The organism is Sphingomonas rubra, from assembly GCF_900115745.1.
In the GTDB taxonomy this organism is placed as follows: domain Bacteria; phylum Pseudomonadota; class Alphaproteobacteria; order Sphingomonadales; family Sphingomonadaceae; genus Sphingomonas; species Sphingomonas rubra.
In genome coordinates this window covers 113,251-170,921 of sequence record NZ_FOXP01000008.1, presented here as the reverse complement: position 1 = coordinate 170,921, position 57,671 = coordinate 113,251, and the positions used below count along the sequence as shown (strand labels likewise).

The following is a 57,671-nucleotide window of genomic DNA, read 5'->3' as shown; positions in this document are numbered from 1 at the left end:
GCGCCGAGGTGATGAGCCGCGCCCCCCACCACGTCACCGCCGCTCGCTTCGGCAAGAAGCTCGGCGACATGACGATGATCGACGCGCTGACGACCGTTCTCAGCGATCCCCTCGACGACTATCACATGGGCGTCACCGCCGAAAACGTTGCACGTGACTGCGCGGTGACGCGCGAGGATCAGGACGCGCTTGCCGCGGAGAGTCACCGCCGCGCCGCCCGCGCGCAGGCCGAAGGTCGGTTCGACGCGCAAATCGTGCCCGTGCCGGTCCGCGACGGTCGCAGCACGCGCGACTTCGCGATCGACGAACATGTCCGCGCCGACGCGAATGAGGTCGCGATGGCGGGCTTGCGTCCAGTCTTCCAGAAGGACGGCACGGTAACTGCCGGCAACGCATCCGGGATCAACGACGGCGCCGCCGCGGTCGTCCTTGCCTCGCAGGCCGAGGTGGATGCCCGCGGCCTGAAGCCGCTCGGCCGCATCCTCGGTTGGGGCCACGCCGGCGTCGCCCCGACGCACATGGGCCTCGGTCCGGTCGAGGCAGTGCCTATCGCGCTGGCACGTGCCGGCCTGTCGTTGGACGAAATCGACGTCATCGAGTCAAACGAAGCCTTCGCTGCCCAGGCGTGCGCCGTGTCGCGCACGCTCGGCTTTGATCCAGACAAGGTCAATCCGAACGGGTCGGGCATCTCGCTCGGCCACCCGGTGGGCGCCACCGGCGCGATCTTGACGGTCAAGGCGCTCTACGAACTCGCTCGCGGCGGTGGACGCTCCGCACTCGTGACCATGTGCATCGGCGGCGGCCAAGGCATCGCGATAGTTCTCTCGGAAGCTCGAACGACCTGATCAACGAGATTCCGCCGCGCGCTGATGCGGCGAGCCGCTTCTCACCAGCAAACAGCGATAAGGCGTCTTGCTCAACCACGTGAACGAATTAGCGTTTTGCAGCGGTCACTATCCGAAAGCGGCCGTTCCGGTTTCCACCAGAAATGCAGCCGGTCCGCTGCGGTTGTTAGCGGATGAAACAGCCTCGGGGACGCCGCCAACGGCAGATGCGTAGCGGATTGAAGCCGAACTGGCGAGTCAACCGGATAGGAAAATGGACGTTTGGGCGAGCATCACCCACCCGCATCCGGCGTATCCCTGCCAATCTTGCGCGACGCGATCGTCTCGGCAAACCGGGCACGCCGCTCGTCGGACCAGCCGCGGGACACGCCAGCGTCCGAGCGCCTGGCGCGCTGCCGCGGCTTCTTGAGCTCGCTCGTGGGAAGGCTGGCACCGGCCGGCGTGCTGCCCGCCAACTGATCGTCGATCTCGCCGGCGCGCACCGCCGCTTCGAACGCGTTGAGGATAGCGAGGAACTCGGTCGACGACCAGAAGGTCACCGACTTGCCATCGATGACGATCGGCTGGCCGTCGGCGCGGGTCGGGGTGAACGCCACCATCTGGTTGTTTCCGATCTCGAACCACTTGCCGCCGCGCACCTTCTTCGAAGGGTCGGCGAATGCCTCGCGGTTCTTCGCGATACGCTCGAGCACCGGGCGGCGCTCGGCATCCGGATCATGGTGGAAGAGCTTTTCGTTGTCCGGCGAGAGCTTTGCGATGATGTCTTTCAGGGCCATTCTTAGTTCCTCTGGTCGCTGCTTCGCGTGAGGTAACAAGTAGTTCGTGTGGCTGATGAGGCAAGATCGCTGGCGTAGCTTCCGCCGCGAAGACATGACGGCGACGGTGCGACGCTGTACCCCCTCCGCCGTGCCGCGCTTCCTCCACTCCGTCGTCAGTATCTCCGCGCTGAGGCAGGCTATCCGTATTGCGATCGCCTGTGCGGTCGCCTTTGCCGCCTATAAGCTTCTCGGTCTCAAGCAGGGCTATTGGGCGGTCTTCACCGTGCTGATCGTCATGCAGGGCTCGATCGGGGGCACGTTAGGTGCGGCGCTCGATCGGCTGCTTGGAACGCTGGTAGGCGCTAGCCTGGGGGCAGTCGGAGCCTGGGCGCACGACGGCGGGGTCATCGCGACGGGTGGCGCGCTGGTGATCGTCGCCAGCATCGGCGGCTACCTCGCGGTGCTGCGTCCCCAGCTCAAGGTCGCACCGGTGACAGCATCCATCATGATGCTGACCATGCCGGCGAACAGCCCAATCGCTACCTTCGTGATCGACCGGGTCGCCGAGATCATGCTGGGCGGACTGATCGGTGTTGCCGCCATGGCGCTGATCCTGCCGGCACGCTCGGGCGTACTCTTCACCGACCGGGCCGCCGATGTTCTCGACACCATGGACGCCCTGGTCGGAGACATGGCAAATGCCATCAGGAGCGGCACGACGCTGGCGCTCGGCACGACGCTGGTCGCCCTTCGTCCCGCGCTGATCGGTGTGGAGCAGGCGTTGAAGGACGCTGATCGCGAACATGCTGCCCGGCTGTGGCGGCACGCCATTCCGCCGGCGGTACCGCGTACCTTGTGGCGCATGCGCTCGGACATCGTGCTCGTTGCCCGCGCACTGAACCCGAGTTTCTCCGATCTTGTCCGCGCATCGCTGGGCGAACCGGCGGCGGCGTTGCTGCTTCGGCTTCGTGACGAAATCATTGCCTGTGCCGTGGCACTCAGGGCCAAGCGCCGGGTCGAGCGTGTCGACGTGGCTGGTGCGCGGCAGGTGTTCGCCACCGCGCTGACCGAGTTCCGCGTGAGCCCGGCGGGCAACGCACTCGACCTCGACACGGCGGGGCACGTGTTCGGGCTGTCGTTCGCGCTGGACGAACTGAGCCGTGATCTCCGCGACCTTGCCGACCGTATCGACGAGATCAACGGCTGACCTCGCTTCGAGGCGGACGGGAGCGCGATGGCGCTGGCATCTCGACGCCCAAGAGGCGCTGCTCGCCGCTGACCGCCCATCAGTCGTTGCGGCCTGTTCCTGATACGTTCTACACGTCGCCGATCGACTCGGACGAGAGGACAGGATGCAACACGATCTCCAGCTGCGTGCGGCGGCGCGCGCCATCTACGAAGCTTGTTACCCGTCGGACGAGTGGACGCCGGTCGGCTTCGAAGAGGCGGAGCGGTACGGCACCGTGCACTACCGCCAGGCGGTCGACGGCGCGTGTCGTGCCAGGCGCGAGTTGGTAGGCACCGGCGAGCAGTTGCCGTTGTTCGGGGCAGCGTAGACAAGGCGCAGGCGCTGGATCGTACGGCTCTTGCTGCTCTCGCGTGCAATCGGACACGTCGCCGCCGCCTGGTCAACACGATGTGAGCCTCTCCTCAGCCGCTGCACAATCCGCTCGACTAGTGCCGGTAGCAGAGCGACACCGCTGGCAGTGAACGCGGACGGTGAGTCGCCCGCTACGCCCCAGGTGATCCGCTCACCGGGGCTCTGGCCGGTGGGAGCAGCAACAGGGCTGCCTCCCTCCGGAGACCATCATGACCAAGCTGACCGACACCCAAGGTATCCTGCTCTCGACCGCATCGCAGCGCGATGACGGAAGCGTGCTACCGCTGCCCGACACGATCAAGGCCGACGGCGGGACCAGCAAGGCACTCGCCTCCTTGCTCAAGCGCGGGTTGGTCGAGGAGCGCGAGACCAGCGACCAGACCGCCGTGCACCGCATCGATGGCGACCTCCGCTACGCGCTGCATCTCACGCCCGCCGGGGCAAGCGCCATCGGTGTGGTGCCGACCTCGTCGGCAACCAACGACATCGAGGGTGCAGCAGAACAGGCATTGGCCTCGGCCGCGCAACCCACCACCGCTTCGGCGTCGGCGCCAACGCGGGTTACGAAGGCGACGACAGTGCTGGGCCTGCTCACGCGCACAACCGGTGCCACGCTGCCCGAGCTGATCGAGGCGACCGGGTGGCTGCCGCATACCACACGCGCCGCGCTCACCGGCTTGCGCAAGAAGGGGCACGAGATCGCGCGCACCAAGCGCGACGGCGCGACCTGCTACCGCATCGCGGAGCAGGCGTGATGGACGTCGCCGTCGAACTTGGCCGCCTGGAGGAGCTATCTTCCGCCGACCTGCGGCAGCGCTGGCGCACGCTGGTCGGCACGCCAGCGCCCAAGATCAGCCCCAAGCTGCTCCGCCTCGCGCTCGCCTGGGAGATCCAGGCGAGGGCAGGGGGCGGGCACCCGCGCGGCGTCACCCAGGCGCTCGACCAGCTGGCGCGCGGGCAGACCCGCACGCGGAATGCGGCTCCGGGCATGCGGCTGGTGCGCGAGTGGCAGGGCCGGGTGCACGTCGTCACCGTCGGCGACGACGAGATCATCCGCTGGGACGAGCGCGAGTGGCGCTCGCTGTCGGAGGTCGCGCGTGCGATCACCGGCACGCGCTGGTCCGGCCCAGCCTTCTTCGGCCTCAAGAAGAAGGCGGCGGCGGCATGAAACAGGTTCGCTGCGCCATCTACACCCGCAAGTCGTCCGACGAGGGGCTGGAGCAGAGCTTCAACAGCCTCGACGCGCAGCGCGAGGCTTGCGCCGCGTACATCCTCAGCCAGGCATCCGAGGGCTGGACCGCGCTGCCCGAGATCTACGATGACGGCGGCCTGTCCGGCGGCACGCTGGAGCGGCCCGCGCTCAAGCGTCTGCTCGCCGAGGTGGCGGCGGGCCGCGTCGACATCATCGTCGTCTACAAGGTCGACCGGCTGACGCGCTCGCTGTTCGACTTCGCCAAGCTGGTTGAGACGTTCGATGCGGCGGGGACCAGCTTCGTGTCGGTGACCCAGTCGTTCAACACGACGACCAGCATGGGACGCCTCACGCTCAACATGCTCCTGTCGTTCGCGCAGTTCGAGCGCGAGGTCACCGCCGAGCGCATCCGCGACAAGATCGCCGCCTCCAAGGCGCGCGGCATGTGGATGGGTGGCACACCGCCGCTCGGCTATGCGCCGAGTGACCGCACGCTCACCATCGTTGAGGAGCACGCCGCGCTCATCCGTCACCTGTTCGCCCGCTACCTCGCGCTCGGCAGCGTACGGCAGCTGCAGGAGGAGCTAGCGGGGCAGGGGATCACCGTGCCAGCGAGGGTCAGCATCAGCGGCAAGTCGCTTGGCGGCGGCACGTTCACGCGGGGGCAGCTCTACGGCATCCTCAAGAACGTGATCTACCGGGGCCAGATCGGGCACAAGGACATGGTCTACCCCGGTCTCCAACCCGCGATCATCGACGAGGCGACGTTCACGGCCACGCAGGCCATGCTCGCCGACCATCTCCAGGGTCACCGTCGCCGCGCGAACGCGGCCGAGAACAGCCCACTCGCCGGCAAGGTCGTCGATGACAAGGGCGAGCCGCTGGTCGCGACACACGCGTGCAAGGGCAAGGTGCGTCACCGCTACTATGTCAGCCGCGCCCTCCATCACGGCGGCAGCGACACTGGTTTGCGCCTGCCCGCGCGCGAGCTGGAGGGCCTCGTTACCGAACGGCTGGCAACGCTGCTCGCCGATCCGCTGCAACTGGCGACGACGATGTCGCTTGAGGTGACGCCACACCTCCTGACCGCCTTGCCCGCGCGATGCGCGTCGCTGTCCGTCCAGCTAGCCGAGCGACGCCCCGCGCTCGTCACCGCGGTGGTCACGCGGGTCGCGGTCGGCGCGGGTGAGATCGGCGTCATCGTCGACCTGCCGGCGCTCGCCGCGGCGCTGGGCGTCGAGCAGCCCGTCGACGCGCCCGCCACCATCATGCTGGCGTGCGGCGCACGCTTGACCCGGTCCGGTCGGACGCTGCGGTTGGTCCAAGACAATGGCTCGCTCACCCGGGCGAGTGCCGACAAGTCGCTGGTCCGGCTGGTGGCGCAGGCGCGGCGCTGGTGGCAGGTGCTGCGCACCGGCGAGATCGACATCGCCGAGCTGGCGACGCGCGAAGGTGTCACTGCGTCCTACGCGACGCGCGTCCTGCGGCTCGCCTTCCTCTCGCCGGCCGTTACCGAGGCCATCCTCGCCGGCCGCCAGCGCGCCGGCATCACCGCCGCGAGCCTGACCCTCAAGGCCACGGTGCCGACGGACTGGCGAGCACAGAAGGCAGCGTTCCTCCCCGCTGGCTGATCCGGGCCAACAGCGGTCCTCACATCGGCCCGGTCGCAGCGAAGCTGCCGCCGGGCCTTTTCGCGTCGCTCGCACAATCCACCGCCCACGCGCACATTCCACTTGCCTGCCGTGCCACGTCGAGCAATCACGTCACCGCCCCTCGTGAAAGCCGGGGGGTGGGGCGTCGAAACCTCTTTACGCATGCTCGGTCGCGACTTTGTCGAGGCCGGGTGGCATGCGCGCATGTCCAGCCGGCAACGGTAAAGGCGCATGCGCCTGTGCGTAACAGGTTTCGAACATCCGGCTTCGGGCCGTCGCTCCGAGAGGACATAGGTGCGACGAGGAAGCCATCGGCAGATAGCGGCGCGCCCCAGAGGGGAGATGCGCGCATGACGCTGGTGCTGCTGGATAACGATACGACACAGGTGGTGCGGCGCGTGCCGCAAGGCGAGGCACGCCGCGAGGCGGTGCTGCGCGACCTCATCGCCGAACACCCCGCGCTGCTGCCGGTCCACGACCTCGACCCGAGCTACGGCCGCCTGGTCACCGTGACGCGCGAGCTGTCGATCCCGGGCGTCGGCTTCGTCGACGTGCTGCTGATGGACGAGGCCGGGCGGCTCGTCATGGTCGAGTGCAAGCTCTGGCGAAACCCGCAGGCGCGCCGCGAGGTGGTCGGCCAGATTCTCGACTATGCCCGCGAGCTGAGCCGCTATGGCTATGAGGATCTCCAGCGCCAGGTGAGCATCGCCACCAGGCGGCAGGGCAACGTGCTCTATGCGCTGGCGCAGGAAGTCGGTGGCACGCTGCCGGAGGCCGAGTTCGTCGACCGGGTGACGCGCGATCTCGCTGCCGGGCGCTTCCTGCTGCTGGTGGTCGGCGACGGCATTGCCGAGGGCACGCGCCGGATCGGCGAGTATCTGCGCGACCAGCCGGGGCTCGCCTTCGGTTTCGGGCTCATCGAAATTGCCGAATACCGCCACACCGACGCCGGCGGCACCGAGCACGTCATTATGCAACCGCGCGTGCTCGCGCAGACCGCGATCATCGAGCGCCACGTCATCCGCAGCGAGGTACCCGGCATCGTCTTTGATGCCGTCGACAGTGCCGCCGCTGCGAGGCCGACAGGCGGCGCGACCACCAGCACGGCTAGCAACACCGCGCCAAGGGCCGTGACCGAGACGGGCACCCGCTGGCGCAGCTTCGTTGAGCGCTTCGCGACCGACACCCGCTTCGACGATCCCGGCCAGCCGCCACCGAAGAACGGCGGCAACGGCTGGATCAGGGTGCCGCTGCCCGACGGTCTCTACATCAACGTCTGGCGGAGCATGAACACCGGGCGCATGGGCACGCAGGTTCGCTTCGCGGGGCCTGAACAGCGCGCCGCCTTCGAGGCGCTGCTCGCCGAGCGCGAGATCATCGATGCGGAGTTCACCGCGCAAGACCTCGAGCCGCCGAGCTGGGAGGACGGCGAGGTCGCGCAGATCAACCTGTCGATGCCGGCACCACAACCCTGGACGGACGAGGTCGAGGCCGAGCAGCGACGGTGGCTCGGCGCCCGCGCCAACCAGCTCGTCAACTCCCTGCGCCCGCGCCTCCAGAGCAACGGCCGGGAGATGGCAGCGTGAGCAAGCACACCATCTTCCTCCCGGCGGTCGCCGCGGCCATTGCCCTGCTGGCGACACCGGCGCTCGGCGCCGACAAAGACAAGCCCGAGCATCTGTACGGTCCCGAGCCGACGTGGGAGCAGTTCCGTAGTCTCGCCGAGGCCGGCATCCAGGCACGGCTGATCGATCCGGAGTCGGCGCGGATCAGCTGGTCGGCCGGCTTCTTCAAGGGCATGTTCCGTCCGTTCCTCGAGGGCCGCTACCATGGCTACGTGGCCTGCGGGACCGTCAACGCCAGGAACCGGATGGGCGGCTATGCCGGTGCCAGCGGGTTCGTCGTCGTCATCGACTATGACCGCGTGCTCTACGCCGCCATCGAGCGTGTGCTCGGTGGCCTCGTCGAGGCACCCTGCGCCAAGATGGCGCGCGCCGGGCAGTTCCCGCCGTTACCGGCAGGCGCAATCACCGCGAGCGTGATGGGGGCGGCACCGGCGCCTGTTGCGGTAACAGCGGCGGCACCAAATACGCCGACGGCGACCGTCAGCGCCGCCTCCGGTCTCAGCCTGCGCGCGATGCCCGATGGCGCCTATATCAGCGCGGTCACGCCCGACTCGCCCGCCGCGCTCGCCGGCCTCAAGCCCGGCATGGTCGTCGCCAGCGTCAACGCCATCCCGCTCGCCGGCATGGGCGATGCCATGCTCAAGGTGGTCGACGCGGCCGGCGTGACCGCCTCGCTGGCGATCGTCGGTGGGCGAACCGTTACGCTTGGAGCCAAGCCATGAAGGCCGGATTGGCGGCGGCCGCGATACTGGCAGTGGCCATGTCGGCGCCCGCCACTATCGCTGCCGCCAAGGGCAGCGACTATGTCTATGGGCCCCCGCCCGAGTGGAACCGCTACAAGGAGGTGGCCGAGGCAGGTGTCCGCGCCCGCCTACCCGATTCGCAGAACTGGGCCATCGAGTGGCCGAACGGCTACCTACGAACGAGCTGGAAGCACAAGGGCCGCTTCGACGGCTACGTCACCTGCGGCATCATGCGCGCGATCGCGCCGGTGACGGACCGCAACCCGCGTACGCAGTTCGTCGTGGTGGTCGATCACGACGCGGTGAAGACCGTCGACATCGGCCAGCGCGGTCCCAGGACGATCGTGAACTTCCTGTGCGACAACGCGGTCGCGACGGGTGGCCTTCCGCCGGCACGGCTGATGCCGACCGCGACGAACGCCTCGACCAGCACCACCGCCGCCGGCCCCGTCGTCGCCGCTGACGTTCCGGCGACGCCGTCCGGGCTGAAGCTCCGGATCATGCCGGAGGGCGCCTACGTCGGCGAGGTCCTCGCGGGCTCCGCCGCCGCCAAGGCTGGGATCACGCCGGGCCTCGTCATCACTCACGCGAACGGCATCGCGCTCGCCGGCATGGGGCTGGCGATGGCGCAGGTGGTCGGCAGCGACGTGGCCACGATGACCATCGAGACGGCCGCCGGCACCCGCATCGATCTGCGCCGCGCGCCATGAGCTTTTCCGCTACACTCTGTCGATGATCGATCGGGCGGCTTTAACGGACAATGCGCGACCGAGCGCCGCCGCGACGCCGCGCCGTACTGGCTTGTCCAAGTCGCGGATCGCCATCTTCGAGCAATGCGCCAAGCGGCTGTGGCTGTCGGTGCACCGTCCCGAGCTCGCACACGAGGGGGCGGCGACGACGCGCTCGTTCCGCATCGGCCACGAGGTCGGCGCTGTCGCCTGCTCGCTCTATCCCGACGGCATCATGATTGATGCGAGCACGGGCTTGGCAGACGCTGCTCGCGCGACTTCGGAAGCGCTACGATCGCCCGACCGCCGCCCGATCTTCGAGGCGACCTTCATCCACGACAACGTCGTCGTGCGCGTCGATCTGCTGCTGCCGGACGGCGACGGCTGGCACGTCGCCGAGGTGAAGAGTACCACGCGCGTCAAGCCGTACCAGCGCGCCGATCTCGCGACGCAACTCTGGGTGATGAAGGCTTGCGGCGTGTCGGTGACCCGCGCCTCGGTCCGCGTCATCGACACCCGCTTCGTGCTGGAGACGCTCGGCGACTATCGAGGCTTGTTCGTCGACGTGGACGCCGACGAGGCGGTGACGAGCGCGGTCGCAGCCCGACCGGCGATGGTCGCCGCCGCCAACGACACGCTCGCCAGCGACGAACCGAACATCGGCATCGGCGCACATTGCAGCGAGCCCTTCTACTGCTCGTTCGAGACCTACTGCCGGCGAGACCTACCGGCGCCGCCTGCGTGGCCGACGACACTGCTGCCGGGCGCCGCCGGCAAGGCACTCGCCGGCACGCTCGCCGTGCTCGGCATCGACGATCTCACGCAAGTCGACCCTGCGATCGTCACGAGGCCGCTCCTTCAACGTGTCCAGCAGGCCACGCTGAGCGGCACCGCCTACCATGATGCGGCCGGTGTCATCGCCGACGCGGCAGGCTGGTCCTACCCGCGCACCTTCCTCGACTTCGAGAGCATCGCCTTTGCCGTGCCGCGCTGGATCGGCACGCGGCCCTACCAGCAGGTGCCGTTCCAGTTCTCCGCGCACATCGATCAAGGCGATGGCGAGTTGGCACACGCCGAGTTCCTGTCGACCGACGGCAATGATCCGCGACGACGATGCGCGGAGGTGCTGGCGGCGTTGCCGACCAGCGGTGCCGTGATCGCCTGGAACGCGTCGTTCGAACGCGCCTGCCTTTTGGCGCTAGCTGACCATGCTCCTGAACATGGCGAGGCGCTGCGCTCGCTCGCTGCCCGGCTCGTCGATCTGCTGCCGGTCGCCAGGCGGCACTACTACCATCGCGACATGCGCGGAAGCTGGTCGATCAAGGCGGTGCTGCCGACGCTCGCGCCCGAAATGGACTATCAGACGCTTGATGGTGCCCGCTCCGGCATCGAGGCGCAGGACCTCTATTTGGAAACGATGGCGCCGGACACCTCGGCCGCTCGGCACGGCGCGATCCGGCGCGAGCTGCTCGCTTACTGCGAGCGTGACACGCTGGCGATGGCCGTCGTGCTCGTGCGGCTGTGCGATCCACCCACCCGAGCCACCACGGTCACCCACTACCAGGACTGGCCCGAGGGCACGTTGCCGTCGTAGTAGCGCGACGTTCGCCGCGGCCGCGACGGTCGTTGGCGGCGACCGCTCGCGTCGAACGTCTCCTCGACCCACCTGCTGTCGCGGAAGGCGAACTCGCAGAATTGCACCAGCGCATCGACCAGATCGTCGTTGCGACCTTCGGGAAAGGCGAGCCACTCGTGCTTGAGCACTGGCAACCACTCGGCGCTGGCCGGCAACAGGAAGTCACCGGTCTGGAGCTGTACCGTGCAGCCCGCGAGCCGATCCTGCTTGGAGAGGCGTGGTGTGGGACAACGGAGGGTGCCAGGTAGGTCCGCTTCCCTCACCTGATCGAAGAGCGCGTGCCCGATCGAGGCACCCTCGATGATAAGCGCGTCGGCGCGCCACTGCTTATGCCAGCCGATCACGCGCTCGGTCAGCTTGGTGAAGGCGAGCTGCGCGCGAATGACATCGAGAAGGTACCATTTGCCGTCGCGATAGCCCCAGGTCATGCCGGCCGAATAGTCCGAGGTGATCCGCTCGGTGATCGCCGGATCCCAGCTCTGCACGATCTTGTGGAAGAAGTTGCGCGGTGGTCGCTCGTCGTACTGGCCGAACCAGTTCAGATCCATGAGGCCACCATCGGCGACGACGGGGTTCTGCTGGAACTGCGCGCCGAAATGGCGCGAGCCCATCGTCAGCCGGACTTCCTCGAGATACTCGGCCGACGCCAAGGCAGGGGCGAGAACCGTGCCTTTGCGTCGCTGCCAGATGCGTCCGCGAGGTAAGGGAATGTCCTCGTCCTGCTCGGCGTAAGCGGGCAGGTTGAGGTGGTGCCACTTGCCCGTGCGCAGCGCCCAACCGGCGAGGTCATCCTCGTGGATGCGCTGCATGACGATGACGATGCGGCCGTCGACCAGATTGTCGAACCGGTTGACGAACGTCGTCCGGAACGTCTCGATGGCTTTCTCCCGTTCCACCGGCGACAGGCTCTCGCCAGCCTTGTGGAAGTCGTCGACGATCAGGAAGTGGGTGCCGAGCCCGGTCATGGCGCCGGCCTTGGAGGCGGCGCGCAGGCCACCGCCGCTCTCCACCTCGAAATAGTCGGTCCGGTCCTTTCCGCGCTTGATCGTCGTGGCCGGGAACAGCCGACCGTAAGCCTCGTCCTTGACGATGGAACGGGCCTTGTCGACGAGCGGGATCGACAGATCCTGCCCGTAGCTGACGACGGTGATCTTGGCGGCGGGATCGTGGCCGAGCACCCAGGCCGGGAACGAGCCGGAGACCAGCTCCGACTTGCCGTGCCGGGGCGGCAGGGTGATGACCAGCCGCTTGAGGTCGCCGCTGGCCAGTCGTTCGAGCACGTGGACCATGGCATCCACGTGCGGCCCGGGCGAGATGCGCTCGCCGCCGTGCATCATGCGGAACGCCTCGGCGTGGAACGCGCCGAGCGAGCGGCGGGTGATCTCGGCTGCGAGATGCCGCCGGGCCGCCGGCGACAGGTTGGTGGAGGCGCTCATGACAGATCCTCCTCGCCGAACGTGTCGTCACCCGGGCCGAGATCATCGTCCATTGCCGACTGGTCGCCAGGAGATGGATCTTCTTCCGGCAGCGTGCGGTCGGTTTGGCGGAACACGGGTTTGGCCGGCAGGCCATAGTCGTCGAGCATCTGGTCGATGAGCTGCTGCTCCCACTCCTCCATCGCCGGCGTGTCTTCGCGGACGACCGCCTTGCGCACGGTGGCCATGAACAGCTCGAGCAGCATCTGCTGCGCCTTCACCCCGCCCTTGGCGGCGCCGGCTTTCAGCAGCTGGACGGCGAAGGTGCCCATGTTGAGCGTGACCTCCTCGCCGTTTACCTTGGCGGTGAACTCGGCGAGCACCTCCTTCTCGAAGGCTGCCTCCGGCGAGAGCTTCTCCTTCGGCTTGGGCCCACGCGGATTGCCGGACTGGCCCTTTTGCCATTGATGCTCCTTCGGCGGGCGGTTCCTACCGACCAGATAGTCGTCGCCGTCCCAATTGGACCCGGTACGATCCACGACGTGGTGAGCGCGCTTCGCGGGCAGCGACACACTCGCCGCCGCGAGCGGCTGTACCGCAGGGGTTGGGGCGGGCGAGATGCCACGGATACGACGGCGTACGACAATAGCATCCGGATGGGAGGCGGAGGCCTCCAGGCTGGCCTGTGGCTGATGACCGGGAGTCGGTCTCGAGGCAGGCGTCGGAATGGCTGTGGCGACAGAGGGGGCGACAGGAGGGGTACCCCGCTTGGCGGGGTCGATGCGACGAATAGGCATAGGGACCTCAAGGGATCGATGGGCGAGTAGGCGGAGCAATCAGGCGGCGCGGCGTGTGCGCGGACGGACGACGATGTCGGGGCGGGCAGGCGATGCGTCAGGTGGCGCCGCAGCTGAAGCATCAGCCACGGCGTCGCGCTCGGCCGCCCGCCGGAGCGACACTTGCTCCAGCGTCTCGCCCGTGGCCTGAAGCACCACCTTGCCGCCGGTGGCTTGCTCCCAGCGGTGCAGGATAGTATCGACGTAGAGCGGATCGAGTTCGACGCCCCGGCAGATACGCCCGGTGCGCTCGGCGGCGATCAGCGTGGTGCCGCTGCCGAGAAAGCCGTCGAGGACGATCTCGCCGCGATGTGACGCATCCTGGATCGCATCCGCTACCATCGCGACGTTTTTGCAGGTCGGGTGCATGGCGAGCTGCTCGGCCCGGTCCGGCCCGAAGCTGTTGACGCCCGCGTAGAACCAGCAATTACTCCGCGACCGACCGAAGCGACCCAGTTGTATGTTATTCCGATGTGGTGCATGGCCTTTCTTGGCAATGAAGCAGAGTTCATGCTGCGACCGGTAGAAGGCACCCATCGCGGGCGAAGCCTTCACCCAAACCGCGATGTTGAACAACTGCAACGACGCAGCTCGGATGCCGGACATCATCTCCCAGACGTGTCGCCAGTCCATATACATATAGAGTAGCGCACCATCCTGACAGAAGGCGGCGAGAGCGGTGATGCTCCGGCTCAAGAAGGTGACGAACTCGGCTTCGCTCATCTCGCCGCTGGCTTGGGCGAACTCACGGTGCTTGTTCTTGCCCAGACCGCTGACATTGTTCTGGATCTTCACGTTGAACGGGTGGTCCGTCATCACCATGGCGGCGCGATCTTCACCCATCAGCAGGGCGATATTCTCCTCTTCCAGCGATGAGCCGCAGAGCACCCGGTGCGCGCCCGCTTCCCAGATGTCACCGACCCGCGCGACCGCGCTGCCGGGCTCGCCAACCTCGACCGGCGCGTCGTCGGGATCTTTCTCGTCGGCGGTGGCCGCGCCCTGGATGAGGTTGTCGATCTCCGGCGTTTCGAACCCGGTCACCTCGTACGCCAGGTCGATGTCGAGCGAGAGCAGGTCGGTGAATTCGGCCGCCAGCTCGATCTGGTCCCACTCGGCCTTCTCGCCGAGCTTGTTCAAGGCGATCCGCAGCAACCGCACCTCGCTGTCGTCGAGGTGCTCGACGCGCAGTGTCGGCACTTCGATATAGCCGAGGCTCCGCGCCGCCTCGAGAATGCCCTCTCCGGCAACGACGACAGTATTGGCATCCACGAGGATAGGCAGAACGATGCCGAAGCCTTGCACCGATGCGACAAGCGCGCGCTTGGCCGCAGCTGACCGCTTGCGCAGACGACGGTCGTGCAGAACAAGCTCACCGACCGGCAAATAGTGGATGCGGTCGAGCCGCACGTTGTGACGAAGCTGCTGGATGTCGGGCGACACACCGCGCCCACCTCCAGACGTAACTGGACTTACCATATGTACAATCCTCCGAGCGGGAGCAGCAACAAGTTGCACGCGCGGAGGAAGATACAGGGAGCTACCTGCCACCACGTTTGCGGTGCCGGTGCTCCCTTCCGGCAACGCTTAAATACGCCGCCCAAATAGCAGTTGCAATAAGAATCATTAGTTAATGCAAAAAACTAAGGACAGACTACTTTCATTGTCAATCGGACGACTTCAACACCTGTAATCTACACTTGTAGAACGCAGCACATCAGCAGCGTTATCCCGTGCGCCTCCTGCCGTTTCCCTGTGGGTTCCCTGCCGCTTCCCTGTCGAGGGACGCAGGGAAAGTGAGCTCAAGGCACTGTATCAGTTGCACATTGTTAGAGTTTTCAGCCCCCCTAAGCATCGAATTGGGCGATCTTGGCTGCCAAATGGCCCTCGGCAGCGAAGAATGCGAGACGCAGCGAAAGCGCGAATGTGTGCTCGCGAGTGATTTCATACTGCGCGCGGTGGCCTTGGATTAGGAAAGAGGTGCGTGGGGCGAGAGGCGGATCGATGCCGCTCCTGCGATACGGTCGCCAGCCCGAGACGCGCGGACGCGTGCCATTTTCAGGCGATTGCAGGGAAGAAGTGGGTGGAGTTCAGCCTAAGTGGCGGAGGTAACCGGCCCCCAAGCCTCAATGCGGTACCGCGCGACTTAGATTTCGTACCGCATCGGTCCGACACGGAGAAACCGAGCGCGAAAATGCATATTGTTGGTTTGCAGCTGACTCTCTGCAGTACCGAACCAAACTCAACACCCGCGAATTTGCGCGGTTCTGCCGCCTGAAATTGGCGAAAACCGTGGCATTGCAAAAGCTTGAAGACTTGGTGGCGGAGCGGGAGGGATTCGAACCCTCGATACGCTTTTGACGTATACTCACTTTCCAGGCGAGCGCCTTCGACCACTCGGCCACCGCTCCGCATATACCCGGATGTCGTGCGCCCTAGGACGGGCGGCGGGATCGTGCAAGCGGTTGCGCGCGGACGATTGTCGGGGCAGCCTGTGCGTCATGCCGATCGCCCTCCTCGCCGCACCCTTGCTCGCGCTTCTTCAGGCGACGCCTGCCGCCGCCGTGCCGCCCGCGCCGTCGGACGCGTTGCCGGCCGACTGGGTGACGATCCCCGACGACGAGATCGTCGTCTTCACGCTGCGCGGCGGCGGCACCGTCAGCATGCGGCTGGCGCCCGGCTACGCGCCCGCGCACGTCGCGAACGTTCGCCGGTTGCTCGCCGCGCGGTGGTGGGATGCCGGGGCCAGCGTCTACCGGGTGCAGGACAATTTCGTCGCGCAATGGGGCGACGCAACCGAGAAGAAGCCGCTGCCCGCCGGCGTCGTCGCGAGCCCGGCGGCGGAATATGAGCGGCCCGGCAACAGCGCGGTCGCGCGGCTGTCCAAGGCCGATCCCTACGCCGCCTGGGCGGGCTATTCGGCGGACGGCTGGCCGCTCGCCGGTGATGCCACGGCGGAGTGGGTGCCGCACTGCTACGGCACCGTGGGCGTGGCGCGCAACCTGGCGCCCGACACCGGCAGCGGGGCCGAGCTCTACGCGGTGACGGGGCAGGGGCCGCGCGCGCTCGATCGCAATATCGCGGTGGTCGGCCGCATCGTCGACGGGATCGAGCGGCTGTCGGCGCTGCCGCGCGGCACCGGCGATCTCGGCTTCTACGCCACGCCCGAGGAGCGGTTGCCGATCGTCTCGGCACGGCTGGCGAGCGAGCTGCCAGCCGCCACTCGCCCGCGATTCCAGTACCGCCGCACCGACAATCCGCGCTTCGCCGCCTGGATCGTCGGCCGCGAGAACCGGCGGAACGACTTCTACACCAAGCCCGCCGGTGGGGTCGACATCTGCGCCGCGCTGCCGCCCGTTCGCCGCGCGCCCGACGCCGCCGGTTTACAGCCGGGCGCCAATCGCTAGGGTCGCGCGCACGCGCCCAGCAAGCGGCGCCGGGAGGATGATCCAGCACCATGGCCAGCGTACCCTCGGCCCCTGTTCCTGACCACCGCACCCTGTTCGGGCACCCGCGCGGGCTGTTCGTGCTGTTCTTCGCCGAATTGTGGGAGCGTTTCTCCTTCTACGGGATGCGCGCCATCCTGGTGCTGTTCCTGACCAAGCACTTCCTGTTCACGGAGGAGCCCGCCTACGCGATCTACGGCGCCTACACCTCGATGGTGTATATCGGCCCGATCATTGGCGGTTACCTGGCCGACAAGTTCCTGGGCGCGCGCAAGGCGGTGCTGGCAGGCGGCATCCTTATAACGATCGGCCACGCGCTGCTCGCGCTGCTGGAGGGACCGCGGGGCGAGCAGGGGGCGGCGCTGCAAGGCTTCTACCTGGGGCTAGCGTTCATCATCGTCGGCACGGGCTTCCTCAAGGCCAACATCTCCGTGCTGGTCGGCGGCCTGTACCCGCGCGACGACGTGCGCCGCGACGGGGCCTTCTCGATCTTCTACATGGGCATCAACGCCGGCGCCTTTGTCGGCCCGATCGTCGTCGGCATCCTGGGCGAAACGGTGGGCTGGGGCTGGGGCTTCGGCGTCGCGGGCATCGGCATGGCGCTGGGCCTGATGGTGTTCGTGCTGTTCGGCCGCGAGCTGCGCGGCGTGGGCGAGCCGCCCGAGCCCGCGGCGCTCGCCCGGCGTACCGGCCTGGGCCTGTCGACCGAGTGGCTGATCTATCTCGGCGCGCTCGTCGGCGTCGCCGTCTCCTGGTACCTGGTCGGCTCGCAGGGGGCGGTCGGCACGTTGCTGATCGTCGCGTCGATCGTCACCATCGGCTACATCTTGTGGACCGCGGTCGCCAGGCTGCCGCGGCAGGAGCGCGACCGCATCTTCGCCGCCCTGTTCCTGATCGCGCTCTGCCCGCTGTTCTGGGCCCTGTTCGAGCAGACCGGATCGTCGCTGAACCTCTACACCGACCAGGCGGTCGACCGCACGTTCCTCGGCTGGGCGATCCCGGCATCGGTGTTCCAGTCGGTCAACCCGTTCTTCATCATCACGCTGGCGCCGATCTTCGGCGCGCTGTGGGTGAAGCTGGGGCGGCGCGGGCTGGAGCCGTCGGCGCCGTTCAAGTTCGGCATCGGCCTGATCCTGGTCGGTGCGGGCTTCTTCGCCCTGATCCTGGGCGCACCGGCGCAAGGGCTGACGCCGGCTCTGTTCGTGATCCTGCTCTACGCTTTCCACTCGGCGGCGGAACTCTGCTTCTCGCCGATCGGCCTGTCGTCGATGACGCGGCTGTCGGTGAAGAGCATGACCGGGTTGATGATGGGCACCTGGTTCCTGGCGACCGCGGCGGGCAATTTTCTCGCCGGCCTCATCGCGCAGGCGACCGGCGGCGAGGGCGCGGGATCGGCGCAGGTGCTGGAGGTCTATGGCCGGATCGGCTGGTTCGCGATGGGGATCGGCGTCGTCGTGCTGCTGGTTGCGCCGCTGGTGAACAAGCTGATGCATCTCGACACGCTGGGTGTGGAGGACGAGCATGCACTGGCCGGCGACACCGCGATCGGCGAGCCGGCGGCAGCGGGCGTGCGGACGGAAGGCGAGAAGAAGCCGGGATATTGAGAGCTATTGTCATGCCGGGCTCGTCCCGGCATCCAGGGCCACGGGCGTACTCGCTGCTTGGCCCTGGACCCCGGCACGAGGCCGGGGTGACGATCAGTCGTCCGGCCCCAGTCTGGGGTCGAGATCCCGCGGCCGGGTGAAGCGCGCCAGCGTCGCCCCGCCGCTGCCGGGGGAGGTCCATTCGCCCTCCCACGTCAGTTCCGCCAGCGCCGCGGTCGGGAACTTCATCTCCACCGCCGCCCGCGCTGCGCCCGCGTCCGCCAGGTCGAGCACCAGTTCTTCCAGCCCCGGATTGTGGCCGACCACCAGCAGCGTCGCCGCATCCCCCGCCAGCGCCGCGACCACCTCCATGATCTGCTCGGCCGGCGCCAGGTACAGCCTTTTGTCCCATATCGGATCGAGCGACTGGCCGCAGGTCGCCCCGACCTCCGCCAGCGTCTCCACCACGCGCACGGCGGGCGAGGCGATCACCCGGTCAAAACGCAGCCCCTCGCGCGCAAGGTGCCGCCCCATCGTCCGCGCCGCGCGCCGGCCCTTGTCGTTGAGCGGCCGGTCGAAATCGCGTGCCACCGTGTCGTCCCAGCCGGACTTGGCATGGCGCAGCAGCGTCAGCGTCTTCATGGGCTCTCCGGCATCAGGCACCTGCCCCATGCCCCAGGCGGACGCCCGAGGAAAGTGACTCGGATAGCCGCGTCGCCACCCGCGCCACCGCCTCGTCCAGCGTCACCCGCGTCACCGCCACCCCCGGCGGAAAGGCGGACAGCAGTCGCGACGGCGTCGCCGCCGACAGCAGCACGAACGCGCCGCGATCGTCGGCCCGCCGGATCAGTCGCCCGAACGCCTGCGCCAGCCGCGCCCGCACGATCCGGTCGTCGTAGGCGGAACCGCCGTTGGCCAAGCGCCGCGCCGCGTGCAGCACGGACGGCTTGGGCCACGGCACCCCCTCCATCACCACCAGCCGCAGCGAGTGGCCCGGCACGTCGACCCCGTCGCGCAGCGCGTCCGTGCCGAGCAGCGAGGCGTGCGGATCGTCGCGGAAGATGTCGACCAGCGTCCCCGTGTCGATCGGGTCGACGTGCTGCGCGTGCAGCGGCAATCCCTCGCGCGCCAGCCGATCGGCGATCCGCCCGTGCACCGCGCGCAGGCGCCGGATGGCGGTGAACAGCCCCAGCGTGCCACCCCCGCTCGCCACGATCAGCCGCGCATAGGCATTGGCGAGCGCGCCCGTGTCGCCCCGCTTCACGTCGGTGACGATCAGCACCTCGGACTGCGCAGGATAGTCGAACGGGCTCGCCGCCTCGAACCGCGCCGCCGCGCGCGCCAGGTGCGGCGCGCCCGTCCGCGCCTCCGCCACCGACCAGTCGCCGCCGCCGGTGAGCGTCGCCGAGGTCACCAGCACGCCGTGCGCGGGCTTCAGCACCGTCTCCGCGAACGGCCGCGTCGGGTCGAGCCAGCGGCGATGCAGCCCCACGTCCCACTCGCGCCCCTCGCTGCGGTCGACGCCCAACCAGTCGACGAAGTCCGCGTCCGCCGGTCCGCCGATCCGCGCCAGCAGCGCCAGCCACGCCGCCACCGTCTCCGCGCGCCAGCCGATCGAGGCGATCGCCCCCTCCACCCGCGCCCGCGCGCCTGCGTCGAGCCAGTCGGGCGCCTCGTCCAGCACCGCCTGCAACCGCTTGGCGAGGGCGGTGAGCGGCCGCACCAGCGCGTCGAGCGCCTGCGCGGCGGGTGCCGCTGCCTCGATCAACTCCGGCGTCGGCTCGGCCAGTTCGGTTTCCAGCCCGTATCCCGCATCCCCCGGCTGCTCGGCGCGCGCGTAGGTCAGGCCGCGCACGGCGGCGAGCAGCGCCTCGATCGGCCCGAACGGCGCGCCCTCTGCCAGCCGCCCCAGCCACCCGTCCGCCGCCAGCGCCCCCGCCGCGCGCACCGCGTCGGCGATCGCCTGCGCGCCGCCCTCGTCATAGGAGGCGACGTCGGACAGCCGCGCCTGCAACCCCCGCCGCCGCCCGCGCCCGCCCGCTTCCGGCCCGAGTATCCAGCGCCTGAGCTCGATCGTCTCCGATCCCGTCAGCGCCACCCCGAACATCGCGTCGGCGGCGTCGAACAGGTGATGCCCCTCGTCGAACACGTAGCGTGTCGGCCGATTTGCCGTCTCGCGCCCCCGCGCCGCGTTGACCATGACGAGCGCGTGGTTGGCGATGACGATGTCTGCCTCGGCGCTCGCCCGCGCCGCCCGCTCGATGAAGCATTTGCGGTAATGCGGGCAGCCGGCATAGACGCACTCGCCGCGCCGGTCGGTCAGCGCCGCTGGACCGTTGCGCCGGAACAAGGTCGGCAGCCAGCCGGGCAGGTCGCCCCCCACCATGTCGCCGTCCGCCGAATAGGCCGCCCAGCGCGCGACCAGTTGCGCCAGCACCGCCGCGCGCCCGGCGAAACCGCCCTGCAACGCGTCCTCCAGGTTGAGCAGGCACAGGTAATTCTCCCGGCCCTTGCGCGTCACCACCCGCTCGCGGCGCAGCACCGGATCGGGATAGACCCGCGCCGTCTCCGCCGACAATTGCCGTTGCAGCGCCTTGGTATAGGTGGAAATCCACACCGCGCCGCCCGCCGTCTGCGACCACAAGGATGCCGGCGCGAGATACCCCAGCGTCTTGCCGATTCCCGTCCCTGCCTCGGCCAGCACCATGTTGGGGGCGCCCTGCACGGATCGCGGCGCGAAGGCGGCGGTGGCGGCCCCGGCATAGGCGCGCTGCCCCGGCCGCTCCTCCGCGCCGCCACCGGTCAGCGTGGCGAGCCGCGCCTCCGCCTCGCCCGGATCGATCGCGACGGTGCGCGGGTCCGGGCGGGGCGGGGCCTCCTCCCACTCGGGCAAGGTCGCGAACAGCCACCGCTCGTTGCGTTCCGGCTTGGCGAGCCGCGGCCCGATCACCGGCGCCCATGGCCAGCGCAGCCGCGTCAGCGACTGTGCCGCCGTCCACGCGCCTTCGCGCTCGCGCCACGCGCCGTCGGGCACCGCCAGCAGCGCGGCGGTCGCCTCCAGCAGGAACGCCGCCAAATCCTCGTCCGCGTCAGGCGGCGACAGGTCCACGGCGCGCGCCAGCCCGGCAGGCGTCGGCACCGCGAACCGCGCGGGGTGGAGGAACGCGAACAGCTCCAGCAGGTCGAGCCCCGACAGCTCGGCATAGCCCAGCCGCTGCCCGACCAAGGGCGCATTGAGCAGGATCACCGGCGTCTCCGCCGCCACCCGGATCGCCTCGCCCCTGCCCACCGGCCGCGTGCCGAGCGCATCGGCGATCCAGATGCCGCCATGGCTGGCGTGAAGGGCGGGATAGGCGATCACGGCGCCTTATGTGGGCGGAACGGACCGGAAACGCCAGCGCATCCATGCGGGAGAATACCATGGAATTAGGCAGGATCGACATCCGGCAAGAGGCTGCGAATTCCAGTGTTTGTCACCCCCGCGCAGGTCGAGGCTCACTTGGGAGAGGGCTATCAAAGCAGCGTAATGCTTCGCATGCACGTCTTCCACCTGGGGTCAGGCCCTCGGCGGGATGGCAAAACCGTGAATGTCAATCCGCCCTTGATTGACAACGCATGTAAAGGACGCTTGACGTAAAGCTAGCTTTCCATGTAAAGTCTCCTTCACATCGTCAGGGAGATCAAGGATGACCAGTTCACGTGCACGGCGACGCTACAGCATGGCGGTTCTGGGTTGTTCGGCCGGCTATGCCGGGGCACTGTTCGGAGCCACAAGCTATTTCAAGAATCATCCCGACGGCCGATCGCTGGTCGCCTACATCGCCGCGATCGTGCCCGCGCTGCTTATCATCGGCATCTTCGTCGCCATCGGTCGCTACTTGGTCGAGGAGCGTGACGAGTTCGTCCGTATGCTAATGATCCGTCAAACGCTGGTTGCATCGGGACTGGCGCTTAGCCTGGCGACGTTATGGGGCTTTCTGGAAAGCTTCCGGCTGGCGCCCCACGTCGATGCCTATTGGTTCGCCATCGTCTGGTTCGGTGGGTTGGGATTGGGAGCTTGCATCAACCGGTTCACGCTGGGACGTGAGGCATGAACAACCGGCTGCGCGCGCTGCGGGCCGAGCGGATGTGGAGCCAGCAGCATCTCGCCGATCAACTCGACGTCAGTCGACAAAGTGTCAACGCGATCGAGACGGGCCGCTACGATCCTTCGTTGCCGCTCGCCTTCAGGATCGCCGAGCTGTTCGACCTCGCTATTGAGGACGTCTTCGTCAGTCCGTCATTGGTGGCCTGAGCGCCCGCCATCGGCATGCGGTCGGCCGCGCAAAAAAGGCGCCCGGGTTTCCCCGGACGCCTTCCGATCCAGGCCGCGCCTCGGCGCAGGCCCGCGATCTCACATCCCGTTCGACAGGTTCGTGTCCGCGTCGTTGGTCCGCATGTCCTCGGCCTTGTTCTCGCCCATGTCGCGCACCGTGTCGGCGCGGTTCTCCAGCGCGTCCTCGCGGGCTTCGGTGTTGGCGTTGTCGGCCATCTCTTCCAGATTGTCGGCGACGGCCTCGCTGTTCGCCTCGATATTGTCGGCGGCCTGCTCCTGCGGCGTGTTGTTGCAGGCGGCCAGCGAGGCCAGACCGGCGGCGAGGCCGAGTGCGAACATCTTCTTCATGCGGATCATCCCTTTCGTGACGGCTCGAAATGCCGACGGAGAATAATCGTCCGCTATCCGAATCGTTCCGGATGCCCATCGATCCCGCCTCCGTCGTGGCCGTTGCCCTACGAGCGGCAGATCGGCCATAAGTTGGCGGCGGTTCTCCGGCCGCTCTTGCTCATCATCGCGTTTTCGGAAACGATCGCGTCCGCAGATTTCCGTTCAGGGGTCAATCGAGTCAAGCGGAGCGCGCCAACAGGCACCGGCGCGCAATTTCTCGACGGGCGCTCGCCCGAACTTCCGCGCGGACGCCGCCTCCGCTAACAGGCCCCGATGACCGATACCGACCTCCGCACCGAGGCGCTCGCCTCCAAGGCCTGGCCGTATGAGGAGGCGCGGAAGCTCCTCGCCCGCTACCCGCAAGGGAAAGGTGCGCCCATTCTGTTCGAGACCGGCTACGGCCCCTCGGGGCTTCCGCACATCGGCACCTTCAACGAGGTGCTGCGCACCACCATGGTCCGCAACGCCTTTCACGCGCTCAGCGACCAGCCGACCCGCCTGCTCGCCTTCTCGGACGACATGGACGGTCTGCGCAAGGTGCCCGACAACGTGCCCAACGGCGACATGCTGCGCGAACATCTCGGCAAGCCGCTGACGCGCATCCCCGATCCCTTCGGCACCCACGACAGCTTCGCCGCGCACAACAACGCGCGGCTGCGCGACTTCCTCGACCGCTACGGCTTCGACTATGAGTTCGCCTCGTCGACCGACTATTACACCGCCGGCCGTTTCGACGACGCGCTGCGGCTGGTGCTCAAGCATTTCGACGCCATCCAGGGCGTCATGCTGCCGACGCTGCGAGCCGAGCGCCGCGCCACCTATTCCCCCGTGCTGCCGATCAGCCCCAAGTCCGGCATCGTCCTCCAGGTGCCCGTCGAGGTCGTCGACGCCGCCGCCGGCACGATCGCCTTCGTGGATGACGACGGCGAGCGGATCGTCCAGTCGGCGCTTGGCGGCATGTCGAAGCTCCAGTGGAAGGTCGACTGGGCGATGCGCTGGGTGGCGCTCGGCGTTGATTACGAGATGGCGGGCAAGGACCTGATCGACTCGGTAATCCAGTCGGGCAAGATCGCCCGCGTCCTCGGCGCCCGCCCGCCCGAGGGCTTCAACTACGAGATGTTCCTCGACGAGCACGGCGAGAAGATCTCCAAGTCCAAAGGCAACGGCCTGTCGATGGACCAGTGGCTCACCTACGGTCCCGACGAGAGCCTCGCCTTCTTCGCCTATCGTGAGCCGAAGAAGGCCAAGCAGCTCCACATGGGCGTGATCCCGCGCGCGGTGGACGAGTATTGGCAGTTCCGCACCAACTATGCCGGCCAGGACGTCAAGCAGCGGCTCGGCAATCCCGTCCACCACATCCACGACGGCGACGTGCCGGCGGAGACGCTGCCGGTCGGCTTCGGCCTGCTCCTCAACCTCGCCAGCCTGCCCGGCGTCGGCGACCGCGACACGATGTGGCGTTTCCTCGAGCGCTACGACCCGGCGCTGTCGCCCGAGGCGAATCCCGCGCTCGACCGCCTTGTCGGCTACGCCGTCGCCTACGCTCGCGATTTCGTCGCCCCGACGCTCCAGCGCCGCGCGCCGACCCTGGCGGAGGCGGAGGCGCTGTGCGCGCTGGACGCCGAACTCGCCAAGCCGGTCGAGGAGGACGACGCCGCCAAGGCGCTGCAGGACCGCGTCTACGAGGTCGGCAAGCGCTTCTACGGCAAGGAGCATCTACGCGACTGGTTTGGCGTCCTCTACGAAACGCTGCTCGGCGCTGCCCAGGGGCCGCGCATGGGCAGCTTCTTCGCCCTCTACGGCGTCGAGGGATCGCGCCGCCTGATCGCCGAGGCGCTGTCCTATCCCGCCGGCTGAGGCACTCCGCCGACCGCTCTCCGCGCTTCGCTCGTTCCTGACCAGCGAGGCGTCGGGCGGGATCGTGCTGATCGCCGCCGCCGCGCTGGCGATGCTCGCGGCGAACCTGGCGGCCACGCGGGAGCTGTACGAAGCTATACTCCACCACGCGACCGGCCCGGTGCTCAGCTCCGCACTCGGCCCGATGACGGTGCATCTGTGGATCAACGACGGGCTGATGGCGGTGTTCTTCCTGCTCGTCGGGCTGGAGATCAAGCGCGAGCTGGTCGATGGCGGCCTCTCGCGTCCGTCGCGCCGGGTGCTGCCCTTCCTCGCCGCGGGCGCGGGGATGGCGGTGCCCGCGCTCCTCTATCTCGCAATCGCCGGCGGCACGCCGGGCCTGGCGCGCGGCTGGGCGATCCCGGCGGCGACCGACATCGCCTTCGCGGTCGGCATCCTCGCGCTGCTCGGCTCCCGCGTGCCGCCCTCGCTCAAGATCTTCCTGACCGCGGTGGCGATCGTCGACGACATGGGCGCGGTGGCGATCATCGCGCTGGTCTACACCGCCGGACTGGACTGGGGCGCGCTCGCCGCCGCGGTGGGGGTGGTGGCGTTGCTGGCCGCGCTCAACCGGCATGGCGAGATGCGGGTGTGGCCCTACCTGGTCGGCTTCGCCTTGCTGTGGTGGCTGATGCTGCGGTCGGGCGTTCACGCCACCGTCGCCGGGGTGATCGCCGCGTTGCTGGTGCCGATCGCGCCCTCGCCCGGCGCGCCCGACGACGCGACGTCGCCGCTCCACCGGCTGGAACATGCGCTGAGCCCGTGGGTGGCGTTCGGCGTGGTGCCCCTGTTCGCCTTTGCCAATGCGGGCGTGTCGTTCGCCGGCATCGAGCTGGAGACGCTGACCCACCCGCTGGTGATCGGCATCGCACTCGGCCTGTTCCTCGGCAAGCAGCTGGGGATCGCTGGCGCGATCCTGCTGGCCGAGCGGTTCGGCCTCGCCAAACGCCCCGGCGGCGCGCCGTGGCGGCAGGTCTACGGCATCGCGCTCCTCGCCGGCATCGGTTTCACCATGAGCCTGTTCATCGGCCAGCTCGCCTTTCCCGGCGACCCCGTGCTCGCCGACGAGGTCAAGCTGGGCGTGCTCGGCGGCTCGCTGCTGGCGGCGGTGTCGGGCTATCTCCTTCTCCGCTTCGCGCCGTCCAGGGAACCGCCATGCGCCGCTTCTTCGCCCCCGCCCAACTGACCCACGCGCCCGCGCTGGAGCTGCATAACGGCGGCTTCACTCCTTACGCCGAGGTGCCCGCCCGCGCCGAGGCGATCCTGGCCGCGATCGGCGGCGCGGAGGCGCCGGGGGACGAGGGCGACGTCCCCATCCGCGCCGTCCACGACGCCGCCTATCTCGCCTTCCTGCGCGACGCGCCGGCGATGTGGCGCGTGGCGGGGCGACCGGGAGAGGCGATCCCCTACGCCTTCCCGATCGTCCGCCGTCGGCCGCTCCACCTCTCGCGCATCGACGCGCTGCTCGGCGTACACGCGATGGACGCGACCACGCCGATCACGCCCGGCACCTGGACCAGCGCCTATGCCAGCGCGCAGACCGCCTTGGCCGCCACCCGCGCCGTCCTCGCCGGCGAGCGCGCTGCCTTCGCGCTGTGCCGTCCGCCCGGCCACCATGCCGGCGCCGATTATTGCGGCGGCTACTGCCACCTCAATGTCGCCGCGATCGCCGCGCAGGCCGCGCGCGACGCCGGCCGCGTGCGGGTCGCGATCCTCGACATCGATTATCATCACGGCAACGGCACGCAGGACATCTTCTGGACACGCGACGACGTGTTCTACGCCAGCGTCCACGCCGACCCCGCGACCGATTACCCCTTCTTCTGGGGTCACGCCGACGAGCGCGGCGAGGATGCGGGGGAGGGCGCCACGCTCAACCTGCCGCTGCCGCGCGGCACCCGGCTCGACGCCTTCCGCCGCGCACAGGGGCAGGCGCTGGCGGCGATCGGCGCGTGGAGCCCCGACCTGCTCGTCGTCAGCTTCGGCGCGGACACGTGGGAAGGCGACCCGATCTCCGGCTTCGCGCTCACCACGGCGGACTACGCGATCCTCGCGCGCGACATCGCCGTCGCCGGCTGGCCGACCGTGATCGTGATGGAGGGGGGTTACGCGGTGGACGCGCTCGGCGCCAACGTCGCGACGTTCCTCGGCGGGTTCTGACGTTGCCGCTCGACGCCTGCGGGCCTACAGCGCAGCCATGACGTCAGACATTCGCTCGCTCAACGACCGCGTCGCGGTCGCTCCGCAGATCGCCGCGGGCGACCTGCCCGCGATCGCCGCGGCGGGTTACGTCGCGATCGTCAACAACCGGCCCGACGGCGAGGAGCCGGGTCAGCCCGCGGGCGACGACATCCGCGCCGCGGCGGAGGCGGCGGGCCTATCCTACCACGCCGTGCCGGTCGGTCGCGCCGGGATCGGACAGGCGGAACTCGACGCCATGACGGCGGCGCTCGCCGGGGCGGACGGGCCGGTGCTCGCTTACTGCCGATCGGGCACGCGCAGCTGCAATCTCTGGGCTCTCGCCGCTGCCCGGGTCGGTCGCGATCCGGCCGTGATCGCCGCGCAGGCCGGGGCGGCGGGCTATGATCTTTCCGCGCTCCGTCCGACACTGGACGCGATGGCGACGCGGCGGTGACATGACGCCGACGCTGATCGCGGCGCTGGCAGGCGCCGGGCTGCTCGCGACGGTGGGCGGCGGCTGGCTGGTCGCGCGTCGCGGTCGAAGCGCGCGGATCGCCAGCCCCGAGGAGGCCGCCACTGCCGCCGAGGACGCGCATCCCGGCTTCGTCGTCGCGGGCGCGGTGGTCGGCGCGGACGGCGGCGGCGCGCTGGCGGTGGCCGCGAACGGCCGGGTCGCGGCACTGGCGCGCCGCGGCCGGCGCCTGGTGTCGCGCGAGGTCTCATGGCGCGCGATCCGCTCCACCGCCGACGGCATCGTGGTGGAGACGGGCGATCGCCGCCTGGGCGACGTCGAACTCGCGGGCGTCGACGTTCTCGATATCCGCCGGCTCGCCCCGGCCGCGCGGTCGTCGGAGATGGCGAGCGGCTGACCGGATCAGTTCAGGCTCTTCGACGCCTGTTCGAACAGGTCCTTGGACACGCCCGGTACGGCGATGATCCGCTCCAGCTCCGCGCGCATCATCGCGCCGCGCGTCTCGTCGAAGCGCCGCCAGCGGCCGAACGGCGGCAGCAGCCTGGCGGCGGTCTGGGGATTGAGCTTGTCCAGGCCGATCAGCTGATCGGCCAGGAACCGGTAACCGGCGCCGTCGGCCCGGTGAAAGGCGCGCTGGTTGACGCCGAACGCGCCCAGCAGCGATCGTGCGCGATTGGGGTTGGCGGGCGCGAAGTCGGGATGGCGGGCGAGTTCGGTGACCCGGTCGGTCGTGTCGGCGCGCGGCGACAGCGCCTGCGCCTGGAACCATTTGTCGATCACCAGCGGATCGCCGGCGTATCGGTTGTAGAAGATGTCCAGCGCCGCCTCGCCCTCGTCGGCGTCGAGCGAGATCAGCGTCTGCAACGCGGCGAGCCGGTCCGTCATGTTGTCGGCCGCCTCGAACTGGCCGAAGGCGAGCGAGGCCGCGTCGGGCGCGCCGCTGGCGGCCAAATAGGCGAGCGCGGCATTGCGCAGGCGGCGCTTTCCCTTCTCCGCCGGCGTATAGGCGTACGGCACCGCCGGCCGCTCGGCATAGGCGGCACGCCAGCGGGCGGCGAGACGGACGCCGAGATCGCGGTGCAGCGCCTCGCGCGCGGCGAACACCGCGTCCGGGTCGACCCGAGCGAGCTGATCGCCGACGAACGCGTCCGAGGGCAACAGCACCGCCTCGGCGACGAAGGTCCGGTCGAGCCCGGCGGCATCGAGGGTGGTGGCCACCGCTGCCAGCACCGCATCGTGCTCCGCCCGACCCTCCACGACCGCGGCGACGAGGGTGTCGAGCATCAGCTGCTGCATCGCCTCGTAGCGGGCGAACGGATCGTCGTCGTGCGCCGACAGGAAGGCGAGGTCCGCCGCGTCGCGGTCGCTTTCCACGATCACCGGGGCGGAGAAGCCGCGGTTGATCGACAGCACCGGCCGCTCACCGACGCCGTCGAACACCAGCGTGTCGGTGGCGTCGTCCAGGATCACCAGCCGCTCGTCGGTGAGCGGGCGCCCCGTGGCGGCGCCGAACAGCCTCAGCCGCAGCGGCAGCACCATGGGCTGCTTGTCGGGCTGGCCGGGCGTGGCGGGTACGTGCTGCGCCAGCCGCAAGGTGGCACGGCCGCTGCCAGCTTCGTGATCGATCGAGGCGGAGACGCGCGGCGTGCCCGCTTGGCCGTACCAGCGGCGGAAACGGGCCAGATCGCAACCCGACGCTTCTTCCATGCAGGCGACGAAATCCTCGCACGTCGCGGCCGTGCCGTCGAACCGGTCGAAGTACAGGTCGGTGGCGGCGCGAAAAGCGACCGGCCCGACGATGGTGGCCATCATCCGGACCAGTTCGGCGCCCTTGTTGTAGATGGTGGCGGTGTAGAAGTTGCTGATCTCCTGATACGCATCCGGCCGGACGGGATGCGCGAGGGGCCCGGCATCCTCCGAGAACTGCGCGGCGCGCAGCGTGCGGACGTCCTCGATCCGCTTCACCGCGGCCGAGCCCTGGTCGGCGGAGAAGCCCTGGTCGCGGTAGACGGTGAAGCCCTCCTTCAGGGAGAGTTGGAACCAGTCGCGGCAGGTGACGCGGTTGCCCGACCAGTTGTGGAAATATTCGTGTGCGACGACGGCCGCGACGCCGTCGTAATCGACGTCGGTCGCGGTGTCGGGATCGGCGAGGACGTAGCGGCTGTTGAAGATGTTCAGCCCCTTGTTCTCCATGGCGCCGAAATTGAAGTCGTCGACCGCGACGATGTTGAACACGTCCAGATCGTACTCGCGGCCATAGACGCGCTCGTCCCAGGCCATCGCCAGCTTCAGCGCGTCGAGCGCGTGGGCGGTGCGCGGCAGGTCGGCGGCGCGCACCCAGATGCCGAGCGTCACCTCGCGCCCCGAGCCGGTCGTGAAGGTGTCGGCATTGACGCGCAGGTCGCCCGCGACGAGTGCAAAGAGATAGCAGGGCTTGGGGAACGGATCGTGCCACTCGGCCCAGTGGCGTCCGTCGTCCAGTTCGCCCGCGCCGACCGGGTCGCCGTTGGCGAGCAGCACCGGGTAGCGCGCCTTGTCGGCCGTCATCCGCACGCGGTAACGGCTGAGCACGTCGGGACGGTCGGGAAAGGGCGTGATGCGGCGGAACCCCTCCGCCTCGCACTGGGTGCAGAGAATGCCCTTGCTCGCGTAGAGGCCCATCAGCTGGGTGTTGCGGTCGGGCGCGATCTCCACCTCCGTTTCGACCAGATGCGCGTCGCCGGGCAGCGCGATCACCAGCTGACCGTCTTCCATCCGCCAGTCCGCCGCAACGCCGTCGACGGCGACCGAGAGCGGCGGCGGCCCCTCGTGATCGAGGCGGAGGTCGCCGGCACCGTTGCGCACCACCGACAGGGCCGCGCGCACGCGGGTGGCGGCGGCATCGAGATCGAACGCCAGGGCGACGTCGGGCACCGACCAGGCGGGCGGCCGGTAATCGGCACGATGGATGACCGTGGGCTGGGCGACGGCGTGCTGGATGTCCATGAGGAGGTTATAGACGAGGGCGCGCCCGGTTCCAGCGCTTGCTAAGCAGGGCAGGCATGCTACCCGGCCGGCACAGAAGAGAGGATGCGGGAATGTTGCGTAGATCGGCCGTGCTGACACTGTTGGCGGTGACCACGTCGGGATGGGCGCAGACACCGCCGACGGTGCCGCCGAGTGCCACGCAGGCGGCGCCCGCCCCGGCCAAGCCCGCGACGCAGCAGGCAACCGCGACCCCCACGCCGCCCAAGCCGAGCGCGACCGAGCTGAATGCCCGGGTAACCGCGCCGCTGCCCCCGGCCGAGGCGGCGATGAAGGCGCACGTCATGTTCCTCGCCTCCGACGCGATGAAGGGGCGCGAGGCGGGCAGCCCCGAATACGACATCGCCGCGCAGTACGTCGCCGCGCAATTCTACGCCGCGGGCCTGCGGCCGGGCGGCGACCAGGGCGGCTATCTCCAGCACGTGCCGCTGGTCAGCTACCGGGCGGACGGCGAGGGCAGTTTCGTCTGGACCGGTCGCGGTGGACGGCCGACGCCGCTCGCCTTCGGCACCGACTACGTGCCCGTGCCCAACCCGGTGAAGGCGGAGACGAGCGTGTCGGCGCCGGTGGTGTTCGTCGGCTACGGCATCGACGCGCCGCAATACGGGCAGGCCGATTACAAGGGCGTCGACGTCCGCGGCAAGATCGTGCTGTTCTTCGGTGGCGTCCCGTCGCGCTTCGGAAGCGAGGAGCAGGCGTTCTTCGGCTCGATCCGGACCAAGCTGGAGGAGGCGGCGCGGCGCGGCGCCGTTGGCGTGATCCAGATCGGCGGCTCCCGACGGCCGGGCATGACGGCGGCGCGCCTGGCGCAAGGATATGACCGGCCGCGGATCACCTGGGCCACGGCCAAGGGCACCGGCGGCGCCGCGGGCGCGCCGCAGCTCGGCACCATCACGCGCGAGGGCGCGGCCAAGCTGTTCTCGCTGCGCGACTGGGCACGCATCGTCGCCGAGGCGGAGAAGCCCGACCCGCGCTTCCGCCCGCAACCGCTCAACGGTACGCTGACGGTGGCGTCGAAGACGAGCTTTACGCCGCTCCAGAGCAGCAACGTCGTCGGCCTGCTGCCCGGCACCGATCCCGCGCTGAAGGATCAGGTGGTGATCCTGTCGGCGCATCTCGACCATATCGGCGTCGGCGAGCCGGTGAACGGCGACGCGATCAACAACGGCGCGCTCGACAACGCGATCGGCATCGCCAGCCTGATCGAGGAGGCCAAGCGTTTCAAGGCGGCCGGCACGGCGCCCAAGCGCACGATCATGTTCCTGGCGGTAACCGCCGAGGAGAAGGGGCTGGTCGGTTCCGACTATTTCGCCAACCATCCGACGGTGCCGCTGAAGAACATCGTCGCCGACGTCAATTTGGACATGCCGATCCTCCTCTACCCGTTCGAGGACATGGTGGTGTTCGGGGCGGAGCGCTCGACGATCGGCCCGATCGTGCGGCGCGCGGTGGAGAGCGCCGGCGTCGTGCTGTCGCCGGACCCGATCCCGGAACAGGGCATCTTCGTCCGCTCCGACCATTTCCGCTTCGTCCAGAAGGGCGTGCCGTCGGTGTTCCTGTGGCCGGGTGCGAAAGGGCCGGGCAAGGCGGCGATCGACCGCTTCCTGTCGACCAACTATCATCGTCCCTCCGACGATTTGTCGCAGCCGATCCTGTGGGATCAGGGCGTCCGCTTCATCGACGTCAACTACCGCATCGCCCGCGAGATCGCCGACGCGCCGCAGCGGCCGGTGTGGAACAAGGGCGATTATTTCGGGACCTTGTACAAGGGGCCGATGGCGAAGTGAGGCGTACCACATTTGTCATGCCGGGCTCGTCCCGGCAGCCAGGGCCATGGGCGCTCCGCTGCTTGGCCCTGGACCCCGGGACAAGCCCGGGGTGACGATGTGAGCAGGTTGCTGGTCTTCGGGCTGGGCTACGCGGCGGGGGTGATCGCCCATCGGTTGCGGGCGCGTGGTTGGGCGGTGGCGGCGACCGGGCGGAACGGGACGCTGCGGTTCGATGATTCGGAGGCGGTGCGTGGGGCGCTCGCCGCTTCGACGCACGTGCTGTCGTCCGTGCCGCCGAGCGAGGAGGGCGATCCGGTGCTCGCCGCCTACGGATCGCTGATCGGGGGCAAGTGCCTGTCCTACCTGTCCTCGACCGGCGTCTACGGCGACACCGGTGGCGCGTGGGTGGACGAGACCGCGCCGGCCGATCGCGGGCGTCGGAGGGCGCGCAACGCCGCCGACGCCGACTGGCTGGCGCTGGGAGCGCGGGTGTTCCGGCTGCCGGGCATCTACGGGCCCGGCCGCTCGCCGCTCGATCGGGTGCGCGAGGGCAAGGCGCACCGGGTCGGGCTGGCCGATCAGGTGTTCGGGCGCGTCCATGTCGACGATCTGGCCGAGGGAGTGATCGCCGGGCTCGACGCGCCGTCGGGGGCGTACAACCTCGCCGACGACTGGCCGTGCCCGCAGGACGAGGTGGTCGCGTACGCCGCCGCGCTGCTCGGCCTGTCGCCGCCGCCGATCGTGTCGCTCGCCGACCTGTCGCCGATGGCGCGGGGCTTCTACGCCGAGAACCGCCGCGTCGCGAACGGCAAGGCAAAGCGCGTGCTCGGCTGGGGGCCGCGATACGCCGATTACCGGTTGGGCCTGCGCGCGCTGAGCGCCACGACCAGCCCGGCGCCCGCGAGCAGCGCACCGGCCACCGACAGGGTCGACCAGCGATAGCCCTCGAACAGCGTCGACAGCAGCATGGCGATGACCGGCACGATGACGCTGGAATAGGCCGCCTTGGCCGGCCCGATCACCCGCAGCACGCGGTAGTAGAGCGGAAAGGCGAGCGCCGAGGCGGCGAGGCTGAGATAGAGGATGCCCGCCCAATAGCCCCAGCGATGCTCGACGCTGGGCGGCCCCGATAGCGTCCAGGCGACGCACGCGTCGAGCGCGGCGCCGACCAGCATCGCCACCGCGAGCGTCGCCGCCATCGGATAACGCTTGGCCCGCTCGGTCGCTTGGAGGACGTTGGCGCCCGACGCCGACAGCACCGCCAGCAGCGTCCAGCCGATGCCGGCGAGGGCAGCGCCCGGCCCGTGCGGATCGACGCGCGCCTCGTGGACGAAGAGCAAGGCGACGCCGGCCATCGCGATCGCCGATCCGAGCAGCAGCTGCCGGCCCAGCCGCTGGCCGAGGAATAGGCGGGCGAACCCCGCATTGGGGACGAGGAGCAGTGCGAACACGACGGAGACGAGGCCGGAGGTGATGAACGCCTCCGCCCGGTAGACGAAGTTGAAGTTGAGCACGAACTGGAGCAGCCCGATCGCCGCGGCGAAGGCGAACCCGCCCGCGCCCAGGTGAAAGCTCTCGCGCCGCACCGCCGCCCAGCCCGCCATGGCGACGCCGGCGACGAGGAAGCGGTAGGTGACCGACCAGCCCGCGGGCACGACGCTGATCTGGTCGCGGATCACGATCCAGGTCGATCCCCAGATCAACGTGACGATCGCGAAGGGGACGAGGATCGCCGCCCGCGTCGACTGGGGGCGGGCATCGCTCATAGCGTGTCGATCGCGTCGGCGAGGCGGGCGACGTCGTGCTCGGGCGTGTCCCAGGCGGTGACCATCCGGACCTCGCCCGCGGCCCAGTCGTAGAAGTCGAAGCCTCGCGCGCGCAGCGCCGCCGCTTCCTGCGGGGTGGCGCGCAGGAACACCTCGTTGGCCTCGACCGGGTGGACGAGGCGGTCGCCCGCGGCGCTCGCCAAGGTAGCGGCGCGCGCGTTGGCGGCGCGGGCGTTGTCGAGCCACAAATCGCCCTCGACCATCGCCAGGATCTGCGCGGCCAGATAGCGTCCTTTGGACAGGAGCAGCCCGGCGCGCTTGCGGCGGCGCAGCGTCGCGTCGGCGAGGGCGCGGTCGAAGAAGACCAGGCATTCCGCACTCATCCCGCCGTTCTTGACGAAGCCGAAGCTCAGCGCCTCGACGCCGGCGCGCCAGGTGACGTCGGCGGGGGAGCAGCCGGCGGTGGCGACCGCGTTGGCGAAGCGGGCCCCGTCCATGTGGAAGCGCCAGCCGCGGCTCCTGGCGAGCTCACCGATCGCGGCGACCTCGTCGGGACGGTAGACGAGGCCGTACTCGGTCGCGTTGGTGATCGACAGGCAGTGCGGCTGAACGCGGTGGACGTCGTCGGCGATCGCGTCGGCGGTGGCGCGGATGGTGTCGGGGGTGAGCTTGGCGCCCTCGCCGTCGCAGAGCAGCAGCTTGGCGCCGTGGGTGTAGAATTCGGGGGCGCCGCCCTCGTCATTCTGGATGTGCGCGTCGCGGTGGCAAAGGATGCCGCCATAGGGTGGGCACATGGCGGCGAGCGCGAGGCAGTTGGCGGCGGTGCCGGTGGAGACCCAGAGCGCGCGCACCTCCGTCTCGAACAGGTCGGACAGGCGGCCGTCGAGCGCCTTCGACAGCGCGTCGCCGTCATAGGCGGTGTCGAGCGCGTTGGCGTCCGCCATGGCGGCGAGGACGCGCGGGTGAACGGCAGCGGCGTTGTCGGAGAAGAAGCGCATTCCCAGCGCCTTGGGGGGAGCGGCGGGCGGGGTCAACGGGCGGAAGTTGCCACTTGCTTGACTCGATTGACCCCCAGACGGAAACTTGTCGCGCGGATCGTTTCCAAAAGCGATGGTAAGAAAGAGCGGGTGCCGTGAGGAACCGGGTTGGTTATCGCACAAGTGCGGCTTGTAGGACAGCGCTGGGTTGAATGTTGCTCTTTCTCTGCCACCCCGGCGAAGGCCGGGGCCCAGGTGGAAGACGCCGGTAATGGATGTCGAGCTTCATCATTAACGCTTTCCCAACTGGGCCCCGGCCTTCGCCGGGGTGCGAGAATGCGGAACGTCGATCCGCGTTAGAATTCCTCGTCGGGTGGGCCTTCGTCCGCCTCACCGCGGTCCTCGTTGCGGCGGTCGTCGGGGGGTGGCCCGCGGCGGGGGCCAACGACGATGGAGCCGTCCTCGTTCTGGCGCAGATCGAGGCCGAGTCCTTCGAGCTGGTCCTGCGCGGCGCCGATCGCGTCGGTGCCGATGCCGTCGATCTGTTCGCCGAGATTGTCGATGAGGTTGGGATCGATCACCTCCTCCGGCGCGGCGACCGCGACGGGGGCGATGCGCAGCGCGTTCTGCATGAAGCCGCGCCAGATCTGCGCGGGCAGGCCGCCGCCGTGGAGGCCGGGGTTGGGCGAACTGTCGTCGTTGCCGACCCATACGCCGACCACCAGGTCGCCCGCGAAGCCGATGAACCAGCCGTCGCGCTCCTGTTGGGACGTGCCCGTCTTGCCCCAGGCATCGACCGACAGCACCGCCTGCCGCCCAGTGCCGCGGATCGACGAGCCGAGCAGGCGCAGCATGTTGGCGCGTACGTCCGCCGGCATCGCCTTCTGGCCGCCGGTCAGCTGCTGGTACCAGTTCTTCTCGTCGGTCCTGTCGAGCCCGCGCGGGACGACGGGATAGCGCCCCTCCGCGATCGCGGCGTAGGCGGCGGTGAGTTCGAGCAGCGTCACCTCCGACGTGCCGAGCCCGATCGTCGCTTCGTTGGCGATGGGGGTGGTGATGCCGAGGTCGCGCGCCGCCTTGATGACGTTGCGCACGCCCACCTCCTGCGTCAGCCGCGCCGCGGCGACGTTGGAGGAGCGGGCGAAGGCGCGGGCGAGGCTGATCGGGCCGAGATAGCGCCCGTCGTCGTTCTTCGGCTTCCACCCGGCGATCTCGACCGGCGAGTCGTCGACGGTGGAATCGGGCGTCATGCCGGCGCGCATCGCGGCGAGGTAGACGAACAGCTTGAAGGTCGATCCCGGCTGGCGCTTGGCCTGGGTCGCGCGGTTGAACGGGCTCTTGGCGTAGTCGCGGCCGCCGACCATCGCGACGACGCGGCCGTCGGGATGCATCGCGACGATCGCGGCCTGCGCGCGGCCGAGGCCGCTGCCGCGGATCGCCTGTTCGGCAGCGCGCTGGAGACGCGGGTCGAGCGTGGTGCGGACGGTCGACTCGGACGACACCTCGCCCGCCGCCTCGCGTGCGGCGGGGAGCACCCAGTCGGCGAAATAGGTGCCGGCGGGGAGGGCACCGGCCTTTTTCGGGAGCACGCGTTGCGGCTGGACGGCGCGCGCCTCCGCCGCCGTCAGGAAGCCGGCGTCCTCCATGGCGGCGACCACCAGCATCTCGCGGGCGCGGGCGCCCTTGAGGTTGCTGGTGGGGGCGAGGCGGGAGGGCGCCTTGACCAGGCCGGCGAGCATCGCCGCCTGGCCGATGTTCATCTTGTCGGGCGTGCGGCCGAAATAATGCTTCGCGGCGGCGGTGAGGCCGTAGACGTTGTCGCCGAAATAGACGTTGGACAGGTAGCGCGACAGGATCTCGTCCTTGGTCAGCCACGCCTCCAGCCAGAAGGCGATCATCACCTCACGGATCTTGCGCGCGGCGGTCCGGTCGGAATCGAGAAAGGCGTTCTTGGCGAGCTGCTGGGTGATGGTCGAGCCGCCCTGGCGGACGCCGCCCGAGCCGACGTTCGCCCAGGCCGCGCGCAGGATGCCGCGCGGATCGATGCCCCAGTGCGAGTAGAAGCGCCGGTCCTCGATCGCCATGAACGCCTCGCGGACGTGCGCGGGCAGGCGGGCGGCGTCGACGGGCGCGCCGATGACCGCGCCGCGCCGCGCGATCGGCGTGCCGTCCGCCGCGGTCAGCGTGATCGACGGCGGGGTGGGGGGCTTGAGCGACTGCGACAACGGCGCGGTGAAGGCGAGCCAGATGACGGCGACGACGAGCAGGACCACGCCGAGCGCGGTGCCGCGGACGATCCAGCGGCCCCAGGGGAAGCGGCGGCGTGGTTCCTGCTCCGGTTCGGGTTCGTCGCGCCAGTCGTCGAAGGCGCCGGAGCGGAGGGCGGGGTAGGCGTCGGCGGCGGCGCCACGCTCGGGCCAGAGGCGCGGACGATCGTCACGGTCGGGATCGTAACGGTCGGGCCGGAGCGGCGGAACGGTAGACACGCTGGCTGTTCTATCCGGATAATACACCCGGCGCAATCCGGGGGGACGGTGTAGCCGGGTGCGCTAACGGTGCAAAGCTGAACCGGGGGTGAGGGGGAGGCCTGGTTGCGCAAACCTGTCCGTCCACCCCGGCGAAGGCCGGGGTCCAGGTGGGAACGCTGGCGTGGTCATCCGGAAACGCTACCCAACTGGGCCCCGGCCTTCGCCGGGGTGGATGTTGACGGGTGGGTCAGCGACTGGTCGTGCCGCCCACGACGCGGGGGAGCGGCGCGGGTTGCTGGTCGGGCTCGCCGGCCAGGCCGCCGCCGAGCGAGCGGTAGAGTTCGACCAGATTGTTGGCGCGGGTCAGCCGCGTGGTGACGAGCTGCTGGCGCGCGGCATAGGCGTTGCGCTGCGAGTCGAGCGTCGTCAGGAACGAGTCGACCCCCGCCCGGAAGCGCGCGTCCGACAGGCGCGCGGTGATGCCGGCGGCGTTGGCGCGGGCGGTCTGCGCGGCGACCTGCTCGGTGATGGTGCCGCGCTGCGCCAACGCGTCGGCGACCTCGCGGAAGGCGGTCTGGATCGCCTGTTCGTAGGTGGCGACCGCCGCCTGCTGCGAGGCGCGGGCATAGTCGAGATTGCCCTTGCGGCGGCCCGCGTCGAACAGCGGCAGCGTCGCGGCGGGGGTGCCCTGGTACGTGAAGCTGCCGCCGCCGAACAGGCCGGACAGCGCGGTGGAGATCGTCCCCAGCGTCGCGGTCAGCGAGATGGTCGGGAAGAAGGCCGCGCGCGCCGCGCCGATGTTGGCGTTCTGCGCGATCAGCTGGTGTTCCGCCTGGAGCACGTCGGGCCGGGCGAGCAGCACCGCCGAGGTGACGCCGGCGGGCAGCGCATCGCGGGTATAGTCGGCGGTGCCGAGTTCGGTCGGCAGCAAGGGCTGCGCGACGGTGGTGCCGACCAGCAGGTTGAGCGCGTTCTGGTCGCGCGCGATCTGCGTGCTGAGCGCGGCGATGTCGTTGCGGGCGGCCTGGAAGTTGGTCTCCGCCTGCCGCACCTCCAGCTCGGAGCCGACGCCGACGCGGAATTGCGCGGTGGTGAGGTCGAGCGTCTGCTTGAACGCGCCCAGCGTCTCGCGCGACAGGCGCAGCTGTTCCTGGTCGGACGCCATCGTCAGCCAGGCGCTGGCGATCTCCGCGACGAGGCTGATGCGCGCGGAGCGGCGGGCCTCCTCGCTGGCGAAATACTGTTCCTGCGCGGCGCGGCTGAGGTTGCGGACGCGGCCGAACAGGTCGAGCTCGAATTGCGAGAATCCGAGGTTGACCGAATAGGCCTCGATATTGCTCGACGTCGCGCCCGAGCCGACGCCGGCCCCGGCGCCCGCCCCCGCACCGGCTCCGCCGCCGGCACCCGCGCCGGTTCCCGTCCCCGTGCCGCCGGTTCCCGCACCCGCGCCGCCAGCACCGCCGGCCGCGCCGAAGATGTTGTTGGTGTAGATGCCGGTGCCGGTAACGCCGGTCGACGGCACCAGGTCGGCGCGCTGGACGCGGTATTGCGCGCGTGCCTGGAGGACGTTGGCGGCGGCGATGCGCAGGTTCCGGTTGTTCTCCAGACCCAGTGCGATCACGTCGCGCAGGCGCGGGTCGAGGAAGAAGTCGCGCCAGCCGATCCGCGTCGGGTCGGGCGCGTCGGTGGGGCTGGCCGGATAGACGCCGCCCTCCGGCAGCGTCGCGGGGACGGCGCCGACGGGGCGGACGTATTTGGGGGCGAGATTGCAGCCGGCGAGCAGCGTCGTGCCCGCGAGCAGCGCGAGGAGGGGGCGGTTCATGGTCAGGCTCCCTGCGGCGCTTCACCGCCGTCGGAGGATCGGTTGCCGCCGTCGGGCGTGATGTCCGACGAGGCGTTGGGCTTGTCGGCGTTCGCCGACGAACCCGCTCCGCCGGCGTCCTCCTTGCCGTGGCCGAACAGGCGGCTGACGGTGACGAAGAACATCGGCACGAAGAAGATCGCGAGCACCGTCGCCGACAGCATGCCGCCGACCACCGCGCGCCCGATCGCATTCTGCCCGCCGGCACCCGCGCCGGTCGACAGCGCCAGCGGCAGCACGCCGAAGACGAAGGCGAGCGACGTCATCAGGATGGGCCGCAGGCGCAGCTTGGCCGCCTCCACCGCCGCGTCGAACGGCGACATGCCGTCGCGTAGGCGTTCCTCGGCGAACTCGACGATCAGGATCGCGTTCTTCGCCGCCACGCCGATCGTGGTGATGAGGCCGACCTGGAGGTAGATGTCGTTGTTGAGCCCCGTCAGCGACGCCGCGAGCAGCGCGCCGACCACGCCGAGCGGCACGACGAGCATCACCGCGATCGGCACCGACCAGCTCTCGTAGAGGGCAGCCAGGCAGAGAAAGACGATGATCAGCGACAGCGCGTAGAGCGCCGGTGCCTGACCGCCCGACAATTGCTCCTCGTAGGACAGGCCGGTCCAGCTGAGGCCGGTGCCGGGCGGCAGCTTGTCGTGGATCGCCTCCATCGCGTCCATCGCGCTGCCCGTCGACAGGCCGGGGGCGGGGGCGCCCTGGATCTCGAAGGCGGGGACGCCGTTGTAGCGCGTCAACTGCACGGGTGCCTTGGTCCAGCTCTGCGTCGAGAAGGCGGTGAACGGCGCCATCTGCCCACTCGCGCCGCGCACGAAGAAGTCGCCGATCGATGCGGGGTTCAAACGGTATGGCGTGTCCGCCTGCAGGTAGACGCGCTTGACGCGGCCGCGGTCGATGAAGTCGTTGACATAGGCGCCGCCCCAGGCGGTGGAGATGGTCGAATTGATCTCCGACAGGTCGAGGCCTAGCGCGCGCGCCTTGTCCTGGTCGACCTCGACGTTGAGCTGCGCGGCGTCGTCGAGGCTCAGCGGGCGGACCTGGGTCACGCCCTTGTCGCCCATCGCCATGCCCAGCATCTGGTTGCGCTTGGCGAGCAGCCCCGCGTGACCCGCGCCGCCGGTGTCGGTCAGCCACAGGTCGAAGCCGGTCGCATTGCCGAGTTCGGACACCGCCGGCGGCGACAGGGCGAAGATCATCGCGTCGTGGAACTGCGATAGCGGCCCCATGGCGCGGCCGGCGATCGCCGCGGCCTTGTTCTCCGCGCCCGAACGCTCCTCCCAGTCCTTCAGGTTGATAAAGGCGAGGCCGGCGTTCTGGCCTTGCCCCGCGAAGGAGAAGCCGCTGATCGTAAAGACGCCCTTCACGTTGGCGCTCTCGCTTTTCAGGAAATGGTCGCGAACGGTGTCGAGCGCCTTGTCGGTGCGGCCGGCGGTGGCGCCCGACGGGCCTTGGACGAGCGCGATCAGGTAGCCCTGGTCCTCGTCGGGCAGGAAGCCCGTCGGCATGCGGACGAACAGGAAGCCCATGCCGAGCACGATCAGGAAGTAGACGAGGAACGACCGTTTCCAGCTGCGCGCGGTGCGCTTCACGCCGCGCTCGTACTTGACCTGCCCGCGGTCGAACTTGTCGTTGAACCAGTTGAAGAAGCGCTGCGGCCAGCCGCGGATGCCGGGCTTGGGCTCGTGATGGCGAGCGGGATCGTGGGGCTTCAGGATCGTCGCGCACAGTGCCGGCGTCAGGATCAGCGCGACCATGATCGACAGCACCATCGCCGAGACGATCGTGATCGAGAACTGGCGGTAGATGACGCCGGTCGAGCCGCCGAAGAACGCCATCGGCAGGAACACCGCCGACAGGACCAGCGCGATGCCGACCAGCGCGCCGGTGATCTCGTCCATCGACTTGCGCGCGGCTTCCTTGGGGCTGAGCCCCTCGGTCTGGATCAGCCGCTCGACATTCTCGACCACGACGATCGCGTCGTCGACGAGCAGGCCGATGGCGAGCACCATGCCGAACAGCGTTAGCGTGTTGATCGAGTAGCCGGCGAGCGCCATCACCGCGAAGGTGCCGAGGAGCACGACGGGCACCGCGATCGTCGGGATGATCGTCGCGCGCCAGTTCTGCAGGAACAGGAACATGACGAGGAAGACGAGCACCACCGCCTCGATCAGGGTGTGGACGACCTGCTCGACCGACAGCCGCACGAACGGCGTGGTGTCGTAAGGGTAGACGACCTTCACGTCGGGCGGGAAGCCCTTGGCGATGCGCGCGACTTCGTCCTTGACGGCGGTGACGGTGTCGAGCGCGTTGGCGCCGGGGGCGAGGCGGATGCCGAAGCCCGAGGCCGGGTGGCCGTTATATTTCAGGTCGAAGCCGTAATTCTCCGAGCCGAGGGCGACGCGCGCCACGTCGCTGAGGCGCACCACGGCGCCGCTCGCCGCCGTCTTCAGGCGGATGTTGGCGAATTCCTGCGGCGTCTGGAGGCGCGACTGGACCGAGACGGTCGCGTTGAGCATCTGCTCCTTGGGCGCGGGCAGGCCGCCGATCTGGCCGGCCGAGACCTGCGCGTTCTGCGCGGTCACTGCCGCCGTCACGTCGGCCATGGTCAGCTGATAGGAGGCGAGCTTGATCGGATCGACCCAGATGCGCATCGCGTACTGCGACCCGAACACCTGCGCCTCGCCGACGCCGTTGACGCGGCTGATCGGGTCCTGAAGCCGCGACACGACGTAGTCGGCCAGGTCGGCACCGTCATGGTCGCCGTTCTCGGAATAGAGGCCGACGACGAGCAGGAAGTTGTTGGCCGACTTCTGCACCTGCACGCCCTGGCGCTGGACCTCCTGCGGGAGGAGCGGGGTCGCCGCGGCGACCTTGTTCTGCACCTGGACCTGCGCGATGTCGGGATCGGCGCCCTGTTCGAAGGTGAGCGTGATCGTCGCCGCGCCCGCCGAGGTCGACGAGGACGAGAAATAGCGGAGGTTGTCGATGCCCTTCAGCTGCTGCTCGATGATCTGCGTCGTGGTGCGCTCGATCGTCTCGGCGTCGGCACCGGGATAGACGACGTTGATCGCGACCGCGGGCGGCGCGATCGTCGGGAACTGCGCGATCGGCAGCGTGCGGATGGCGAGCGCGCCCGCCAGCATCAGCACGATGGCGATGACGAAGGCGAAGATCGGCCGATCGATGAAATAACGGGACATGTTACTTGGTCTCGCCCTTTGCCTGACTCTGGGCCTGGCCCTGGGCCTGACCTTGCGGCTGGCCGCCCTGCGGCGGCGCGGGCTTGGCATTCGGGTTGTACGGCACCGGGTTCACCTGCGCCCCCGGCTGGAGGTTCTGCGCGCCCTCGACGATCACGCGGTCGCCCTGCTTGAGGCCGCCGGTGACGAGCCAGTTGTCGCCGATCGCGCGGTTCGTCTGGACGATCCGCGGCTCGACCTTGTTGCCCTGGCCGACGACCATCACCGTCGCCTGGCCCTTCTCGTCGCGCGACAACCCGCGCTGGGGGACGAGCAGGGCCGAGCCTTGCGTCCCCTCGACCATCTCGGCGCGCGCGAACATGCCGGGGAGGAGAAGGCCATTGGGGTTGGCGAAGCGCGCGCGGATCGCCTGGCTGCCGGTGGCGGGATCGACCGTCACGTCGGCGAACTGGAGCGTGCCCTCGATCGGATAGGTGCTGCCGTCCTCCAGCTTCAGGCGCACGCGCGCCGCCTGCGGTCCGCCGCGCGTGACCGCGCCGGCCATGATCTGCTGGCGCAGGCGGAGCAGGTCGGCGCTCGACTGCTGGATGTCGACGAACATCGGGTCGATCCGCTGGATCGTCGCGAGCGGCTGGGTCTGCGCTGCGGTGACGAGCGCGCCGGTGGTGAAGGCGGAACGACCGATGCGGCCGGAGATCGGCGCGCGGATGGTGGTGCGGGCGAGATCGATCTGCGCCGAGCGGAGCGCCGCCTGCTGCGCGGCCACGTCGGCCTCCGCCTGCTGCGCGCTGGTGGTGGCGTTCTCGAATTCCTGGCGGGAGATGGCGTTGATTTTGACCAGCTCGCCGTAGCGGCGGGCGAGCGCGCGGCTCGACGCGATCGCGGCGCGCGCGCGGGCCAGCGCGGCACGCGCGCTCGCCACCTGCGCCTGATAGGGCGTCGGATCGATGCGGTAGAGCGGCTGCCCCTGGCGGACGGTGTCGCCCTCGTCGAACAGCCGCGCGAGGACGATGCCGTTGACCTGCGGGCGGACCTCCGACGTCTCGTAGGCGCTGGTGCGGCCGGGCAGTTCGGTGGTCAGCGTCACCGATTGCGGTTGCAGCGTGACGAAGCCGACCTGCGGCGGCGGCGGGGCAGCCTGCTCCTCCTGCTGGCCGCAGGCGGCGAGGAACAGCGCAATCGTTACCGCCGGGACGATATTCTTCATGGGAAAACCCACCGCTCGTGCTAGAGAAAGGGGGAGTGATCGTTCACTCACACTTTGGCCGATACTCCGTTCAACCTAGATAAAGCAAGCCGGATCGAGGTGACAGCCGCGTGACCATATTGCATTCACCAGTTGCGTGCCGCGCAGCCAGGGCGGAAGATCGCCGCCGCCACCTTATCGACGTCGCGCGCAAGCTGTTCACCGAACATGGTTTTCACGCGACGGGCGTGGCGCAGATCGCGGCCGCGTCGGGCATCCGCGTCGGCCAGATCTATCGCGACTTCTCGGCCAAGGAAGATATCGTCGCGGCGATCGTCGCGGTCGACCTCGCCGATTTCCTTGACGAGGCGGGTCTGCGCGCGGCGGTCGCGACTCGCGACGCGGATGCGATTCGCGACTGGATCGGGCGATTCGTGCGCTTCGACGATCCGATCGAGGAATGCCGGCTGATGACCGAGATCGCCGCGGAGGCCGCGCGCAACGATCGCATCGCCGCCATTCAGCGGGATACCGACGTCAAGATCAATGCGTTGCTGGCGACTGCGCTGGAGGCGCTGGCACCGGGTGCCGATCGCGCGGCGGAGCGGGAGGGGATCGTTTCGCTGATCCTCGTGCTCGGCATGGGGCTGATGTACCGGCGGCTGGTCGATCCGGCGGGCGAGGCGGCGGTGACGCGGCGGATCGAAGCGCTGCTCGACCGGGAGTTGGGGGAACTGCTGGGGTAGGGCGCGTGGGTTCCTGCCTATCCATCTCGTACCCCGGCGAAGGCCGGGGCCCAGGTGGGCAACGCTTTCCAGATACTCACGCAAGCCTTCCCACCTGGGCCCCGGCCTTCGCCGGGGTACGGGCTCTCAATCCTCCGCGATGCGGCTGTGGGTGCGGGTGTCGCGCATCTTGAGGTAGACGATCAGCGACACGCCGATCATCGCGGTGACGTACCAGTAGAATCCCCGCTCCCAGCCGCTGTCCTTGAACTTGAGCGCGACGAACTCCGCGGTGCCGCCGAACAGCGTGTTGGCGAGCGCGTAGGGCAGGGCGACGCCGAGCGCGCGGATATGGGCGGGGAACAGCTCCGCCTTCACCACCGCGTTGATCGAGGTGTAGCCGGTGACGATCACCAGCGCCGCCATGACGAGCGCGCCGGCGTAGATCGGGTCGGTCGCGGTCTCCAGCGCGGTGAAGATGGGATAGGTGAAGAGCAGGCCCGCGACGCCGAAGCCGACCATCAGCGGCTTGCGCCCGATCCGGTCGGACAGGCCGCCGGCGAGCGGCTGGAGCAGCATGAAGACGAACAGGGTCGCGGCGTTGATCTGGCTCGCCACCTCGCGGCTGAAGCCCGACGTGTTGACCAGGAATTTCTGCATGTAGATCGAGTAGGCGTAGAAGGCGAGCGTGCCGCCCGCCGTCAGCAGCATCACCACCGCCGTCTCGCGCGGGTGATGGCGGATCAGCTCGAAGAAGCCCGATTTCGGCGCGCCCCCGGATGCCTTCAGTTCTTGGGCGTTGGCGAAGCTCTGCGTCTCGGCGAGGCCGCGGCGGATGTAGAAGACGACCACCGCCAGCACCGCGCCGATGGCGAAGGGGATACGCCAGCCCCAGGCGTCGAGCGCCGCCTCGGTCATCGTCGCCTGGAGGATCAGGAGGACGCAGATGGCGAGCAACTGGCCCGAGATCAGCGTCACGTACTGGAAGGACGAGAAGAAGCCGCGCCGATCCTTGCCGGCCATCTCGGTCAGGTAGGTCGCCGACGCGCCGTACTCGCCGCCGACCGACAGGCCCTGCATCAGCCGCGCGACGACGAGCAGGATGGGCGCGAACACGCCGATCGTCTCGTACCCCGGCGTGCAGGCGATGATGAGCGAGCCCGCGCACATCAGCGTCACCGACAGCGTCAGCCCGGCCTTGCGGCCCCGGCTGTCGGCGTAGATGCCCATTACCCAGGCGCCGATCGGCCGCATCAGGAAGCCGACCGCGAAGATCGCCGCGGCGCTGAGCAATTGCGCGGTGCGATCCTCCGAGGGGAAGAAGTGCGGCGCGAAATAGAGGGTGAAGGCGGAGTAGACGTACCAGTCGAACCATTCGACCAGATTGCCGGTCGAGCCGCCGATGATCGCCTTCAGGCGCTCGCGCTGATCGAGCGGGCGTGTGTCCGAATGCTGCAATGCCGTCTCCCTTTGCGCGCCAGCATGGCCCCCGCCGCCACGCCAGGCAAGTATGCGCACGGGACGAAGCGGCCGATCCGACCGATGGCAAGGGTTGCCGCCACGGTCTTCTCCCGCCACACGAGCGTCAGGCGCGCCACGGCCGCATCCAGAGAGAAGACGCATGATCCACCCCGACGTCGACGCGCACGCGACACCCCCCGCGGCGGGGCCATGGTACACGCACCTGTACGTCCAGGTGCTGATCGCGATCGCCGCGGGCGTGCTGCTCGGCCATTTCGCGCCAACGACGGGCGAGGCGCTGAAGCCGCTCGGCGACGCGTTCATCAAGCTGGTGAAGATGATTATCGCGCCGGTAATCTTCCTGACCATCGTCACCGGCATCGCGGGGATGCGCGACCTGGCGGCGGTGGGGCGCGTGGCGGGCAAGGCCTTCGCCTATTTCCTGTTCTTCTCGACCCTGGCGCTGATCGTCGGGCTGATCGTCGCCAATGTGGTGCGGCCGGGCGCGGGGCTGAACATCGATCCGGCGACGCTCGATGCGGGCAAGGTCGCGACCTACGCCGCCAAGGCGCATGAATCGACGCTGACCGGTTTCCTGCTCGGCGTGATCCCCGACACGTTCGTGTCAGCGCTGACCGCGGGCAACATCCTCCAGACGCTGTTCACCGCCATCCTGTTCGGCATCGCGCTGGCGATGGTGGGGGAGCGGGGCGAGCGTGTCCTGTCGGCGCTGACCGAGCTGTCCACCGTCGTCTTCAAGCTGGTCGCGATCGTGATGAAAGCGGCGCCGATCGGCGCGTTCGGCGCGATGGCCTTCACCATCGGCGCCTACGGCGTCGGCACGCTCGCCAACCTCGCAGCGCTGGTCGCGACCTTCTACCTGACGGCACTGCTGTTCGTGCTGGTGGTGCTGGGCGTGGTGGCGAGGGCGTGCGGCTTCTCGATCCTGAAGCTGATCTCCTACCTGAAGGGCGAGCTGCTGCTGGTGCTCGGCACCTCGTCGTCGGAGTCGGCGTTGCCCTCGCTGATCGAGAAGATGGAGCGGGCGGGCTGCCCCAAATCGGTCGTCGGCCTCGTCGTGCCGACGGGTTACTCGTTCAACCTCGACGGCACCAACATCTACATGACGCTGGCGGCGCTGTTCATCGCGCAGGCGACCAACGTCGACCTGACGCTGGGCGAGCAGTTGCTGCTGCTCGGCGTCGCGATGCTGTCGTCCAAGGGTGCCGCGGGCGTGACGGGGGCGGGGTTCATCACGCTGGCCGCGACGCTCAGCATCGTGCCGTCGGTGCCGGTCGCGGGCATGGCGCTGATCCTGGGCGTCGACCGGTTCATGAGCGAGTGCCGCAGCCTTACCAACTTCATCGGCAACGCCGTCGCCACCGTGGTGGTGTCGCGCTGGGAGGGCGTGCTCGACCACGCGCAGCTGACCCGCGCGCTGAACGGCGAGAGCCTGCGCGTCGACCAGATGGCGCCCGACGCCGTGTCCCCCGACTGAAGGACCGTGTTCTTGATCGTTCGTTCCTTCCGCCTCGCGGCGGTACCCGCACTGCTCGCCGCCGTGCCGGCCGCGGCGCAGACCGCGCCCACCCAGTCGACCGCGCCGCAGGGGAGGTACCCGCGCCGATCGAGAACAATGCCTCGCGCGCGCCGGCGTCGCCGGCAGCCACCGCCTATCCGCCCGAGGCGGTGGGCGACGGGCCGTCGACCGCCGGCTATAATTTCTCGCGCTGGGCGGAGGATTGGACCAAGTTCCGCGATCCGGCGAAGCGGACCGACTGGATCGACCGGCTGAAATATCTGCCGATCGCGGCGGACGGCGACGTGTACCTGACGCTGTCGGGCGAGGCGCGGTTGCGCGTCAACCACACCACCAACCCCGACCTGCGCGAAAGGCGCGCGCAGCGACAGGACATCGTGCGCCTCGTCGGCGGCGCCGACCTGCACCTGGGCGAGCATGTCCGCGTGTTCGGCGAGGTCGCGCATGCGGGGCTGGGCGGCGTCGAACTCGGCACGCCGACCACGTCGCTGCGCAACCGGCTGGTGGTGCAGCAGGCGTTCGTCGATGCCACCACCGACATCGCCGACGTGACCGTGGGTGCGCGCTACGGCCGGCAGGAGTTCACCGACGGCGCCAACCTGCTGATCTCGTCGCGCGACAACAACACGATCCGCTTCGTCCTGAACGGCATCCGCGCCTGGGCACGGGGGCCGCGCGTGCGCGTCGACCTGTTCGACTTCAAGTTCACCGCGCTCGGTTACGGCGGCACGCGCGACGACCGGGTCGACGACCTCAACCGCTTCTCCGGCGTGACCACCGGTATCGTGCTGCCCGCGAACCTGTTCGGCGAGGGGCAGTTGTACGTCGATCCCTTCGTGTGGCGGCTGCGCTCGCTCGACCAGGCGTGGGGTGGCGTGACGGCGCGAGAGGCGCGGAACTATTACGGCGTCCACGTCTGGGGCGACGCCGGGCGCGCGACGATCGACTGGACGGTCAACCGGCAGGGCGGCGACTTCAACGGGCGGCGGATCAGCGCGTGGCAGGTGTTCCTGGCGCAGACCTTCGCGCTGTCGGACGCCAAGGGGAGCCCCCGCGTCGGCGTCCATGCCGATTACGCCAGCGGCGGCGGCGCGTACGGCCGGGGCACGCTCCGCAACGCGCTGGCCCCGTTCGGCAACAATATCTACTATAGCTACCAGTTGTTCGCGACGCCGACCAACCTGGTCGCGGTGGCGCCCAACGTGCAGTTCACGCCGCTGAAGGGCGTGCGCGCGATCGCCGAATATCAGTTCGCCTGGCGCGACACCGCCACCGACGCGGTGTACCGCGCCAATGGATCGCCCTTCGCGGGCACCGAGCGGGTCGACGGGCACAAGTTCGGCGAGATGGCACGGTTGCAACTGGTGTGGTCGATCACCCCGCGCTTGGCCTTTACCGGCCGCTACGAACATCTGACGGCGGGGCCGGTACTGCGGCGCGCGGGATATACCAGTTCAGACTTCTTCGCCGGGTGGCTCAGCTTCCGCTTCTGATGGACACGTTGCCGAAACGATGCGTTACCGGGACAGAGTTCCCGCTGGAGTATTCATGACCGCCTTTCCGATCGTCCCCGTCATCCTGTCCGGCGGGTCCGGCACGCGGCTGTGGCCGATGTCGCGGCCCGAACTGCCCAAGCAGTTCCTGTCGCTGACCTCGACGCAGACGATGCTGCAACTGACTGCCGCGCGGGCGCGGGGGCGTGGTTTCGCCGCGCCGATCATCGTCGCCAATGCGGCGCATGCGGAGGAGGTGGAGGGGCAGCTCGCCTCGATCGGGCTGACCCCGCAGGCGCTGGTGCTGGAGCCCACCGGGCGCAACACCGCGCCGGCGATCGCGCTGGCCGCGCTGGCCGCGTCGCATCCGGAGGACGCGCTGCTGGTGATGCCGTCCGATCACGTCATCGCCGACGTGCCCGCCTTTCACGCGGCGATCGACGCGGCGCTGCCGCTGGTCAACGACGGCTGGCTGGTGACGTTCGGGATCGAACCCGACGCGCCGGAGATCGGCTATGGCTGGATCCAGACGGGGGACGAGATCGTGCCGGGCGTCCACCGCGTCGCCCGCTTCGTCGAGAAGCCGCCGCTCGACCGGGCGGAGGCGATGCTGGCGGCGGGTGGCCATTCGTGGAACGGCGGCATCTTCCTGTTCCGCGCCGACATGTATCTGGGCGCGCTCGCCTCCTACGCGCCCGAGATCCTGCACGCCGCGCAGCAGGCGATGGCGGCCGCCACGCGCGACGGCACGCGGGTGACTCCGCAAGCGGAGGCGTTCGCCGCCTCGCCGTCCGACTCGATCGACTATGCCGTGATGGAGAAGGCCGAGCGGGTCGCGGTGGTTCCCGTGTCGATGGGGTGGAGCGACGTGGGCAGCTGGGACGCGCTGCACGCGATCAGCGAGCGCGACGAGGACGAGAATACGCAGGGCGGCGAGGTCATCATGCTCGACAGCCGCAACTGCCTGATCCGCTCGGACCGCGTGCGGATCGCGGTGGTCGGCGTGTCGGACCTCGTCGTGGTGGCGAGCGGCGACGACGTGCTGATCGTGCCGCGCGGCCGCAGCCAGGAGGTCAAGAAGCTGCTGGATGCGATGAAGCGGTAGGGTGTTCTACGTCACACCGGGATCGTCCCGGTGTCCAGAGCCAGGCAGCGCTCCCGCCTGTGGCTCTGAATGCCGGGACGAGCCCGGCATGACGCCGTTACTCGTCGATCCCGAAGTTCAACCCGCGCGAGACGCTGGGATCGACCACCGCGATCGTTAGATACGCGCCGAACTGCTTCACCCGCTGCCACCAGCCGGTGCGCGCCTTGTAGACCTCTTTGGTGATCGCCAGCGACTGCGCGATCTCGCCTTCGACATAGCCGCGGACGTGGTCGGCGAAGGCGGCGTCCTCCACCCTGAGCATCAGTTCGAGGTTGATGAACAGGCTGCGCATGTCGAAATTGGCGGAGCCGATATGGACCGCGTCGTCGACGACGTAGAGCTTGGTATGCAGCTTGGTCGGTTGATACTCGAACAATTGCACGCCGCGGCGCAGCAGCCCTGCGTAGGAGAAGCGCGCGGCGGCGATCGTCGCGTTGTTGTCCGACTTGGCGGCGGTGACGATGCGGACGCGCTTGCTCGACCGGCCGGCGCGCTCGATCCGGCGCAGCAGCAAGGGGCTCGGCGTGAAATAGCCGGCGATCACGTCGATGCACCGGCCCGCGGCGATGTCGATGCGCAGCGTGCGTGCCCAGGGCGACAGTTTCCGCGTCGGTCCGCCGATTAGCCAGCGCAGCCGCCCCTCCGTCTCGCTGAACCGCGCCAGCGTCCGGTTGAGCGGACGGACCTTGAGCTTGGGATGCTCGATCGCGGTCTTCAGCGAATCGAAGTAAGCGCCCATCCGCGCGGCCGCCGGTCCTTCGACCAGCAATCCCAGGTCGCGCCAGGCCTGTTCGGCGACCGTGCCGAAATAATCGTCCTCGACGTTGAAGCCGCCGATGATGATGCGGGGCGCGTCCTCCGCGTCGGCGAGTGCCAGTTTCTGGTGGTTGCGCAGCAGGTAGCGGCGGCCGAACTTCGCGGAGAAGTGGCAGAAGTCGACACCCGCCTTCTCCAGCGGCGCGAAGAAGCCGGGTGGTGTATCGTCGCTGCCGAAGCCGTCGACGATCAGCGCCACCGTCACGCCGCGCCGGGCGGCCGCGACCAGCGCGGCGTTGACGCGGGCGCCCGATGCGTCGTCGGCGTAGATGTAATAGAGGATTCGCAGCGAGCGGCGGGCGCGCTCGATCAGGTCGATCAGCGCGTCGAGCCGGCGCGGCCCGGTGTCGAGCAGCGTCAACCGATTGCCGTCCACGGTGAACACCGGCTGCTCGGGCGGGTGATCCACGCGGGCGGAGGCGACGGAGGCGGCCATGACACCGGCATTACGCGCCGGACCGCCGACTCGATCCGCGTCGCCAACCTTGCTTTTTCGCCATCCCACTGGTAGCGGCGCCGCTTATCCCGGAATTTTTGTGAATTGAGGACACGGCATGGCACGCGTCACCGTTGAGGATTGCGTCGACAAGGTTTCGAACCGGTTCGACCTGGTGCTGTTCGCCGCGCAGCGCGCCCGGCAGATCTCCGGCGGTGCCGACCTGACGCTGGACCGCGACCGCGACAAGAATCCGGTGGTCGCGCTGCGCGAGATCGCCGAGCAGACGGTGCGGCCGGATCAGCTGCAGGAGTCGGTCATCACCGGCCTGCAGAAGGTGCAGATGGACGATGACGACGAGGTGGACGCGATCGGTTCGCTGTCGGCCTCGGCCGAGGCGCTGCGCCTGACCGCCGCGGCGCCGCCGCGGAACCAGAATCTGGGCGCGGATTATGATGGGTAAGGCAGGCGATTAGCGTAGCTAATCGACGAAGAGCCTTACCCCGGCCAGCGTCGTGCAACGACGACTGACGACGCGGGCTTTGCCCGTGGCGGGGCTGTTTCACCACCACCACCTACCTTCCGTCATGCCGGGCTTGACCCGGCATCCATGGTGCCGCGAGAGCAACCGGCCGTGAGGCGCGGGGACGGATGGACCCCGGATCAAGTCCGGGGTGACGAAAGGCGGGGACGCGAGCCCCGCCGCGGCGAAGCCACGCTTCGGCTGCCTGCCAAGGCAGGCGCTCAGGACAGGCTGCGTCTAACGGAGGCTTCGCCCCCGCCGGCCATGGCCGCGCCGCGACGCGGAATAGCGACGCTATTCCGCTGAGCGGCCCTTGAATCCCTGTGCGACCACGAACCATTCCACCGATCCCTTGCGACTCGCCGGCGGCTTGGCGTGCTTCACGCTCGTGAAATTCCGCTTCATCTCCGCCACCAGCGTCGAATCCGCGCCGCCCGCGAACACCTTGGCGACGAACGTCCCCCCCGGCACCAGCACGTCGACCGCGAAGGCGAGCGCGGTCTCGACCAGCGCCATCGTGCGCAGCGCGTCCGTCTGCGGATGGCCGACCGTGTTGGCCGCCATGTCCGACAGCACCAAGTCGGGCGCGCCACCCAGCGCCTCGATCAGCGCGGCGGGTGCCGCATCGTCGAGGAAGTCCATCTGGAAGATGGTGACGCCGTCGATGGGGTCGACCGGCAGCAGGTCGATGCCGACCACGCGGGCCGCCGGCACCTGCCGCCGCACCACCTGTGCCCAGCCGCCCGGCGCGATGCCCAGATCGACCACGCGGCGCGCGCCTTTCAGGATCGCGAACCGCTCGTCCAGTTCGGTCAGCTTGTAGGCGGCACGGCTGCGATAGCCCTCCGCTTTGGCGCGGCGGACATAGGGGTCGTTCAGCTGCCGCTCCAGCCAGCGCTGCGACGCGGCGGTGCGCCCGCGTGCGGTCTTGACGCGGGTGCGCCCGCCCGATCCGCCCCTGCTCATCGCCCCGTCCTCATGGCCGGCGCTCCCCCATCAGTCGGCGCAGGATGCCTTCACGGATGCCGCGGTCGGCGATGCCGATCCGCTCGGCCGGCCACAGGTCCATGATCGCCTCCAGGATCGCGCAGCCCGCGACGACCAGGTCGGCGCGCTCGTTGCCGATGCAGGCTACGGTCGCGCGCTCCTCGATCGACTGGCGGGACAGCATCGTGCAGATCTGCCGCATCGCCGCCGCCGGCACGATCGACCCGTCGACGGCGGCCCGGTCATAGTGGCTGAGACCGAGATGTACGCTGCCCAGCGTCGTCACCGTGCCGCTGGTGCCGAGCAGTCGCGGCCTGGCAACCCCGCGCGGCAGCCGCGCCGCGAACGCCGCCATGCTGTCGGCGGCGAGTGCCCGCATCCGCGCGTAGGACCCGGCGCGCGCGTCCGCATCGTCGCCGCCGCCGGCGCTCTCGGTCAGCGACACGACGCCCCACGGCGCGGAGTGCCAGTCGAGCACGCGCGGCACCGGGCCCGCCGTGTCGACCAGCACCAATTCGGTCGAGCCACCGCCGATGTCGAAGATCAAGGCGGGATCGACGCCGGGTTCGATCAGCACGTGGCAGCCGAGCACGGCGAGCCGCGCCTCCTCCTCGGCGGAGATGATGTCGAGGCGGATGCCCGTCTCCGCGTGGGCGCGGGCGATGAAGTCGGCGCCGTTCGCCGCGCGGCGGCACGCCTCGGTGGCGACCGAGCGGGCGAGCACGACGTTGCGCCGCTTCAGCTTGTCCGCGCACACCCGCAGTGCCGTCAGCGTTCGGTCGATCGCCGCGTCGGACAAGCGGCCGCTCGCCGCCAGTCCCTCGCCGAGCCGGACGATGCGCGAGAAGGCATCGACCACCGCGAAGCCGGGTCCCTGCGGCCGCGCGATCAGCAGCCGGCAATTATTGGTGCCGAGATCGAGCGCGGCATAGGCCTGCGCGTCGCCCCATCGACCGCGGGGCGGCCGGGGGTGGGCCGGACGGGCAGGCTGTTCCTGCCGGTACGGCTGTCGGGAGTGATCCCCCATGAGCCGTGGTGCCTTCTGTTCTGTTCTGCCGCCGCGGGAGCGATCCCGCCCGGTGCTTGCCTCTCACCTAGCGTCGATCCGCCCGCGCGACAAGGCGACGCTCGCGGATGTGCGCCAAACCACTTGACCCGCCCGGGCCGGCCACCTAGAGGAGCCCGCGATTGCCCGATCCTCTAATGGTAAGAGAGCGGACTCTGACTCCGTCAATCAAGGTTCGAATCCTTGTCGGGCATCCAACGCGCGCCGCATCGAAGCTATTTCGTGCTCGTCGCTGATCCCTTTACTTTCTGTATAATCTGCGAGCGGCGCGACGAAGCGTGAGGCGACCGTCCGCATGGGGCGACCGGTTTCGTTGCTGCACAGCCAGCCGGTGACGGCTAAGCGCGGGACCATTCATGCGCCCGCGCCGCGACGGGGCGGGATGACGTGGACCGCGGCGTCGTCCTTGATGATCGGACGGGGAGCGAACGCAGACCGCCGCTCGCATCGAGGGGTAGGATATAAGATTCACCCGGCGCATCCGAAGCTCCGCGGCCGCATCGCTAGAGGTGTGAGGTTGCCTTCGCTTTCACTGCCGCGCTGCGCGCTGCGTGCTGAAGCTTGTCCTGAGCGGCTGGCTTGGCAGCCGGCCAGAAATTCCGGAACGAACGCATGAAGATGATGCCGTGCCGTTCCAAGTAACGCCTCCATGGCAGAAGCGGCGAATGGCCTGGTGGGTGTTCCTTGCTATTGTGCTCTCGAGAGCCCATATCTCGCTGGCTACAGTCGCAAATCGACGGTTCTCGGTGCTTTGCGGCTCCTGCTCCTTCTTTCCCTGCCTCGGATGCGCTGTGTCGCTCAGCAGGTGGGCGGCGCTCAACAAGAAGGCATGCAGTTATGGCTACCAACGGTACCGTCAAATTCTTCAATACCGACAAGGGCTTCGGCTTCATCTCGCCCGATGACGGCGGCAAGGACGCGTTTGTCCACATCTCCGCGGTGGAACGCGCGGGCATGATCTCGCTGAAGGACGGGCAGCGGATCGCCTACGACCTGGAGGAGGATCGTCGCGGCAAGATGGCGGCGGTCAATCTTCAGACGGCCGAGTAGCCCGGATGGTCGGCGGTCCCGGTCGGGGCCGCCGTTCCTTCTCCACGCAGCTCAGGAGTCACCATAGATGTCCGACGCCCTACTATTCCGCGCCCGCGCGGATCAGGAACTCGCCAACGCCGCCGCCGCGACGCTGCAGAACGTCCGCGATCGATCGGAGCGGGCCGCCAAGGCCTGGACCGCGATGGCCGATCGCGCCGGCGAGGTCGAGACCGCGCGCAAGACCCGCGAGGCGAAGCACAACGCCTGACAGCGAACGTGGTCGGCGCTCGGCCCGCAGCGAAGCGGAATGCCGAACGGTGATGACGGCGATGTGGTCCAGCGGCGGTGGTGCGATGTGCGCTACGCGGCCGTCCGGTCCGACACCCGGCGCAGGGCGCGCGCGAGTTCGTCGACCGAGTAGGGCTTGTGCAGCAGTTCGAACCCTTGCGTGCCGCCCGCGGCCAGCACGCTGCTGTAGCCGCTGGTCAGGATGACCGGCATGGTCGGATAGCGGCGCCTGATCTCCTGTCCTAGGTCGACGCCGCTCATGCCCGGCATGACGACGTCCGAGAACACCACGTCGATGTCGTCGGCATCCGTGTCCAGCCGCGCCAGTGCCGTGGCGCCGTCGCTGGCCAGCACTGCCTGATACCCCATCTCGGATAGCGCCTCGATCGCGAACAGCCCGACCTCCGGATTGTCCTCCACCACCAGGATGCGCGCGCCGGCCGCCAAGGACGGTGCCGCCTCCGCACCCGACCCCGCGTCGCCGGCGTCGTCGGGAGAGGCGGGCAGGTACATCACGAAGCGTGCGCCCTCACCCTGGCGGCTCTCCACCACCACCTCGCCGCCCGACTGCTTGGTGAAGCCGAACACCTGGCTGAGGCCCAGGCCGGTTCCCTCGCCCACGCCCTTGGTGGTGAAGAACGGCTCGAAGATCTTGTCGATCTTGTCCGCGGCGATGCCGCTGCCGGTGTCGCTGACGGCGATGGTGACGAAATCGCCCGCGATCGCCGGATGCGCCCGGACCGCGGGCATCCCCGTCACCGTGCCGATCGCCATCGTCAACGCTCCCTCGCCCCCCATCGCGTCGCGCGCGTTGACCGCCATGTTGAGGAGCGCGGTGTCGAACTGACTGCGGTCGGCGTTCACCACGCACGGGCGATCGGGAAGATCGACGTCGACCTGGATGCGCGGGCCGACCAGCGTGTGGATCATCGGCTGGATCGCCTGCACGCTCTCGCACGCGTCGAACGGCTCTGGCTTGAGCGCCTGGCGCCGGGCGAAGGCGAGGAGCTGCGCGGTCAGCTTCGCGGCGCGGTCTGCGGTGTCGGCGATCGCGTCGATGTAGCGGGTGCGCCGCTCCGCCGACACGTCGCTGCGGCGGAGCAGGTCGACCGAGCCGCGGATCACCGTCAGCAGGTTGTTGAAGTCGTGGGCGAGACCGCCGGTCAGCTGGCCCACCGCCTCCATCTTCTGCGACTGGCGCAGCGCCTCCTCCGCGGTCATCAGTTCGGCCGTGCGATCGACAACCTGCTGCTCCAGCGAGGCGGCGAGGTCCGCGAGTTCGCGCTCGACGCGGCGGCGCTCGGTGGCGGTGCGGGTTCGTTCGGCGACGTCGCGGAGGAAGTCCAGATCCTCGCGCGTCCAGGTTCGTGGTTCGTCGTGGTTGACGAAGAGCAACGCCACGATCTCGCCCTGTTCGGCGACCGGCATGTTGATGAACGAGCGGGCCGAGATCGCTTCCAGCGCGGCGGCGGTGGCGGCGGTGCGCGGGTCCGTACGCGCGTCCTGCACCACGGCGGTGTCGCCGCGCTTCAGGTCCTCGATATAGCTGCCGTAGTCGCGAAAGGCGAGCACGCCGGCGATGCTGACGACGCCGTCGGCGTTCCAGTCGCGGTCGATGATGATGGTCTCGGCCCGGCGGTCGACCAGGCCGTAGCCGGCGCGGCTGACCTCCAGCGTCCGTCCGATCACCTCGGCGGCGACGAAGGAGATGTCGGCGGCATCGTCCAGGTCGCGCAGTGTGTCGCCCAGGCCGGCCAGGGCCAAGCGCCGCCGCTCGGCGCGCTTCACGGCGGTGATGTCGAGCGACACTCCGGCGAGGCGCAGCGGCTCGCCGTCCGCGCCGAAGAAGGGCTGCCCGCGGCTGGTGAGCCAGCGGATCGTGCCGTCGGGGGTGCGGATGCGATATTCGACCTCGTACTCGCTGCCCTCCGCGATCGTCCGGTCGAGCGCCTCGCGCGTCCGCTCCCGATCCTCCTCGACGATCGCGGCGACGCGGTCGGCGAAGGTGAACGGCGCCTCGGGCGGCAGGCCGAACAATGCCTTGCACTGGTCGGACGAGGTCAGCTCGCGGGTGGCGAGATCCAGGCTCCAGGTGCCGAAACGCCCGGCCTTGAGCGCGAAGTCGAGTTCACGCTCGCGCTCCTGTTGCGTGCGCAACCGGCTGGTCAGCTCGGCCATCAGCGCGGCGTTGTCGTTCTCCAGCCCGGCCACCCGGTCCCGCTCCGGCGTTACGTCGACCTGGCTGGCGAAGAAATAGGCGAGCTGCCCGTCGGCGTCGTAGACCGGCGCCATCAGCAGCCGGTTCCAGAACGGCTCGCCGTCCTTGCGATGATTGCGGATGTCGATCTCGAGCGGCTCGACCCGTTCCACTGCCTCGTGGATCAGGCGAACCGTCTCGGCATCGGTTTCCGGCCCTTGCAAGAACCGGCAGTTGTGGCCGATGATCTCCTCACGCAAATAGCCGGTCAGGCGGCAGAAGCTGTCGTTGGCGAACACCACCGGATTGTCGGGCAGCCGCGGATTGGTGATGATCATTGGCATGCGGGTGGCGTGCACCGCCGCCACGAACGGATCGGTATGCCGTTCC

The 57,671-nt window shown here is 69.2% G+C and carries 47 protein-coding genes and 2 tRNA genes (2 of these 49 only partly in view); 29 read left to right on the top strand and 20 right to left on the bottom strand.

Annotation, left to right across the window (positions count from 1 at the left end):
- Positions 1–845, top strand: partial view of a beta-ketothiolase BktB gene (bktB, locus tag BM145_RS11465; RefSeq protein WP_093333778.1) — the 3' portion only. 343 nt of this gene lie to the left of the window's left edge; 845 of the gene's 1,188 nt are visible here — the last part of the coding sequence; its start codon lies beyond the left edge, outside the window; its stop codon occupies positions 843–845.
- A gap of 272 nt (positions 846–1,117) precedes the next feature.
- Here bktB and BM145_RS11460 read toward each other — a convergent pair whose 3' ends face one another.
- The gene (locus BM145_RS11460) at positions 1,118–1,621 is read right to left on the bottom strand and encodes a hypothetical protein (RefSeq protein ID WP_093333777.1); all 504 of its coding nucleotides are present in this window, start codon (positions 1,619–1,621) and stop codon (positions 1,118–1,120) included.
- Between the two features lie 130 nt (positions 1,622–1,751).
- Here BM145_RS11460 and BM145_RS11455 point away from each other — a divergent pair, with 130 nt between their 5' ends.
- The 9 genes from BM145_RS11455 (at position 1,752) to BM145_RS11415 (ending at position 10,737) form a co-directional block, all read left to right on the top strand.
- A complete protein-coding gene (locus tag BM145_RS11455) occupies positions 1,752–2,810 on the top strand; it encodes an FUSC family protein (protein ID WP_218149655.1) in 1,059 nt (352 codons plus the stop codon).
- Between the two features lie 145 nt (positions 2,811–2,955).
- Entirely contained in the window at positions 2,956–3,159 is a 204-nt protein-coding gene (locus BM145_RS11450) for a hypothetical protein (protein ID WP_093333775.1), read from the top strand.
- Between the two features lie 253 nt (positions 3,160–3,412).
- Complete coding sequence (locus BM145_RS11445) at positions 3,413–3,958, top strand: DUF3489 domain-containing protein (protein ID WP_093333774.1); 546 nt, start codon at positions 3,413–3,415, stop codon at positions 3,956–3,958.
- Complete coding sequence (locus BM145_RS11440) at positions 3,958–4,371, top strand: DUF2924 domain-containing protein (protein WP_093333773.1); 414 nt, start codon at positions 3,958–3,960, stop codon at positions 4,369–4,371. Before BM145_RS11445 ends, BM145_RS11440 begins: the two co-directional genes overlap by 1 nt.
- Complete coding sequence (locus BM145_RS11435) at positions 4,368–6,026, top strand: recombinase family protein (RefSeq protein ID WP_093333772.1); 1,659 nt, start codon at positions 4,368–4,370, stop codon at positions 6,024–6,026. Before BM145_RS11440 ends, BM145_RS11435 begins: the two co-directional genes overlap by 4 nt.
- A 371-nt stretch (positions 6,027–6,397) precedes the next feature.
- Positions 6,398–7,633, top strand: a complete 1,236-nt coding sequence (locus BM145_RS11430) for a PDDEXK family nuclease (protein WP_093333771.1) — start codon at positions 6,398–6,400, stop codon at positions 7,631–7,633.
- A complete protein-coding gene (locus tag BM145_RS11425) occupies positions 7,630–8,394 on the top strand; it encodes a PDZ domain-containing protein (protein WP_093333770.1) in 765 nt (254 codons plus the stop codon). Before BM145_RS11430 ends, BM145_RS11425 begins: the two co-directional genes overlap by 4 nt.
- The gene (locus tag BM145_RS11420; protein ID WP_093333769.1) at positions 8,391–9,125 is read left to right on the top strand and encodes a PDZ domain-containing protein; all 735 of its coding nucleotides are present in this window, start codon (positions 8,391–8,393) and stop codon (positions 9,123–9,125) included. Before BM145_RS11425 ends, BM145_RS11420 begins: the two co-directional genes overlap by 4 nt.
- Positions 9,126–9,147: 22 nt before the next feature.
- The gene (locus BM145_RS11415) at positions 9,148–10,737 is read left to right on the top strand and encodes a DUF2779 domain-containing protein (RefSeq protein WP_093333768.1); all 1,590 of its coding nucleotides are present in this window, start codon (positions 9,148–9,150) and stop codon (positions 10,735–10,737) included.
- Here the strand turns inward: BM145_RS11415 and terL are convergent.
- The 4 genes from terL to BM145_RS11395 form a co-directional block, all read right to left on the bottom strand.
- A complete protein-coding gene (gene terL, locus BM145_RS11410; RefSeq protein ID WP_093333767.1) occupies positions 10,701–12,215 on the bottom strand; it encodes a phage terminase large subunit in 1,515 nt (504 codons plus the stop codon). The genes BM145_RS11415 and terL overlap by 37 nt on opposite strands.
- Positions 12,212–12,766, bottom strand: a complete 555-nt coding sequence (locus BM145_RS11405; protein ID WP_093333766.1) for a DUF5681 domain-containing protein — start codon at positions 12,764–12,766, stop codon at positions 12,212–12,214. The genes terL and BM145_RS11405 overlap by 4 nt, the downstream gene beginning before the upstream one ends.
- 264 nt (positions 12,767–13,030) lie before the next feature.
- The gene (locus BM145_RS11400; RefSeq protein WP_177200180.1) at positions 13,031–14,470 is read right to left on the bottom strand and encodes a site-specific DNA-methyltransferase; all 1,440 of its coding nucleotides are present in this window, start codon (positions 14,468–14,470) and stop codon (positions 13,031–13,033) included.
- 877 nt (positions 14,471–15,347) lie between these two features.
- Positions 15,348–15,438: transfer RNA gene (locus BM145_RS11395), tRNA-Ser, on the bottom strand.
- A 90-nt stretch (positions 15,439–15,528) separates the two neighbouring features.
- On the opposite strand from BM145_RS11395, the gene BM145_RS11390 reads away from it, so the two are divergent.
- Together BM145_RS11390 and BM145_RS11385 are read left to right on the top strand one after the other, a co-directional pair.
- Positions 15,529–16,434: a peptidylprolyl isomerase gene (locus BM145_RS11390; protein WP_093333764.1), complete on the top strand. Its 906-nt coding sequence runs from the start codon at positions 15,529–15,531 to the stop codon at positions 16,432–16,434.
- Between the two features lie 50 nt (positions 16,435–16,484).
- Entirely contained in the window at positions 16,485–18,077 is a 1,593-nt protein-coding gene (locus tag BM145_RS11385) for a peptide MFS transporter (protein ID WP_093333763.1), read from the top strand.
- Positions 18,078–18,170: 93 nt separating this feature from the next.
- Here BM145_RS11385 and BM145_RS11380 read toward each other — a convergent pair whose 3' ends face one another.
- Entirely contained in the window at positions 18,171–18,698 is a 528-nt protein-coding gene (locus BM145_RS11380) for a SixA phosphatase family protein (protein WP_093333762.1), read from the bottom strand.
- 13 nt (positions 18,699–18,711) lie between these two features.
- On the bottom strand, positions 18,712–21,417 hold the full coding sequence (locus tag BM145_RS11375) for an ATP-dependent DNA helicase (RefSeq protein ID WP_093333761.1): 2,706 nt from the start codon (positions 21,415–21,417) through the stop codon (positions 18,712–18,714).
- Positions 21,418–21,775: 358 nt separating this feature from the next.
- On the opposite strand from BM145_RS11375, the gene BM145_RS11370 reads away from it, so the two are divergent.
- Together BM145_RS11370 and BM145_RS11365 are read left to right on the top strand one after the other, a co-directional pair.
- The gene (locus BM145_RS11370) at positions 21,776–22,150 is read left to right on the top strand and encodes a hypothetical protein (protein WP_245739285.1); all 375 of its coding nucleotides are present in this window, start codon (positions 21,776–21,778) and stop codon (positions 22,148–22,150) included.
- The gene (locus tag BM145_RS11365) at positions 22,147–22,350 is read left to right on the top strand and encodes a helix-turn-helix transcriptional regulator (RefSeq protein WP_093333759.1); all 204 of its coding nucleotides are present in this window, start codon (positions 22,147–22,149) and stop codon (positions 22,348–22,350) included. Before BM145_RS11370 ends, BM145_RS11365 begins: the two co-directional genes overlap by 4 nt.
- A gap of 99 nt (positions 22,351–22,449) precedes the next feature.
- Here BM145_RS11365 and BM145_RS11360 read toward each other — a convergent pair whose 3' ends face one another.
- Positions 22,450–22,719, bottom strand: coding sequence for a hypothetical protein (locus BM145_RS11360; protein WP_093333810.1), 270 nt, complete (start codon positions 22,717–22,719; stop codon positions 22,450–22,452).
- A gap of 315 nt (positions 22,720–23,034) precedes the next feature.
- On the opposite strand from BM145_RS11360, the gene BM145_RS11355 reads away from it, so the two are divergent.
- From BM145_RS11355 to BM145_RS11335, 5 genes are read left to right on the top strand one after another with little or no spacing between them, the layout of a single operon-like run.
- Positions 23,035–24,618 carry a lysine--tRNA ligase gene (locus BM145_RS11355; RefSeq protein WP_093333758.1) on the top strand — a complete coding sequence of 528 codons (1,584 nt, stop codon included), beginning with the start codon at positions 23,035–23,037 and terminating at the stop codon, positions 24,616–24,618.
- Positions 24,605–25,843 (top strand): Na+/H+ antiporter NhaA, encoded by a 1,239-nt coding sequence (nhaA, locus tag BM145_RS11350; RefSeq protein ID WP_093333757.1) that lies wholly within the window; start codon positions 24,605–24,607, stop codon positions 25,841–25,843. Before BM145_RS11355 ends, nhaA begins: the two co-directional genes overlap by 14 nt.
- Positions 25,813–26,817: a histone deacetylase family protein gene (locus BM145_RS11345; RefSeq protein WP_093333756.1), complete on the top strand. Its 1,005-nt coding sequence runs from the start codon at positions 25,813–25,815 to the stop codon at positions 26,815–26,817. Before nhaA ends, BM145_RS11345 begins: the two co-directional genes overlap by 31 nt.
- A 37-nt stretch (positions 26,818–26,854) precedes the next feature.
- Positions 26,855–27,292 carry a protein tyrosine phosphatase family protein gene (locus BM145_RS11340; RefSeq protein WP_093333755.1) on the top strand — a complete coding sequence of 146 codons (438 nt, stop codon included), beginning with the start codon at positions 26,855–26,857 and terminating at the stop codon, positions 27,290–27,292.
- 1 nt (position 27,293) lies between these two features.
- Positions 27,294–27,707, top strand: coding sequence for a hypothetical protein (locus tag BM145_RS11335; RefSeq protein WP_093333754.1), 414 nt, complete (start codon positions 27,294–27,296; stop codon positions 27,705–27,707).
- Between the two features lie 5 nt (positions 27,708–27,712).
- Here the strand turns inward: BM145_RS11335 and pepN are convergent, their stop codons facing one another.
- Positions 27,713–30,295 (bottom strand): aminopeptidase N, encoded by a 2,583-nt coding sequence (gene pepN, locus BM145_RS11330; RefSeq protein WP_093333753.1) that lies wholly within the window; start codon positions 30,293–30,295, stop codon positions 27,713–27,715.
- Between the two features lie 92 nt (positions 30,296–30,387).
- Here pepN and BM145_RS11325 point away from each other — a divergent pair, with 92 nt between their 5' ends.
- Both BM145_RS11325 and BM145_RS11320 read left to right on the top strand, forming a co-directional pair.
- Positions 30,388–32,121 carry a M28 family metallopeptidase gene (locus BM145_RS11325; protein WP_093333752.1) on the top strand — a complete coding sequence of 578 codons (1,734 nt, stop codon included), beginning with the start codon at positions 30,388–30,390 and terminating at the stop codon, positions 32,119–32,121.
- Positions 32,122–32,220: 99 nt separating this feature from the next.
- The gene (locus BM145_RS11320) at positions 32,221–33,045 is read left to right on the top strand and encodes a Rossmann-fold NAD(P)-binding domain-containing protein (RefSeq protein WP_093333751.1); all 825 of its coding nucleotides are present in this window, start codon (positions 32,221–32,223) and stop codon (positions 33,043–33,045) included.
- Here BM145_RS11320 and BM145_RS11315 read toward each other — a convergent pair.
- The 6 genes from BM145_RS11315 to BM145_RS11290 all read right to left on the bottom strand — a co-directional run bounded on the left by BM145_RS11315 (position 32,955) and on the right by BM145_RS11290 (position 43,591).
- Positions 32,955–33,869, bottom strand: a complete 915-nt coding sequence (locus BM145_RS11315; RefSeq protein ID WP_093333750.1) for a DMT family transporter — start codon at positions 33,867–33,869, stop codon at positions 32,955–32,957. The two genes, BM145_RS11320 and BM145_RS11315, sit on opposite strands and share 91 nt — an antisense overlap.
- A complete protein-coding gene (locus BM145_RS11310) occupies positions 33,866–34,867 on the bottom strand; it encodes a threonine aldolase family protein (RefSeq protein ID WP_093333749.1) in 1,002 nt (333 codons plus the stop codon). Before BM145_RS11310 ends, BM145_RS11315 begins: the two co-directional genes overlap by 4 nt.
- Before the next feature lie 335 nt (positions 34,868–35,202).
- The gene (locus tag BM145_RS11305; protein ID WP_177200179.1) at positions 35,203–37,332 is read right to left on the bottom strand and encodes a transglycosylase domain-containing protein; all 2,130 of its coding nucleotides are present in this window, start codon (positions 37,330–37,332) and stop codon (positions 35,203–35,205) included.
- A 229-nt stretch (positions 37,333–37,561) separates the two neighbouring features.
- Positions 37,562–39,136 (bottom strand): efflux transporter outer membrane subunit, encoded by a 1,575-nt coding sequence (locus BM145_RS11300; protein WP_177200178.1) that lies wholly within the window; start codon positions 39,134–39,136, stop codon positions 37,562–37,564.
- A 2-nt stretch (positions 39,137–39,138) separates the two neighbouring features.
- Positions 39,139–42,384 (bottom strand): efflux RND transporter permease subunit, encoded by a 3,246-nt coding sequence (locus BM145_RS11295; RefSeq protein WP_093333746.1) that lies wholly within the window; start codon positions 42,382–42,384, stop codon positions 39,139–39,141.
- A gap of 1 nt (position 42,385) precedes the next feature.
- Positions 42,386–43,591: an efflux RND transporter periplasmic adaptor subunit gene (locus BM145_RS11290; protein WP_093333745.1), complete on the bottom strand. Its 1,206-nt coding sequence runs from the start codon at positions 43,589–43,591 to the stop codon at positions 42,386–42,388.
- Positions 43,592–43,701: 110 nt separating this feature from the next.
- Here BM145_RS11290 and BM145_RS11285 point away from each other — a divergent pair, with 110 nt between their 5' ends.
- Positions 43,702–44,316, top strand: coding sequence for a TetR/AcrR family transcriptional regulator (locus BM145_RS11285; RefSeq protein WP_093333744.1), 615 nt, complete (start codon positions 43,702–43,704; stop codon positions 44,314–44,316).
- A gap of 126 nt (positions 44,317–44,442) precedes the next feature.
- Here the strand turns inward: BM145_RS11285 and BM145_RS11280 are convergent, their stop codons facing one another.
- Positions 44,443–45,753 (bottom strand): MFS transporter, encoded by a 1,311-nt coding sequence (locus tag BM145_RS11280; RefSeq protein ID WP_093333743.1) that lies wholly within the window; start codon positions 45,751–45,753, stop codon positions 44,443–44,445.
- Positions 45,754–45,916: 163 nt separating this feature from the next.
- Here BM145_RS11280 and BM145_RS11275 point away from each other — a divergent pair, with 163 nt between their 5' ends.
- The 3 genes from BM145_RS11275 (at position 45,917) to BM145_RS11265 (ending at position 49,894) form a co-directional block, all read left to right on the top strand.
- Complete coding sequence (locus tag BM145_RS11275) at positions 45,917–47,254, top strand: dicarboxylate/amino acid:cation symporter (RefSeq protein ID WP_093333742.1); 1,338 nt, start codon at positions 45,917–45,919, stop codon at positions 47,252–47,254.
- Between the two features lie 191 nt (positions 47,255–47,445).
- Positions 47,446–48,789 carry an alginate export family protein gene (locus BM145_RS11270; RefSeq protein WP_245739281.1) on the top strand — a complete coding sequence of 448 codons (1,344 nt, stop codon included), beginning with the start codon at positions 47,446–47,448 and terminating at the stop codon, positions 48,787–48,789.
- A gap of 55 nt (positions 48,790–48,844) precedes the next feature.
- A complete protein-coding gene (locus tag BM145_RS11265; protein ID WP_093333741.1) occupies positions 48,845–49,894 on the top strand; it encodes a mannose-1-phosphate guanylyltransferase/mannose-6-phosphate isomerase in 1,050 nt (349 codons plus the stop codon).
- 97 nt (positions 49,895–49,991) lie between these two features.
- Here BM145_RS11265 and BM145_RS11260 read toward each other — a convergent pair whose 3' ends face one another.
- Positions 49,992–51,188 carry a phospholipase D-like domain-containing protein gene (locus tag BM145_RS11260; RefSeq protein WP_177200177.1) on the bottom strand — a complete coding sequence of 399 codons (1,197 nt, stop codon included), beginning with the start codon at positions 51,186–51,188 and terminating at the stop codon, positions 49,992–49,994.
- Between the two features lie 118 nt (positions 51,189–51,306).
- On the opposite strand from BM145_RS11260, the gene rpoZ reads away from it, so the two are divergent.
- Positions 51,307–51,651, top strand: a complete 345-nt coding sequence (gene rpoZ, locus BM145_RS11255) for a DNA-directed RNA polymerase subunit omega (RefSeq protein ID WP_093333740.1) — start codon at positions 51,307–51,309, stop codon at positions 51,649–51,651.
- Positions 51,652–52,005: 354 nt separating this feature from the next.
- Here rpoZ and BM145_RS11250 read toward each other — a convergent pair whose 3' ends face one another.
- Both BM145_RS11250 and BM145_RS11245 read right to left on the bottom strand, forming a co-directional pair.
- The gene (locus tag BM145_RS11250) at positions 52,006–52,677 is read right to left on the bottom strand and encodes an RlmE family RNA methyltransferase (protein ID WP_093333739.1); all 672 of its coding nucleotides are present in this window, start codon (positions 52,675–52,677) and stop codon (positions 52,006–52,008) included.
- Between the two features lie 10 nt (positions 52,678–52,687).
- Entirely contained in the window at positions 52,688–53,725 is a 1,038-nt protein-coding gene (locus tag BM145_RS11245; protein WP_093333738.1) for a Ppx/GppA phosphatase family protein, read from the bottom strand.
- 162 nt (positions 53,726–53,887) lie between these two features.
- On the opposite strand from BM145_RS11245, the gene BM145_RS11240 reads away from it, so the two are divergent.
- The 3 genes from BM145_RS11240 to BM145_RS11230 all read left to right on the top strand — a co-directional run bounded on the left by BM145_RS11240 (position 53,888) and on the right by BM145_RS11230 (position 55,064).
- A tRNA-Gln gene (locus tag BM145_RS11240) sits at positions 53,888–53,961 on the top strand.
- Positions 53,962–54,601: 640 nt separating this feature from the next.
- Positions 54,602–54,814: a cold-shock protein gene (locus BM145_RS11235; protein ID WP_093333737.1), complete on the top strand. Its 213-nt coding sequence runs from the start codon at positions 54,602–54,604 to the stop codon at positions 54,812–54,814.
- A 67-nt stretch (positions 54,815–54,881) separates the two neighbouring features.
- Complete coding sequence (locus tag BM145_RS11230; RefSeq protein WP_093333736.1) at positions 54,882–55,064, top strand: hypothetical protein; 183 nt, start codon at positions 54,882–54,884, stop codon at positions 55,062–55,064.
- Between the two features lie 92 nt (positions 55,065–55,156).
- Here the strand turns inward: BM145_RS11230 and BM145_RS11225 are convergent, their stop codons facing one another.
- Positions 55,157–57,671, bottom strand: the 3' portion of a protein-coding gene (locus BM145_RS11225) for a PAS domain-containing protein (RefSeq protein WP_245739279.1). Its footprint extends 71 nt past the window's final position; only the last 2,515 of its 2,586 coding nucleotides appear in the window; its start codon lies beyond the right edge, outside the window — the gene reads right to left on this strand; its stop codon occupies positions 55,157–55,159.

Bases quoted from the DNA above. Each gene is read 5' to 3' on its own strand.
- BM145_RS11460 (WP_093333777.1), bottom strand. From the start codon at position 1,621: ATGGCCCTGAAAGACATCATCGCAAAGCTCTCGCCGGACAACGAAAAG.
- BM145_RS11450 (WP_093333775.1), top strand. From the start codon at position 2,956: ATGCAACACGATCTCCAGCTGCGTGCGGCGGCGCGCGCCATCTACGAA.
- BM145_RS11445 (WP_093333774.1), top strand. From the start codon at position 3,413: ATGACCAAGCTGACCGACACCCAAGGTATCCTGCTCTCGACCGCATCG.
- BM145_RS11440 (WP_093333773.1), top strand. From the start codon at position 3,958: ATGGACGTCGCCGTCGAACTTGGCCGCCTGGAGGAGCTATCTTCCGCC.
- BM145_RS11435 (WP_093333772.1), top strand. From the start codon at position 4,368: ATGAAACAGGTTCGCTGCGCCATCTACACCCGCAAGTCGTCCGACGAG.
- BM145_RS11430 (WP_093333771.1), top strand. From the start codon at position 6,398: ATGACGCTGGTGCTGCTGGATAACGATACGACACAGGTGGTGCGGCGC.
- BM145_RS11420 (WP_093333769.1), top strand. From the start codon at position 8,391: ATGAAGGCCGGATTGGCGGCGGCCGCGATACTGGCAGTGGCCATGTCG.
- BM145_RS11415 (WP_093333768.1), top strand. From the start codon at position 9,148: ATGATCGATCGGGCGGCTTTAACGGACAATGCGCGACCGAGCGCCGCC.
- terL (WP_093333767.1), bottom strand. From the start codon at position 12,215: ATGAGCGCCTCCACCAACCTGTCGCCGGCGGCCCGGCGGCATCTCGCA.
- BM145_RS11390 (WP_093333764.1), top strand. From the start codon at position 15,529: ATGCCGATCGCCCTCCTCGCCGCACCCTTGCTCGCGCTTCTTCAGGCG.
- BM145_RS11385 (WP_093333763.1), top strand. From the start codon at position 16,485: ATGGCCAGCGTACCCTCGGCCCCTGTTCCTGACCACCGCACCCTGTTC.
- BM145_RS11380 (WP_093333762.1), bottom strand. From the start codon at position 18,698: ATGAAGACGCTGACGCTGCTGCGCCATGCCAAGTCCGGCTGGGACGAC.
- BM145_RS11370 (WP_245739285.1), top strand. From the start codon at position 21,776: ATGGCGGTTCTGGGTTGTTCGGCCGGCTATGCCGGGGCACTGTTCGGA.
- BM145_RS11365 (WP_093333759.1), top strand. From the start codon at position 22,147: ATGAACAACCGGCTGCGCGCGCTGCGGGCCGAGCGGATGTGGAGCCAG.
- BM145_RS11360 (WP_093333810.1), bottom strand. From the start codon at position 22,719: ATGAAGAAGATGTTCGCACTCGGCCTCGCCGCCGGTCTGGCCTCGCTG.
- BM145_RS11355 (WP_093333758.1), top strand. From the start codon at position 23,035: ATGACCGATACCGACCTCCGCACCGAGGCGCTCGCCTCCAAGGCCTGG.
- BM145_RS11345 (WP_093333756.1), top strand. From the start codon at position 25,813: ATGCGCCGCTTCTTCGCCCCCGCCCAACTGACCCACGCGCCCGCGCTG.
- BM145_RS11340 (WP_093333755.1), top strand. From the start codon at position 26,855: ATGACGTCAGACATTCGCTCGCTCAACGACCGCGTCGCGGTCGCTCCG.
- BM145_RS11335 (WP_093333754.1), top strand. From the start codon at position 27,294: ATGACGCCGACGCTGATCGCGGCGCTGGCAGGCGCCGGGCTGCTCGCG.
- pepN (WP_093333753.1), bottom strand. From the start codon at position 30,295: ATGGACATCCAGCACGCCGTCGCCCAGCCCACGGTCATCCATCGTGCC.
- BM145_RS11325 (WP_093333752.1), top strand. From the start codon at position 30,388: ATGTTGCGTAGATCGGCCGTGCTGACACTGTTGGCGGTGACCACGTCG.
- BM145_RS11315 (WP_093333750.1), bottom strand. From the start codon at position 33,869: ATGAGCGATGCCCGCCCCCAGTCGACGCGGGCGGCGATCCTCGTCCCC.
- BM145_RS11310 (WP_093333749.1), bottom strand. From the start codon at position 34,867: ATGCGCTTCTTCTCCGACAACGCCGCTGCCGTTCACCCGCGCGTCCTC.
- BM145_RS11300 (WP_177200178.1), bottom strand. From the start codon at position 39,136: ATGAACCGCCCCCTCCTCGCGCTGCTCGCGGGCACGACGCTGCTCGCC.
- BM145_RS11295 (WP_093333746.1), bottom strand. From the start codon at position 42,384: ATGTCCCGTTATTTCATCGATCGGCCGATCTTCGCCTTCGTCATCGCC.
- BM145_RS11290 (WP_093333745.1), bottom strand. From the start codon at position 43,591: ATGAAGAATATCGTCCCGGCGGTAACGATTGCGCTGTTCCTCGCCGCC.
- BM145_RS11275 (WP_093333742.1), top strand. From the start codon at position 45,917: ATGATCCACCCCGACGTCGACGCGCACGCGACACCCCCCGCGGCGGGG.
- BM145_RS11265 (WP_093333741.1), top strand. From the start codon at position 48,845: ATGACCGCCTTTCCGATCGTCCCCGTCATCCTGTCCGGCGGGTCCGGC.
- BM145_RS11260 (WP_177200177.1), bottom strand. From the start codon at position 51,188: ATGGCCGCCTCCGTCGCCTCCGCCCGCGTGGATCACCCGCCCGAGCAG.
- rpoZ (WP_093333740.1), top strand. From the start codon at position 51,307: ATGGCACGCGTCACCGTTGAGGATTGCGTCGACAAGGTTTCGAACCGG.
- BM145_RS11250 (WP_093333739.1), bottom strand. From the start codon at position 52,677: ATGAGCAGGGGCGGATCGGGCGGGCGCACCCGCGTCAAGACCGCACGC.
- BM145_RS11245 (WP_093333738.1), bottom strand. From the start codon at position 53,725: ATGGGGGATCACTCCCGACAGCCGTACCGGCAGGAACAGCCTGCCCGT.
- BM145_RS11235 (WP_093333737.1), top strand. From the start codon at position 54,602: ATGGCTACCAACGGTACCGTCAAATTCTTCAATACCGACAAGGGCTTC.
- BM145_RS11230 (WP_093333736.1), top strand. From the start codon at position 54,882: ATGTCCGACGCCCTACTATTCCGCGCCCGCGCGGATCAGGAACTCGCC.